50 protein-coding genes, 2 tRNA genes and 1 pseudogene are annotated in these 56,181 nt (G+C 69.3%); 30 read left to right on the top strand and 23 right to left on the bottom strand.

Features of this window, described 5'->3' with window-relative positions:
- Positions 1-177: 177 nt before the first annotated feature.
- Genes secB through BM297_RS15900 form a run of 3 tightly spaced genes read right to left on the bottom strand, consistent with a single transcriptional unit; the run spans position 178 to position 1,352 of the window.
- Positions 178-651 (bottom strand): protein-export chaperone SecB, encoded by a 474-nt coding sequence (gene secB, locus BM297_RS15910; RefSeq protein WP_092433235.1) that lies wholly within the window; start codon positions 649-651, stop codon positions 178-180.
- A 31-nt stretch (positions 652-682) separates the two neighbouring features.
- Positions 683-937 carry a glutaredoxin 3 gene (grxC, locus tag BM297_RS15905; protein ID WP_092433230.1) on the bottom strand — a complete coding sequence of 85 codons (255 nt, stop codon included), beginning with the start codon at positions 935-937 and terminating at the stop codon, positions 683-685.
- A gap of 1 nt (position 938) precedes the next feature.
- A complete protein-coding gene (locus tag BM297_RS15900) occupies positions 939-1,352 on the bottom strand; it encodes a rhodanese-like domain-containing protein (protein WP_092433227.1) in 414 nt (137 codons plus the stop codon).
- A gap of 185 nt (positions 1,353-1,537) precedes the next feature.
- Between BM297_RS15900 and gpmI the strand changes: the two genes are divergently transcribed.
- The 3 genes from gpmI (at position 1,538) to BM297_RS15885 (ending at position 5,778) form a co-directional block, all read left to right on the top strand.
- Positions 1,538-3,070 (top strand): 2,3-bisphosphoglycerate-independent phosphoglycerate mutase, encoded by a 1,533-nt coding sequence (gene gpmI / locus BM297_RS15895; protein ID WP_092433226.1) that lies wholly within the window; start codon positions 1,538-1,540, stop codon positions 3,068-3,070.
- Between the two features lie 87 nt (positions 3,071-3,157).
- Entirely contained in the window at positions 3,158-4,432 is a 1,275-nt protein-coding gene (locus tag BM297_RS15890; protein ID WP_092433225.1) for a murein hydrolase activator EnvC family protein, read from the top strand.
- Between the two features lie 26 nt (positions 4,433-4,458).
- On the top strand, positions 4,459-5,778 hold the full coding sequence (locus tag BM297_RS15885) for a S41 family peptidase (RefSeq protein WP_092433223.1): 1,320 nt from the start codon (positions 4,459-4,461) through the stop codon (positions 5,776-5,778).
- Between the two features lie 197 nt (positions 5,779-5,975).
- Here BM297_RS15885 and hisF read toward each other — a convergent pair whose 3' ends face one another.
- The 5 genes from hisF to hisB all read right to left on the bottom strand — a co-directional run bounded on the left by hisF (position 5,976) and on the right by hisB (position 9,201).
- Positions 5,976-6,746 (bottom strand): imidazole glycerol phosphate synthase subunit HisF, encoded by a 771-nt coding sequence (hisF, locus tag BM297_RS15880; RefSeq protein WP_092433222.1) that lies wholly within the window; start codon positions 6,744-6,746, stop codon positions 5,976-5,978.
- A gap of 189 nt (positions 6,747-6,935) precedes the next feature.
- Positions 6,936-7,673, bottom strand: a complete 738-nt coding sequence (hisA, locus tag BM297_RS15875; RefSeq protein WP_092433221.1) for a 1-(5-phosphoribosyl)-5-[(5-phosphoribosylamino)methylideneamino]imidazole-4-carboxamide isomerase — start codon at positions 7,671-7,673, stop codon at positions 6,936-6,938.
- A gap of 36 nt (positions 7,674-7,709) precedes the next feature.
- A complete protein-coding gene (locus BM297_RS15870) occupies positions 7,710-7,970 on the bottom strand; it encodes a DUF2164 domain-containing protein (RefSeq protein WP_092433220.1) in 261 nt (86 codons plus the stop codon).
- Positions 7,970-8,608: an imidazole glycerol phosphate synthase subunit HisH gene (gene hisH / locus BM297_RS15865; RefSeq protein ID WP_092433218.1), complete on the bottom strand. Its 639-nt coding sequence runs from the start codon at positions 8,606-8,608 to the stop codon at positions 7,970-7,972. Before hisH ends, BM297_RS15870 begins: the two co-directional genes overlap by 1 nt.
- Positions 8,608-9,201 carry an imidazoleglycerol-phosphate dehydratase HisB gene (hisB, locus tag BM297_RS15860; protein WP_092433216.1) on the bottom strand — a complete coding sequence of 198 codons (594 nt, stop codon included), beginning with the start codon at positions 9,199-9,201 and terminating at the stop codon, positions 8,608-8,610. Before hisB ends, hisH begins: the two co-directional genes overlap by 1 nt.
- 148 nt (positions 9,202-9,349) lie before the next feature.
- On the opposite strand from hisB, the gene BM297_RS15855 reads away from it, so the two are divergent.
- The 6 genes from BM297_RS15855 to BM297_RS15830 all read left to right on the top strand — a co-directional run bounded on the left by BM297_RS15855 (position 9,350) and on the right by BM297_RS15830 (position 14,029).
- Positions 9,350-9,754, top strand: coding sequence for an acetyl-CoA sensor PanZ family protein (locus BM297_RS15855; RefSeq protein ID WP_092433214.1), 405 nt, complete (start codon positions 9,350-9,352; stop codon positions 9,752-9,754).
- Between the two features lie 142 nt (positions 9,755-9,896).
- Positions 9,897-12,134, top strand: coding sequence for an AsmA family protein (locus tag BM297_RS15850; protein ID WP_092433213.1), 2,238 nt, complete (start codon positions 9,897-9,899; stop codon positions 12,132-12,134).
- 177 nt (positions 12,135-12,311) lie between these two features.
- Positions 12,312-13,388, top strand: a complete 1,077-nt coding sequence (gene mutY, locus BM297_RS15845; protein ID WP_092433209.1) for an A/G-specific adenine glycosylase — start codon at positions 12,312-12,314, stop codon at positions 13,386-13,388.
- A gap of 79 nt (positions 13,389-13,467) precedes the next feature.
- Positions 13,468-13,740, top strand: a complete 273-nt coding sequence (locus tag BM297_RS15840) for an oxidative damage protection protein (protein ID WP_092433204.1) — start codon at positions 13,468-13,470, stop codon at positions 13,738-13,740.
- A gap of 109 nt (positions 13,741-13,849) precedes the next feature.
- Positions 13,850-13,925 (top strand) — tRNA-Phe (locus tag BM297_RS15835).
- 28 nt (positions 13,926-13,953) lie between these two features.
- Positions 13,954-14,029 (top strand) — tRNA-Phe (locus BM297_RS15830).
- A gap of 68 nt (positions 14,030-14,097) precedes the next feature.
- On the opposite strand, the gene BM297_RS15825 is transcribed toward BM297_RS15830, so the two are convergent.
- The gene (locus BM297_RS15825; protein ID WP_092433202.1) at positions 14,098-14,628 is read right to left on the bottom strand and encodes a DUF3617 domain-containing protein; all 531 of its coding nucleotides are present in this window, start codon (positions 14,626-14,628) and stop codon (positions 14,098-14,100) included.
- Between the two features lie 335 nt (positions 14,629-14,963).
- Between BM297_RS15825 and BM297_RS15820 the strand changes: the two genes are divergently transcribed.
- Together BM297_RS15820 and ypfJ are read left to right on the top strand one after the other, a co-directional pair.
- The gene (locus BM297_RS15820; RefSeq protein WP_092433201.1) at positions 14,964-15,506 is read left to right on the top strand and encodes a hypothetical protein; all 543 of its coding nucleotides are present in this window, start codon (positions 14,964-14,966) and stop codon (positions 15,504-15,506) included.
- Positions 15,507-15,721: 215 nt separating this feature from the next.
- Positions 15,722-16,588: a KPN_02809 family neutral zinc metallopeptidase gene (gene ypfJ, locus BM297_RS15815; protein ID WP_092433199.1), complete on the top strand. Its 867-nt coding sequence runs from the start codon at positions 15,722-15,724 to the stop codon at positions 16,586-16,588.
- A gap of 46 nt (positions 16,589-16,634) precedes the next feature.
- Here the strand turns inward: ypfJ and BM297_RS15810 are convergent, their stop codons facing one another.
- Positions 16,635-17,237 (bottom strand): HAD family hydrolase, encoded by a 603-nt coding sequence (locus BM297_RS15810; RefSeq protein ID WP_092433285.1) that lies wholly within the window; start codon positions 17,235-17,237, stop codon positions 16,635-16,637.
- A 10-nt stretch (positions 17,238-17,247) separates the two neighbouring features.
- Entirely contained in the window at positions 17,248-18,123 is an 876-nt protein-coding gene (tesB, locus tag BM297_RS15805) for an acyl-CoA thioesterase II (RefSeq protein ID WP_092433197.1), read from the bottom strand.
- Between the two features lie 235 nt (positions 18,124-18,358).
- Between tesB and BM297_RS15800 the strand changes: the two genes are divergently transcribed.
- A complete protein-coding gene (locus BM297_RS15800) occupies positions 18,359-19,273 on the top strand; it encodes a histone deacetylase family protein (RefSeq protein WP_092433195.1) in 915 nt (304 codons plus the stop codon).
- A 123-nt stretch (positions 19,274-19,396) separates the two neighbouring features.
- Here BM297_RS15800 and speA read toward each other — a convergent pair whose 3' ends face one another.
- From speA to BM297_RS15775, 5 genes are all read right to left on the bottom strand, one after another.
- Complete coding sequence (speA, locus tag BM297_RS15795; RefSeq protein WP_092433194.1) at positions 19,397-21,301, bottom strand: arginine decarboxylase; 1,905 nt, start codon at positions 21,299-21,301, stop codon at positions 19,397-19,399.
- Between the two features lie 115 nt (positions 21,302-21,416).
- Positions 21,417-21,788: a translation initiation factor Sui1 gene (locus BM297_RS15790; protein ID WP_092433192.1), complete on the bottom strand. Its 372-nt coding sequence runs from the start codon at positions 21,786-21,788 to the stop codon at positions 21,417-21,419.
- 167 nt (positions 21,789-21,955) lie between these two features.
- A complete protein-coding gene (locus BM297_RS15785) occupies positions 21,956-22,612 on the bottom strand; it encodes a DUF2931 family protein (protein ID WP_092433190.1) in 657 nt (218 codons plus the stop codon).
- Positions 22,609-24,543 (bottom strand): PAAR domain-containing protein, encoded by a 1,935-nt coding sequence (locus BM297_RS15780; protein ID WP_092433188.1) that lies wholly within the window; start codon positions 24,541-24,543, stop codon positions 22,609-22,611. The genes BM297_RS15785 and BM297_RS15780 overlap by 4 nt, the downstream gene beginning before the upstream one ends.
- 204 nt (positions 24,544-24,747) lie before the next feature.
- The gene (locus tag BM297_RS15775; RefSeq protein ID WP_092433186.1) at positions 24,748-25,797 is read right to left on the bottom strand and encodes a DUF2333 family protein; all 1,050 of its coding nucleotides are present in this window, start codon (positions 25,795-25,797) and stop codon (positions 24,748-24,750) included.
- 193 nt (positions 25,798-25,990) lie between these two features.
- On the opposite strand from BM297_RS15775, the gene BM297_RS15770 reads away from it, so the two are divergent.
- The 11 genes and pseudogenes from BM297_RS15770 to BM297_RS15720 form a co-directional block, all read left to right on the top strand.
- Positions 25,991-27,787 (top strand): protein-disulfide reductase DsbD, encoded by a 1,797-nt coding sequence (locus BM297_RS15770; RefSeq protein WP_092433183.1) that lies wholly within the window; start codon positions 25,991-25,993, stop codon positions 27,785-27,787.
- A gap of 131 nt (positions 27,788-27,918) precedes the next feature.
- Positions 27,919-28,362 (top strand): type II 3-dehydroquinate dehydratase, encoded by a 444-nt coding sequence (gene aroQ, locus BM297_RS15765; protein WP_092433181.1) that lies wholly within the window; start codon positions 27,919-27,921, stop codon positions 28,360-28,362.
- 19 nt (positions 28,363-28,381) lie between these two features.
- Positions 28,382-28,840, top strand: a complete 459-nt coding sequence (gene accB / locus BM297_RS15760; protein WP_092433179.1) for an acetyl-CoA carboxylase biotin carboxyl carrier protein — start codon at positions 28,382-28,384, stop codon at positions 28,838-28,840.
- An 18-nt stretch (positions 28,841-28,858) separates the two neighbouring features.
- Positions 28,859-30,208 (top strand): acetyl-CoA carboxylase biotin carboxylase subunit, encoded by a 1,350-nt coding sequence (accC, locus tag BM297_RS15755; protein WP_092433178.1) that lies wholly within the window; start codon positions 28,859-28,861, stop codon positions 30,206-30,208.
- 111 nt (positions 30,209-30,319) lie between these two features.
- On the top strand, positions 30,320-31,198 hold the full coding sequence (prmA, locus tag BM297_RS15750) for a 50S ribosomal protein L11 methyltransferase (protein WP_092433176.1): 879 nt from the start codon (positions 30,320-30,322) through the stop codon (positions 31,196-31,198).
- A 75-nt stretch (positions 31,199-31,273) separates the two neighbouring features.
- Positions 31,274-32,710: a DUF3426 domain-containing protein gene (locus BM297_RS15745; RefSeq protein ID WP_092433175.1), complete on the top strand. Its 1,437-nt coding sequence runs from the start codon at positions 31,274-31,276 to the stop codon at positions 32,708-32,710.
- Positions 32,711-32,826: 116 nt separating this feature from the next.
- The gene (gene dusB / locus BM297_RS15740) at positions 32,827-33,825 is read left to right on the top strand and encodes a tRNA dihydrouridine synthase DusB (protein ID WP_092433174.1); all 999 of its coding nucleotides are present in this window, start codon (positions 32,827-32,829) and stop codon (positions 33,823-33,825) included.
- Positions 33,822-34,142 carry a DNA-binding transcriptional regulator Fis gene (gene fis / locus BM297_RS15735; protein ID WP_092433171.1) on the top strand — a complete coding sequence of 107 codons (321 nt, stop codon included), beginning with the start codon at positions 33,822-33,824 and terminating at the stop codon, positions 34,140-34,142. Before dusB ends, fis begins: the two co-directional genes overlap by 4 nt.
- Positions 34,143-34,212: 70 nt before the next feature.
- Entirely contained in the window at positions 34,213-35,820 is a 1,608-nt protein-coding gene (purH, locus tag BM297_RS15730; protein WP_092433169.1) for a bifunctional phosphoribosylaminoimidazolecarboxamide formyltransferase/IMP cyclohydrolase, read from the top strand.
- Positions 35,821-35,957: 137 nt separating this feature from the next.
- Positions 35,958-37,250, top strand: coding sequence for a phosphoribosylamine--glycine ligase (gene purD, locus BM297_RS15725; RefSeq protein ID WP_092433167.1), 1,293 nt, complete (start codon positions 35,958-35,960; stop codon positions 37,248-37,250).
- 387 nt (positions 37,251-37,637) lie between these two features.
- Positions 37,638-39,419: pseudogene (locus BM297_RS15720) on the top strand (response regulator); the annotation flags it as partial.
- A gap of 31 nt (positions 39,420-39,450) precedes the next feature.
- Here BM297_RS15720 and BM297_RS15715 read toward each other — a convergent pair.
- The 4 genes from BM297_RS15715 to BM297_RS15700 form a co-directional block, all read right to left on the bottom strand.
- Positions 39,451-40,353, bottom strand: coding sequence for an AEC family transporter (locus BM297_RS15715; protein ID WP_092433165.1), 903 nt, complete (start codon positions 40,351-40,353; stop codon positions 39,451-39,453).
- Positions 40,354-40,483: 130 nt separating this feature from the next.
- Positions 40,484-40,960, bottom strand: coding sequence for an azurin (azu, locus tag BM297_RS15710; protein ID WP_092433284.1), 477 nt, complete (start codon positions 40,958-40,960; stop codon positions 40,484-40,486).
- Between the two features lie 175 nt (positions 40,961-41,135).
- The gene (locus BM297_RS15705) at positions 41,136-41,810 is read right to left on the bottom strand and encodes a response regulator transcription factor (RefSeq protein WP_394328023.1); all 675 of its coding nucleotides are present in this window, start codon (positions 41,808-41,810) and stop codon (positions 41,136-41,138) included.
- Between the two features lie 12 nt (positions 41,811-41,822).
- On the bottom strand, positions 41,823-44,099 hold the full coding sequence (locus BM297_RS15700; RefSeq protein WP_092433282.1) for a PAS domain-containing sensor histidine kinase: 2,277 nt from the start codon (positions 44,097-44,099) through the stop codon (positions 41,823-41,825).
- Between the two features lie 235 nt (positions 44,100-44,334).
- Here BM297_RS15700 and BM297_RS15695 point away from each other — a divergent pair, with 235 nt between their 5' ends.
- The 4 genes from BM297_RS15695 (at position 44,335) to BM297_RS15680 (ending at position 50,253) form a co-directional block, all read left to right on the top strand.
- Positions 44,335-45,954, top strand: a complete 1,620-nt coding sequence (locus BM297_RS15695; protein WP_092433162.1) for an acyl-CoA synthetase — start codon at positions 44,335-44,337, stop codon at positions 45,952-45,954.
- Positions 45,955-46,025: 71 nt separating this feature from the next.
- Positions 46,026-47,399, top strand: a complete 1,374-nt coding sequence (locus tag BM297_RS15690; RefSeq protein ID WP_092433160.1) for a solute carrier family 23 protein — start codon at positions 46,026-46,028, stop codon at positions 47,397-47,399.
- An 89-nt stretch (positions 47,400-47,488) separates the two neighbouring features.
- On the top strand, positions 47,489-49,270 hold the full coding sequence (locus tag BM297_RS15685) for an acyl-CoA dehydrogenase C-terminal domain-containing protein (RefSeq protein WP_092433159.1): 1,782 nt from the start codon (positions 47,489-47,491) through the stop codon (positions 49,268-49,270).
- Positions 49,271-49,386: 116 nt separating this feature from the next.
- Positions 49,387-50,253 (top strand): MBL fold metallo-hydrolase, encoded by an 867-nt coding sequence (locus BM297_RS15680; RefSeq protein ID WP_092433157.1) that lies wholly within the window; start codon positions 49,387-49,389, stop codon positions 50,251-50,253.
- Between the two features lie 245 nt (positions 50,254-50,498).
- Here BM297_RS15680 and BM297_RS15675 read toward each other — a convergent pair whose 3' ends face one another.
- The 3 genes from BM297_RS15675 to mpl are packed head-to-tail and all read right to left on the bottom strand — an operon-like array spanning position 50,499 to position 52,781.
- The gene (locus tag BM297_RS15675) at positions 50,499-50,786 is read right to left on the bottom strand and encodes a YceK/YidQ family lipoprotein (RefSeq protein ID WP_092433156.1); all 288 of its coding nucleotides are present in this window, start codon (positions 50,784-50,786) and stop codon (positions 50,499-50,501) included.
- Between the two features lies 1 nt (position 50,787).
- Complete coding sequence (gene ubiX, locus BM297_RS15670; protein ID WP_092433154.1) at positions 50,788-51,417, bottom strand: flavin prenyltransferase UbiX; 630 nt, start codon at positions 51,415-51,417, stop codon at positions 50,788-50,790.
- Between the two features lie 11 nt (positions 51,418-51,428).
- Entirely contained in the window at positions 51,429-52,781 is a 1,353-nt protein-coding gene (gene mpl, locus BM297_RS15665) for a UDP-N-acetylmuramate:L-alanyl-gamma-D-glutamyl-meso-diaminopimelate ligase (RefSeq protein WP_092433152.1), read from the bottom strand.
- 169 nt (positions 52,782-52,950) lie between these two features.
- Between mpl and BM297_RS15660 the strand changes: the two genes are divergently transcribed.
- The 3 genes from BM297_RS15660 to BM297_RS15650 are packed head-to-tail and all read left to right on the top strand — an operon-like array spanning position 52,951 to position 56,133.
- Positions 52,951-55,569: an intermembrane phospholipid transport YdbH family protein gene (locus tag BM297_RS15660; RefSeq protein WP_092433150.1), complete on the top strand. Its 2,619-nt coding sequence runs from the start codon at positions 52,951-52,953 to the stop codon at positions 55,567-55,569.
- Between the two features lie 17 nt (positions 55,570-55,586).
- On the top strand, positions 55,587-55,778 hold the full coding sequence (locus tag BM297_RS15655) for a YnbE family lipoprotein (protein WP_092433148.1): 192 nt from the start codon (positions 55,587-55,589) through the stop codon (positions 55,776-55,778).
- A 10-nt stretch (positions 55,779-55,788) separates the two neighbouring features.
- Positions 55,789-56,133 carry a YdbL family probable chaperone protein gene (locus tag BM297_RS15650; protein WP_092433146.1) on the top strand — a complete coding sequence of 115 codons (345 nt, stop codon included), beginning with the start codon at positions 55,789-55,791 and terminating at the stop codon, positions 56,131-56,133.
- Positions 56,134-56,181 lie beyond the last annotated feature (48 nt).

Genomic DNA, 56,181 nt, shown 5'->3' with positions numbered 1-56,181 from the left:
GCCCCGGCGACAATGCGCCAGAATCATGACAGGTCAAGCGCAATGCGTACTGACGCGCATCAACATAGCCAAACCTGTCACATTTTTGAACCATCCCTTAGTACTGCGCGCACAAAAAAACCCCGCGCAGGGCGGGGTTTTTTGTCGCAGTGCGGCCGGCAGCCGCGCAGCAGAGCGTCAGGCCTGGGCTTCGGCGGCCTGCAGACGCCCCAGCTCCTGGGCGTAGAGCGCATCGAAATTCACCGGCGAGAGCATCAGCGCCGGGAAGGAGCCGCGCACCACCAAACTGTCCAGGGTCTCGCGGGCGTAGGGGAACAGCAGGTTCGGGCAGAAGGCGCCGAGGGTGTGGCTCATCGAGGCGGCGTCCAGACCCTTGATCAGGAAGATGCCGGCCTGCTGCACTTCGGCGATGAAAGCGGTGTCCTCGCCATTCTTCACGGTCACCGAGACGGTCAGCACCACCTCGTGGAAATCGTTGCCCAGATCCTTCTGGCGGGTATTGAGGTCGAGGCTGATGGCTGGCTTCCACTCCTGGCGGAAGACTTCCGGGCTCTTCGGCGCTTCGAAGGACAGGTCGCGCACATAGATGCGCTGCAGGGCGAATTGCGGCTGGTCGTTCTGCGCGGCGGCGCCGTTGGCTTGTTCGGTCATGTTCGCTTCCTTGTTAGTAGCAATGGTTGATTCAGCCGCGCAGCAGCGCGTCCAGCTTCCCGGCACGCTCCAGGGCATACAGGTCGTCGCAGCCGCCGACGTGGGTGGCGCCGATCCAGATCTGCGGCACCGAGGTCTTGCCGGCCTTGCGCGCCATCTCGGCACGCAGCTCGCGCTGGCCGTCGACGTTGATCTCGGTGAAGTCCACGCCCTTGCGGCTCAGCAGCTGCTTGGCGCGCATGCAGTAGGGGCAGTAGTCGCTGGAATAGATGACCACCGACTGCATGTCACTTCACCACCGGCAGGTTGTCGCCGCGCCAGCTGGCGATGCCGCCGCCCAGACGGGAGACGTCGTAGCCGGCCTTCTTCAGCTTGCCGCAGACGCTGCCGGCATGCTGACCCATGGCGTCGACCACGATCAGGACCTTGGACTTGTGCTTGTCCAGCTCGCCGATGCGGCTGTCCAGCTTGTCGAAGGGGATGTTCAGCGCGCCGGTGATGTGGCCGCTGGCGAACTCCTTGTGCGGGCGCACGTCGAGCACCAGCGCCTCGCCGGCGTTGAGCTTGGCGGTCAGCTCGCGGCAGGTCAGGCTGCGCCCGCCGCGACGCGCCTCGCTGGCCAGCAGCAGGGCCAGCAGCACCACGAACAGGGTGCTGAGTACATAGTGGTTAGAGACAAACTCAATCAGCTGGGCAACCATCGCAAGCATCCGGCACGGTAAAATGGCCAGCAGTATACACAGCCAGTTCGAGCGGCTGAACCCGAGCAAACGGGCGCCGCCGCGGATACCTCGAAACCGCCCGCCGCCAGTCACGCCGCCGTGACGCTCGCGGACTCAGCCATTAGACTGGCGCTCTTTTGCCATCACCTGCACGAGTCGGACGCATGCCTGCCACGCCCAAACCTCTGGTTCTGATCATCCTGGACGGCTTCGGTCACAGCGACAGCCCGGATTACAACGCCATCTTCCACGCCAACACCCCGGTGTGGGACCGCCTGTCCGCCACCCGCCCGCACGGCCTGATCTCCGGCAGCGGCATGGACGTCGGCCTGCCCGACGGGCAGATGGGCAACTCCGAGGTCGGCCACATGAACCTCGGCGCCGGCCGCGTGGTGTACCAGGACTTCACCCGGGTGACCAAGGCGATCCGCGACGGCGAGTTCTTCGCCAACCCGGTGATCGGCGCGGCGGTGGACCAGGCGGTGGCGGCCGGCAAGGCGGTGCACATCCTCGGCCTGCTCTCCGAGGGCGGCGTGCACAGCCATCAGGAGCACATCGCCGCGATGGCCGAGCTGGCCGCCCGCCGCGGTGCCGAGAAAATCTACCTGCACGCCTTCCTTGACGGCCGCGACACCCCGCCGAAGAGCGCGCAGCCGTCCATCGAGCTGCTCGACGCCACCTTCGCCAAGCTCGGCAAAGGCCGCATCGCCAGCCTGACCGGGCGCTACTTCGCCATGGACCGCGACAACCGCTGGGACCGCGTCGAGCAGGCCTACAACCTGATCGTCGACGGCCAGGGCGAGTTCGCCGCCGCCAGCGCGGTGGAGGGCCTGCAGGCCGCCTATGCGCGCGGCGAGAGCGACGAGTTCGTCAAGGCCACCACCATCGGCGCGCCGGTGCGCGTCGAGGATGGCGACGCCGTGGTGTTCATGAACTTCCGCGCCGACCGCGCCCGCGAGCTGACCCGCGCCTTCGTCGAGGCCGACTTCACCGGCTTCGCGCGCCAGCGCGTGCCGCAGCTGGCCGGCTTCGTGATGCTCACCCAGTACGCGGCGAGCATCCCGGCGCCCTGCGCCTTCCCGCCGGCCTCGCTGGACAACGTGCTCGGCGAGTACCTGGCCAAAAACGGCAAGACCCAGCTGCGCATCGCCGAAACCGAGAAGTACGCCCACGTCACCTTCTTCTTCTCCGGCGGCCGCGAGGAGCCGTTCGCGGGCGAGGAGCGCATCCTCATCCCCTCGCCGAACGTCGCCACCTACGACCTGCAGCCGGAGATGAGCGCCCCGGAAGTCACCGACCGCATTGTCGACGCCATCGAGAACCAGCGTTTCGATGTGATCGTGGTCAACTACGCCAACGGCGACATGGTCGGCCACACTGGGGTGTTCGCCGCCGCGGTCAAGGCGGTGGAGTGCCTGGACCAGTGCATCGGCCGCATCACCGCAGCCCTGGACAAGGTCGGCGGCGAGGCGCTGATCACCGCCGACCACGGCAACGTCGAGCAGATGGAGGACGAGTGCACCGGCCAGGCGCACACCGCGCACACCTGCGAGCCGGTGCCCTTCCTCTATTACGGCCCGCGCCAGCTGCGCATCCGCGAGGGCGGCGTGCTCGCCGACGTGGCGCCGACCATGCTCCGCCTGCTCGACCTGCCGATCCCGGCGGAAATGACCGGCACGCCGCTGGTGGAGCTGTAGTAACCATCACGCCCCGCTCCGCCGGGGCGTTCTTTTTGTCTGCGCCCGGATGCATACTAGGCCGCTCAACGAACGGATCCCCTGCCCATGCTGCGTGCCGCCCTGTTTGCCCTGCTCGCCTGCTGCCTCGCCCCGGCCATCGCCGACGAGCGCGCCGATACCCAGCGCCAGCTGGAAGCGGCGCAGCGCGACATCGCCGAGCTGCAGAAGCTGCTCGGCGGCCTGCAGCAGGAGAAATCCGGCATCCAGAAGCAGCTGCAGGGCACCGAGCGCGAGATGGGCACCCTGCAGCAGCAGATCGACAGCCTCGAGCAGCAGCTCAAGGACGGCGAGAGCGAGATCGAGCGCCTCGACGAGGAGAAAAAAAAACTCCAGAGCCAGCGCGCTGAACAGCAGAAGCTGATCGCCATCCAGCTGCGCGCCGCCCACCAGAGCGGCGGCCAGGAATACCTCAAGCTGCTGCTCAACCAGCAGCAGCCCGAACAGTTCGCGCGCAACCTGACCTACCACGACTACCTCAGCCGCGCGCGCAGCGAGCAACTGGCCAGCTACAACGACACCCTGCGCCAGCTGCAGGCCATCGAGGCCGACCTGGCCACCCAGCACGCACTGCTGGCCGGCCAGCAACTGGAACTGCAGGACCGCCGCAGCGCGCTGGACAAGGTCCGCGACGAGCGCCGCGCCACCCTGGCCAAGCTCAACAGCGAACTGGGTGACGGCGACCGCCAGCTCAAGTCGCGCCAGCGCGAGCAGGCCCAGTTGGCCAAGGTGCTCAAGACCATCGAGGAAACCCTGGCCCGCCAGGCTCGCGAAGCCGAGCAGGCGCGCCAGCTGGCCGAACGGCGCGCCCGCGAGGAAACCGAACGGCAACGCCTGGCCGCCAGCAGCGGCACCAGCGAACGCAAGGCGACCGCGAACAGCGGCCCGCTGGTTTCCAGCAACACGCCGGCCTTCGGCGGCCCATTCGCCAAGGCCCGTGGCCAACTGCCCTGGCCGGTGGACGGCCGCCTGCTGGCGCGCTTCGGCACGCCGCGCGGCGATGCCCGGCTGAAGTGGGACGGCGTGCTGATCGGCGCCGCCGCCGGCACCCGGGTGCGCGCCATCCATGCCGGTCGCGTGGTGTTCGCCGACTGGCTGCGCGGCGCCGGCATGCTGCTGATCGTCGACCATGGCGGCGGCTACCTCAGCCTGTACGGCCATAATCAGACCTTGTTGAAAGCCGCCGGCGACCAGGTCAAGGCCGGTGAAGCCATCGCCACCGTTGGCAGCACCGGAGGTCAGGATACCCCGGCGCTGTACTTCGCCATCCGCCAGCAGGGCCAGCCCAGCGACCCGCTGCGCTGGTGCCGCGCTCAAGGCTGATGGCACGCCCACTCAGGAGTTTCCCCATGTCGTCGCGTTTCCGTCTCTCCGCCCTGGCCCTGTCCCTTGCGCTGCTCGGCGCCGCGCCCCTGGTGCAGGCCGCGGAGCCGGCCGCAGGCGCCGACAGCGCCGCGGTGGCCGGCAAGGCCGTCCTGCCGCTGGACGAACTGCGCACCTTTGCCGAAGTGCTCGACCGCATCAAGAGCGCCTATGTCGAGCCGATCGACGACAAGACCCTGCTGGAAAACGCCATCAAGGGCATGCTCAGCAACCTCGACCCGCACTCCGCCTACCTCGAGCCGGAGGACTTCCAGGAGCTGCAGGAAAGCACCAGCGGCGAATTCGGCGGCCTCGGCATCGAGGTCGGCCAGGAGGACGGCCTGCTCAAGGTGATCTCGCCGATCGACGATACCCCGGCGGCGCGCGCCGGCATCGAGGCCGGCGACCTGATCCTGCGCATCGACGGCCAGCCGACCAAGGGCTGGAGCCTGATGGAGGCGGTGGACAAGCTGCGCGGCAAGCCCGGCAGCCAGATCGAGCTGACCCTGGTGCGCGAAGGCGGCAAGCCGTTCACCCTCAAGCTAGAGCGCGCGGTGATCAAGGTGCTCAGCGTGAAGAGCGAGCTGCTGGAAAAGGGTTACGGCTACCTGCGCATCAGCCAGTTCCAGGTCAACAGCGGCGAGGAAGTCGCCAAGGCGCTGGCCAAGCTGCAGAAGGACAACGGCGGCAAGCTCGGCGGCCTGGTCCTCGACCTGCGCAACAACCCCGGCGGCGTGCTGCAGGCGGCGGTGGAAGTCTCCGACCATTTCCTCAACAAGGGCCTGATCGTCTACACCAAGGGGCGCATCGCCAACTCCGAGCTGCGCTTCTCCGCCGACTCGGCCGACGCCAGCCAGGGCGTGCCGCTGGTGGTGCTGATCAACGGCGGCAGCGCCTCGGCGGCGGAGATCGTCGCCGGCGCCCTGCAGGACCACAAGCGCGCCGTGCTGATGGGCACCGACAGCTTCGGCAAGGGTTCGGTGCAGACCGTGCTGCCGCTGACCAACGACCGCGCGCTGAAGCTGACCACCGCGCTGTACTACACCCCCAACGGCCGCTCGATCCAGGCCCAGGGCATAGTCCCGGACATCGTCGTCGAGCGCGGCACGGTGACCCGCGACAGCAGCCAGGCGCAGGGCATCAAGGAAGCCGACCTGCCCGGCCACCTCGGCAACGGCAACGGCGGCGCGGACCGGCCGAGCAACGGCAAGACCGCGCCAGCCACCGTGAGTGCGCAGGACAAGGACTACCAGCTGAGCCAGGCGCTCAACCTGCTCAAGGGCCTGAACATCACCCGCAAGCAGTAAGGGCTCCAGCCAACGCCCCCGGCTCTTGTGGGAGGCCCGACCTCGGGGCGAAGCTTTTGCCCTGCTGGCGGGCCTGCACCGCGCATCGCCGCGAGGGCGCGCCTCCTCCAGGCTGCATGGCCTGAGAGCCCAGGCCTGAAACGCAGAAGCCCGGGACTGTGCCCGGGCTTCTGCATTCTGGAGCAGGCGAAGCGCGCTCAGCGCACCACAATGCCGCGGCTGGCCAGGTAGGCCTTGGCCTCCGGCACGGTGTACTCGCCGAAGTGGAAGATGCTCGCCGCCAGCACCGCGTCGGCCTTGCCCTCGAGGATGCCAGCGGCCAGGTGCTCGAGGTTGCCGACGCCGCCGGAGGCGATCACCGGGATGCCCACCGCCTCGCTGATCGCGCGGGTCACGCCTAGGTCGTAGCCGCTCTTCACGCCGTCCTGGTCCATGCTGGTCAGCAGGATCTCGCCGGCGCCGAAGTCTTCCATCTTCTTCGCCCAGAGCACCGCGTCCAGACCGGTGGGCTTGCGCCCGCCGTGGGTGAAGATTTCCCAGCGCGGGGTTTCGCCGGGCAGGGAGACCTTCTTGGCGTCGATGGCCACCACGATGCACTGCGAGCCAAAACGCTGCGCCGCCTCGCGGACGAATTCCGGGGTGAACACCGCGGCGGTGTTGATCGACACCTTGTCGGCACCGGCATTCAGCAGGTTGCGGATGTCCTGCACGGTGCGCACGCCGCCACCGACGGTCAGCGGGATGAACACCTGGCTGGCCATGCGCTCGACGGTGTGCAGGGTGGTGTCGCGACCATCGACGCTGGCGGTGATGTCGAGGAAGGTGATCTCGTCGGCGCCCTGCTCGTCGTAGCGGCGGGCGATCTCCACCGGATCGCCGGCGTCGCGGATGTTCTCGAACTGGACACCCTTGACCACGCGGCCATTGTCCACGTCGAGGCAGGGAATGATGCGTTTGGCGAGGGCCATGGTCTGTCTCTCTCGTCGGTTGCATGCCGGCTTCGCTGATGGTTCCCACGCTCTGCGTGGCAACCCCGCTCGGGACGCTCGGCGTCCCCGGCTGCGTCCCCACACCGGCGCATGGGGCCATCAATCGTTATCGGGACGCGAAGCGTCCCCGGTTGCGTTCCCACGCAGAGCGTGGGAACGGTCACTACCTCAGCCCTTGAAACCGTCGCACAGCGCCTGCGCCTCGGCCACGTCCAGCGTGCCTTCGTAGATCGCCCGGCCGGTGATGGCGCCGACGATGCCCCGGTTGCGGGTGTCGAGCAGCTTCTGGATGTCGCCGAGGTTGTGGATGCCGCCGGAGGCGATCACCGGGATGCGGCTGGCATTGGCCAGGGCCACGGTGGCCTCGACGTTGCAGCCCTGCATCATGCCGTCCTTGGCGATGTCGGTGTAGACGATCGCCGCCACGCCATCGGCCTCGAAGCGCTTGGCCAGGTCGGTGGCCTGCACGCTGGAGACTTCCGCCCAGCCGTCGGTGGCGACGAAGCCGTCCTTGGCGTCCAGGCCGACGATCACCTTGCCGGGGAAGGCGCGGCAGGCCTCGGCGACGAATTCCGGCTGCTTGACCGCCTTGGTGCCGATGATCACGTAGCTGACGCCGGCGCGCACGTAGTGCTCGATGGTTTCCAGCGAGCGGATGCCGCCGCCGATCTGGATCGGCAGCTGCGGATAGCGCTTGGCGATGGCGGTGACCACCTCGCCGTTGACAGGCTGGCCCTCGAAGGCGCCGTTGAGGTCGACCAGGTGCAGGCGGCGGCAGCCGCCCTCGACCCACTTGGCGGCCATCGCCACCGGATCGTCGGAGAACACCGTGGCGTCGTCCATCAGGCCCTGGCGCAGACGCACGCAGGCGCCGTCTTTGAGGTCGATCGCGGGGATAATCAGCATCGGTTGAACCTGCTCAAGTCTTGAATTCGGTAAGGGTCAGCTCTTCTCGAGCGCCCACAAGTCGCTTTCGATGCTCTCGAACCTGTCTTTCAGGTGCGCCTGCACATCGAGGATCGCCTTGTTGTAGAAGTGCGGGGCAATGTCGCGGGCGAACAGATCCAGCAGTTCCTGCGCCTCGAAGGAGCCCAGCTCCAGCTCGAAGCGCTCGGAGAGGAAGCGCTTGAGGATCTGCTGCGCGGCCTGCTCCTGCGCGCTGTCCAGCGCGAGGAGCGGCGCCTTGCCCTTGGCCCGGCTCATCAGCGGCGGCCGTCCCAGCTCACGAAGTTCTGCAGCAGCTGCAGGCCGTGGGTGTGGCTCTTCTCCGGGTGGAACTGCACGGCGAAGCGCGAGCCCTCGGCCAGCGCCGCGGCGAAGTCCTTGCCGTAGTGACCGCGGCCGGCTACCTGCGCCGGGTTGCCGGCCTCGACGTAGTAGCTGTGCACGAAGTAGAAGCGCCCGCCGTCGGGGATCTCGTGCCACAGCGGGTGGTCGATGCTCTGCTGCACCTCGTTCCAGCCCATGTGCGGCACCTTGAGCTGCTCGCCGTCCTCGACCATGCCCTTGCCGAAGAAACGCACCTGGCCGGGGAACAGACCGATGCAGTCGACGCCGTCGTTCTCCTCGCTGCGATCGAGCAGCGCCTGCATGCCGACGCAGATGCCGAGGAACGGCCGGTCCTGGCTGACCTCGCGCACCAACTCGTCGAAGCCCAGGCGGCGGATCTCGGCCATGCAGTCGCGGATCGCGCCGACGCCGGGGAACACCACGCGGTCAGCCTCGCGGATCGCGTTGGCGTCGCTGGTCACCAGCACCCGACCGGCGCCGACGTGCTCCAGCGCCTTGGCCACCGAGTGCAGGTTGCCCATGCCGTAGTCGATGACGGCGACGGTCTGCATTACAGGCACCCCTTGGTCGACGGCATCTGCCCGGCCATGCGCGGGTCCAGCTCGACGGCCATGCGCAAGGCGCGGCCGAAGGCCTTGAACACCGTCTCGATCTGGTGGTGGGTGTTGCTGCCGCGCAGGTTGTCGATGTGCAGGCTGACCAGGGCGTGGTTGACGAAGCCCTGGAAGAACTCCTGGAACAGGTCGACGTCGAAGCCGCCGACCGTGGCGCGGGTGTAGGGCACGTTCATGGTCAGGCCAGGACGGCCGGAGAAGTCGATCACCACGCGCGACAGCGCCTCGTCCAGCGGCACGTAGGAGTGCCCGTAGCGGACGATGCCCTTCTTGTCACCGATGGCCCGGGCGAAGGCCTGGCCGACGGTGATGCCGACGTCCTCCACGGTGTGGTGGTCGTCGATGTGCAGGTCGCCCTTGCACTCGATATCCAGGTCGATCAGCCCGTGGCGGGCGATCTGGTCGAGCATGTGCTCGAGGAAGGGTACTCCGATGTCGAATCGGGCCTTGCCGGTGCCATCCAGATTGATGGAAACCTTGACCTGGGTTTCCAGGGTATTGCGCTCGACGGACGCCTTGCGTTCGGCCATTGCCAGCTCCACAGAATCACGGGCGGATATGAACGCGCATTATAGGCCGGGGCCACCCCGGCGGGCTACCGGCGCCGGCTGTGCCGCAGTTCGGAGCACGTCCCCGGCAAAAGGCATAAGATTCGCCCATCGTTCCGAGGAGTGCACCATGCCCGTCATTGTCGAAACCGTCGTCCAGCCCAGCGCGCAGGACCGTAGCGACCTGGAAAAGATCTACGCCGACGCCCCCGCCTGGCTGCTGGCCCCCTACCCCGACGCGGCCAGCCTGATCGACGCCGGCCTGGCCGGCGGCTGGCTGATCGCCGGGCGCTTCAACGCCCGCCTGCTCGGCGCCGCCTGGCTGCGCCAGGACGCCGACGGCTGGAACCTGTCGCACCTGTGCGTGCGCAAGATCACCCGCGGCCGCGGGGTCGGCCAGCGCCTGATCGCCGAGGCCCGCCAGCGTGCCGGCGAGACCTGCCAGCCCCTGCGTCTGCAGGCGCCGACCCGCCAGCTGGAAGTGCAGGCACTGGCACGCCGCCTGGACCTGGCCTTGGTCGACCTCACCGACTGAGGCGGCCGCGCGGGGAACCACCCCGCGCAATTGCCCTCCAACTCCTGCTGCAAGACCCGGCGCAAGCGTGCCGGGACTCTCCTTCGGCGCCGGAGCGATATACTTCGCCCCAGCCTCCGCATTGCACAAGGACTCGTCCGCCATGAAAACCTTCGGCAAGTTTCTCGGCCTGCTGCTGCTCGGCCTGCTGCTGGTCATAGTCGCGCTGGGCTTCGCCCTCACCCAGCTGTTCGACCCCAACGACTACAAGGATGAGATCCGCCAGCTGGCCCGCGACAAGGCCAATCTGGAGCTCGAGCTCAAGGGCGAGATCGGCTGGAGCCTGTTCCCCTGGCTGGGCCTGGAGCTGCACGACACCACCCTGGCCAGCGCCGCCAGCCCGCAGCAGCCGTTCGCCGACGTCGGCATGCTCGGCCTGTCGGTGCGCGTGCTGCCGCTGCTCAGCCGCGAAGTGCAGATGAGCGACATCCGCGTCGACGGCCTGACCCTGCGCCTCGAACGCGACGCCAAGGGCCGCGGCAACTGGCAGGACATCGGCCAGCCGGCCGCCAGCGGCGCGAAAACGCCCGCCGCCCAGACCCCGACCGGCGGCAGCGAGGCGCCCGCCGCGGCGACGACCGCGAGCAAGGCCGCCCCGGCGCTCAAGCTGGACATCGACAGCCTGGCGATGAGCAACGCGCGCATCGAATACCGCGACGCGCGCAGCGGCCAGCAGTACACCCTCGAAGGCCTCGATCTGCGCACCGGCGCGATCCGCGAGGGCGCCAGCATCCCGCTGACCCTCAAGGGCTACTTCGGCACCAACCAGCCGGTGCTGCGCGCCCGCGGCGAACTCACCGCCAGCCTGCGCTTCGACACCGCCCTCAAGCGCTACCAGCTGGAGAATGCCCAGCTCAAGGGCGAGGTTTCCGGCGAACCGCTGAACAATCAGACCCTCGCCTTCGACCTGCAGGGCCAGCTGCTCGCCGACCTCGCCGCCCAGGTCGCCGAATGGAACAGCCTCAAGCTGACCGCCAACCAGCTCAGCCTGCTCGGCGAGCTGAAGGTGCGCGAACTGGACAAGCAGCCCAAGCTCGAAGGCGGCCTGTCGATCGCCGAGTTCGACCTGCGCGCCTTCCTCACGGGCATCGGCCAGAGCCTGCCGCCGATGGCCGACGGCAACAGTCTCCAGCGCTTCGCCCTGGCCAGCCGCCTCAGTGGCAGCCCGAGCAGTCTGACCCTGCAGGACCTCAAGCTGCAGCTCGACGACAGCAGCTTCACCGGCCAGCTCGCGGTGACCGACTTCAGCCGGCAGAGCCTGCGCGCCCAGCTCAAGGGCAACCGCCTCGACCTCGACCGCTACCTGGCGCCGCCGAGCCAGCAAGCCGATGCCGCCAGCGCCAGCCGCAAGGCCGAAGTCAAGCAGGAGGTCGCCCAGGGTGCCGGCAACGGCAGCACGCCGCTGCCGAACCAGCCGACCAACCAGGCGTGGAGCGAGGAAAAACTGCTGCCTCTGGAGGCCCTGCGCAAGCTGGACGCCGAAGTCGCCCTCAGCCTCGGCCAGCTGACCCTGCGCAAGCTGCCGATCGACAGCGCCAGCCTCAAGTTCAAGGCCCAGGGCGGCCAGCTCACCCTCAACGAGCTGCGCGGCAACCTGTTCGACGGCCGCTTCGCCCTCAGCGGCAACCTCGATGCGCGCAGCGACGCACCGCAGCTGCAGCTCGCCCCCCAGCTCAACGACATCCCCCTGGAGCGCCTGCTCAAGACCCTCAAGCCGGAGGAAAAACCGCCGCTGCGCGGCAACCTGCAGCTGGACGCCAATCTCCAGGCCCGCGGCAACAGCGAGAAGGCGCTGATCGACAGCCTCGGCGGCAACGCCAGCTTTGTCATCGACGACGGCGCGCTGGCCGACGCCAACCTCGAGCAGCAGCTGTGCCGTGGCATCGCCACCCTCAACCGCAAGGTGCCGAGCCGCGAATTCACCGACAAGGACACCCCGTTCCGCGAACTGCGCGGCAGCCTGCTGCTGCGCAATGGCGTGGCCAGCAACCAGGACCTGCGCGCGCGCATCCCCGGCCTGACCGTCAACGGCAAGGGCAACATCGACCTGCGCGTGCTCGGCCTCGACTACCGCGTCGGCGTGGTGCTCGAAGGCGACCAGCGCGAGATGCCCGACCCGGCCTGCCAGGTCAACGAACGCTACGTCGGCATCGAATGGCCGCTGCGCTGCCGCGGCCCGCTGGAGCTGGGCGCCAAGGCCTGCCGCCTGGACCAGGACGGCCTCGGTAAGATCGCCGCCAAACTGGCCGGCGAGAAGCTGACCGAGAAGCTCGACGAGAAGCTCGGCGACAAGGTCAGCCCGGAACTCAAGGACGCCCTCAAGGGCCTGTTCCAGCGCTGACCCCCTCAGCCCAGGGCAATCGCACGAGCGCCGCGCTCCCCTTGTCCAGCCAGCGGGAGGCGATAGCGGTAGCTGCCAGCTCATGCGATTGCCCCACAGCCTGTGGGGACGATTCGACCGCCATGACCCTGTACCATGGCGGTCGAACTCCTCCTGCGATCCCCTGCCGCCCAGCCTATGACCGCTCCCGCCCCCACCGCCGACTTCGCCGCCCGCGTGCTCGCCTGGTTCGACCAGCATGGCCGCCACGACCTGCCCTGGCAGCAGGACATCAATCCCTACCGGGTGTGGGTGTCGGAAATCATGCTGCAGCAGACCCAGGTGGCCACCGTGCTCGGCTACTACCAGCGATTCATGTCCGCTTTACCGACGGTAGAAGCGCTGGCCGCCGCCAGCGCCGACGAGGTGCTGCACCTGTGGACCGGCCTCGGCTACTACAGCCGCGCGCGCAACCTGCACCAGACCGCGCGGATCGTGGTCGCCGAGCACGGCGGCGAGTTCCCGCGCGCGGTGGCGGCGCTCGCCGAGCTGCCCGGCATCGGCCGCTCCACCGCCGGCGCCATCGCCAGCATCAGCATGGGCCTGCGCGCGCCGATCCTCGACGGCAACGTCAAGCGCGTGCTGGCACGCTTTCTCGCCCAGGACGGCTATCCCGGCGAGATGCGGGTGGCCGCGCAGCTGTGGGACGCCGCCGAACGCCTGACCCCGCACGCGCGGGTCAACCACTACACCCAGGCGATGATGGATCTGGGCGCCACCCTGTGCACCCGCAGCAAGCCGAGCTGCCTGCTCTGCCCGCTAGCCGCCGACTGCCAGGCGCACCGCCTCGGCCGCGAAACCGACTACCCGCAGCCCAAGCCACGCAAGGCGCTGCCGCAGAAACACACCCTGATGCCGCTGCTGCACGACGGCGAGGGTGCCATCCTGCTCTACCGCCGGCCGGCCAGCGGCCTGTGGGGTGGCCTGTGGAGCCTGCCGGAACTGGCGCAGCGCGGCGAACTGGCCGAACTGGCCGCCCGCCACGGCCTGCGCCTGGGCAGCGAGCAGACCCTCGCCCCGCTGCGCCACACCTTCAGCCACTTCCAGCTGCACATCGAGCCGCTGCTGGTCGCTGCCGCCCGCCAAGGCCACGGCGTGGCCGAAGGCGACTGGCTCTGGTATAACCTCGCCAACCCGCCGCGCCTGGGCCTCGCCGCTCCGGTGAAGAAGCTGCTCAAGCGCGCGCAAGCCGAACTGCAGGGCCAGCCCGCCTAGGGTCCCCGCGCCCGCAGCATCCGGCCTCGCAGAGGCGCCTGCATGCGCCGCTCGCCACCCCGTTTCGAGGAGACAACGTATGACCCGCATGGTGATGTGCCGCAAGTACAACCAGGAACTCCCCGGCCTCGACCGCCAGCCCTTCCCGGGCGCCAAGGGCGAGGACATCTTCAACCACATTTCGCAGCAAGCCTGGAACGAATGGCAGAAGCACCAGACCATGCTGATCAACGAGCGCCGGCTGAACATGATGGACGCCGCCGACCGCAAGTTCCTCCAGGCCGAGATGGACAAGTTCTTCGCCGGCGAGGACTACGCCCAGGCCGAAGGCTACGTGCCGCCGAGCGAGTGAAGTCCGGCCAACAACCCTCCACCGCGGCCAAGTGCTTAAAAAAACTGATTTTTTCGCTGGCAGCAGTTGACGCTCCAGCGGGAAAGACGGTTTAATGCCGGCCGTTGTTGCCCAGGTAGCTCAGTCGGTAGAGCAGGGGATTGAAAATCCCCGTGTCGGCGGTTCGATTCCGTCCCTGGGCACCACTTATTTCAGGTGCCCAATCCCTGATATGCCCAGGTAGCTCAGTCGGTAGAGCAGGGGATTGAAAATCCCCGTGTCGGCGGTTCGATTCCGTCCCTGGGCACCACTGATTCAGTACGGAAAGCCCCGGCCATGTGCCGGGGCTTTCTGCATTCTGGCCGGCGAAAATCACCCTCAGGGCCTCGGCTTGAGTTCCCCGCAGTCCTCGCCCAGCCAGCGCGCGCGGGTTTCCATACGCGAGCTGCCGGCCTGACCGGCCGTGTTGAAGCGACTGTCGATACGGGTGACGAATTCGCGCTCGCTGACGAAGCGGGTCTCGCCCTGCCCTTCGGCATCCGGGCAACGGAAGCGGAATTTCCACAGCCGCTCGCTGCGCTCGGTGATCTCCTGGCTACAGCCGCTCTGCGCATCCTGCAGCGGCAGCTCCTGCGCCTTGACCTGGGCCTCGCTCAGGCACACGCGCAGGCCCTGGCCGCCGGCCTGGATGCCCTTCCCGGCCATAGCCTCCTCCAGCATCTGCCGCTGCTCGGCCGGCAGACTCTCCACCTGACCGAGCAGCTCCTGCATGGGCGGCAGCGGCTGACCATTGACCTGCATGTTGTCGCTGCTCAGCTCCCACAGCCCGGGGAGCACCTCCTGGGCCTGAGCCGGAGCTGCGGCGACCAGCAGACTGGCCGCCGCGGCCAGGCGGAACAGAGGTTTCATGGCGCACTCCTTTCAAGGTCGACTGCAGCAAGCCTAGCCAAAGCTCGGGCGTCTGCCGCGAGCATCAATACTCGACCACCGCAGCGCCACTGGCCGGCTGCGTCTGGCAGGCCAGCGTCCACAGCCTTCCGGCACCGACAGCGAATGGCAGCGCTGCACTGGCGGCTCCGCGCAGGGCGCGCGAATGCTCAGGAACCGCGCCTGCAGGTGCGGCGGCACGGCGAGCGCGGAGGTGGCGCCCCGACGGGCAGGCAGCCTGACAATACCCATACATTTTTTAAGGTTGGATTCAGCGCGGCGGCGGAGGATGGCGCCACACCGCTTCGGAGCCCCCCATGAAACGCCACGGCATCGCCCTGCTCCTCGTCCTGGCCAGCTCGCTGGCGCTGGCCGAATCCGCCTCCCTGCGCGCCAGCGGCGGCGCACCGCTCGTCCAGCCCGACGTCGTCACCGCCGGCGCATACACGCGAGCGCCGCAGCTCGAACTGCCCGCCGGTGCCGCGCAAAAGTGGCTGACCGAATGCGGCCGCTGCCACATGGCCTACCCGCCAGGCCTGCTGCCGGCCAAGGCCTGGGAGCGGCACATGAACAGCCTGAGCCATCACTACGGCAGCGACGCCTCCCTCGGCCCGGCCGAGGAGCAGGCGATCCGCGACTTCCTGCTGCTGGTCTCCAGCAACAACCGCCAGCCGCTGGAAGGCACCGTCAGCGCCGACGAGCAGCCGCGGATCACCGCGACCCGCTGGTTCAAGCGCAGGCACCATGCGGTCAGCGCCAAGCAGTTCGCCGGCAAATCGGTCGGCGGCGCCGGCAACTGCGCGGCCTGCCACCGCAAGGTCGCGCGCGGCTCGTTCGCCAAGGTGAAGATCCCGCGCTAGCGCGGCAGCAGGCGCAGCACCCCAACGCCTGCCAGTAGACGCCGAGCAGCGCCAGAGTGATCAGGCCGCCAGCGACGAGGATCGCCCACCAGGCGCGCGGCGAGAAGAACCGCGCAGCACCAGCGGCACGGACGATCGGACTGGCCGACCGGCCGCGCAGCGGCGACACTGCAGGGAGTGCGGCGGCTGGTCGCCGACCTGACAGGAGAATGCTCATGCGCTGGAAACGGGCGCGACGCAGCGACAACGTGGTGGACGCCCGCGGCCGTGGCGGCATGCACATCGGCAGCGGCAAACTCAGCCTGGGCGGCATCGCCGCCATCGTCATCATCGGCCTGCTGATGGGCAAGGATCCGCTGCAGATCCTCGGCCAGATCGGCGGCGAGCTGGTGCAGCAGCAGGTTCCCGGCGACAGCCAGCCAAGCACGGGCGCCGGCGACGAACACAGCGAGTTCGTCCGCGCCGTGCTTGGCGATACCGAGGACACCTGGCGCGCCCTGTTCCAGGACGCCGGCCAGCAATACCAGGAGCCCAAGCTGGTGCTGTTCAGCGCCAGCGTGCGCTCGGCCTGCGGCCTGGCCAGCGCGGCGGTCGGCCCCTTCTACTGTCCGGCCGACCGCCAGGTGTATCTCGACCTGCAGTTCTTCGCCGAGCTGGAGCAGCGCTTTGCCGCCGCCGGCGACTTCGCCCAGGCCTACGTGATCGCCCACGAGGTCGGCCACCACGTGCAGACCCTGCTCGGTGTCTCGGCCAAGGTCAACGCTGCCCGCCAGCGTGGCGCCACGATGGAGGGCGCCAACGGCCTGCTGGTGCGTCAGGAGCTGCAGGCCGACTGCCTGGCCGGGGTCTGGGCGCACCATGCCCAGCGCCGCCTCGACTGGCTGGAGCCGGGCGACCTGGAAGAGGCGCTGAACGCCGCCAACGCCATCGGCGACGACCGCCTGCAGCGGCATACCCAGGGCCAGGTGGTGCCGGACTCCTTCACCCACGGCACCTCGGCGCAGCGCGTGCGCTGGTTCAGGAACGGCTTCGACGCCGGCGACCCGGGCAGCTGCGACACCTTCAAGGCCGCGCGGCTGTAGGCTGGCCGCACTGCGCCTGCCCCTGCGCGCCGCCAGCCGAGCGTGCTCAGCCGAGCAGGCGCTGCAGCTCGGCGCAGTCGCGGGCGTACAGGTCGGTGAGTTCCGGCCAGGGGTTTTCCGGGTGGTTGACCAGCACGCTGCGCGCGCCGGCGGCCCGCGCACAGTTGAGGTCGTGGACGAAGTCGCCGACCATCGCCAGCTCGCCCGGTGCCACCGCCCAGCGCGCCGCCAGCTGCAGCAGGCCGTGCGGCTGCGGCTTGGGCGGCGCCTCGTCGCGACCGAGGATGTCGTCGACCACGAAGCAGTCGAGCAGGCCGATCGCCTCGAGGGTGAGCAGCGCCAGCGGTCGGGCGTTGCGGGTGAGGATGCCCAGCCGGCAGTCGCGGGCGTGCAGCGCGCGCACCAGCGCGCAGGCACCGGGTGCCGGGCGCGCGGCCTCGGCCAGCTCGCGCTCGTGGGCCAGCAGCCAGGCGTGCCGGGGCGCCGCCTCCTGCTCCGGCAAGGCCGCCAGGAAGGCGAGGATGTCGTCCTGCGGCGGAATCTCCAGCGCCCGGCGGATCGCCGCGAAGTCGTGCACGGCGATGGTCAGGGTGCCGTCCATGTCGAACACCCAGTGGCGCAGCTGCGCCAGGGCCGTCCCGCTGGGCATGGCCACGGCGTCAGGCCCAGTCGGCACGGTGGCGGATCAGGCCTTCCTGGGCCACCGAGGCGAGCAACTGCCCCGCCCGGTTGAAGATGTTGCCGCGGGTGAAGCCGCGGCCGTTGCCGGCCCAGGGGCTGTCCAGGGCATACAGCATCCACTCGTCGGCGCGCACGTCACGGCTGTGGAACCACAGCGAATGATCGAGACTGGCGATCTGCATCGAGCGCTGCCAGAAGGACACGCCATGGGGCAGCAGCGCGGTGGTCAGCAGGCCGAAGTCGCTGGCGTAGGCCATCAGGTACTTGTGCAGCGCCGGGTTGTCCGGCAGCGTGCCGGCGGCGCGCACCCACAGGTACTTGAACGGCGCACGCGCCTGCGGATGACCGGCATCGGCCGGGTCGACCGGGCGGATCTCGATCGGCATGTCGAAGAACAGCGGCTCGCGCATCCCCTCCGGACGCTCGTAACCGAGCGCGTTGCTCAGCTCCTGCTCGGAAGCCAGCTCCTCCGGCCCTGGCACGTCGGGCATGCTCGGCGTCTGGTGGCTGAAGCCCTCCTCCTCCTGCTGGAACGAAACGCTGCAGCTGTAGATCGGCCGGCCCTTCTGGATCGCCAGCACGCGGCGCGTGGCGAAGCTGCCGCCGTCGCGCACCCGGTCGACCTCGTAGACCACCGGCAGGGTGGCGTCGCCTGGGCGCAGGAAGTAGGCATGCATGGAGTGCATGTGGCGCTCGACCGCCACCGTCTGGCTGGCTGCCGACAGCGACTGGCCGATCACCTGGCCGCCGAACAGCTGGCGAAAGCCCAGATCCTGGCTGACGCCGCGGAACAGGTTTTCCTCGATGGTTTCCAGGCTGAGCAGGGCCACCAGCTCGTCGAGCACTTGGGTCATGCTGTCTCTCCTTCAGGCACGGCTGGGCGATCGCGCGCAGGCGCCGGCCGACGCTATTGAACAAGGGGCCGGCGGACGGCGGAGACGGACTGCGCCGCGCAGGCGGTTGACGAAATGGTAAAGGCTTTATGCCGGCACTGCCGAGCACTTTATGCGGGGCCGGCGGCCACCGGCACTCTGCCATTCGGCGCCGTGCGGCGCATAATGACGGATCCCTCCTCGCCTGCCGCCGATCATGCCGCTGCCCCTGGTCTATCACGACGACTACAGCCCGCCGTTTCCGGCCGAGCACCGCTTCCCCATGGAGAAGTTCCGACTGCTCCACGAGCACCTGCGCGGCACGGCCCTGGCAGCGGACTACCACGCGCCCGAGCTGTGCCCGCGGGACATCCTCGCCCTCGCCCACGCTCCAGCCTACATCGAGCGCTACCTGAGCGGCGAGCTGCCGCGCGAGGAACAGCGCCGCCTCGGCCTGCCGTGGAGCGCGGCGCTGGCGCGGCGCACGGTGCGCGCGGTAGGCGGCTCGCTGCTGACCGCCGAGCTGGCCCTCGCCCATGGCCTGGCCTGCAACCTCGCCGGCGGCACCCACCATGCCCATTACGACCATCCGTCCGGTTTCTGCATCTTCAACGACCTGGCGGTGATCGCCCGCTACCTGCTGGCCAGCGGGCGGGTGCACCGGGTGCTGATCTTCGACTGCGACGTACATCAGGGCGACGGCACCGCGCGCCTGCTGGAAGACTGCCGCGACGCGGTGACCGTGTCGTTGCACTGCGAGCGAAACTTCCCGGCCAGCAAGGCGCACAGCGACTGGGACATCGCCCTGGCCGCCGGCATGGGCGACGCCGAGTACCTGCAGACGGTCGACGAACTGCTCAACTACCTGCTGACCATCTACCAGCCCGACCTGGTGCTCTACGACGCCGGAGTCGACGTGCACAAGAACGACGCCCTCGGCCTGCTGGAGCTCAGCGATGCCGGCATCGCCGCGCGCGACCTGACGGTACTGCGCCATTGCCTGGGCCGCGACATCCCGGTGGCCGGGCTGATCGGCGGCGGCTACGACCGTGACCGCCAGGTGCTGGCACGCCGCCACGCCATCCTCCAGCACAGCGCCGCGCAGGTGTGGGAGGAATTCGGGCTGCGCTGAGGGCTCGGTCGTAGGGTAGAAGACTCGCGCAGCGATCTTCTACCACGCCCCGGACACCGGCCCCGACCAGGGCGGACAACGCTGCGCGGTTGTCCACCCTACACCTACCCTACAGGCAGCGATTCAGGTCGACAGGTACGACGAGCGGGTCAGCCCCAGGCGCAGGGCGTCGAGAAAGCGCGTGCGCTCGATGACGCTGAGGCTGGCGCTGGCGACCTTCTCGCGGTACAGCGACATCAGCTCGGCCGGCTCCAGGTGCACGTAGCGCAGCATGTCCTCGATGGTGTCGTGGGTCTCGATGCCGGCGTGGAACACGCTGCCATCGCCGCGCTGGTAGATGTTCACCGAATCGGTATCGCCGAACAGGTTGTGCATGTCGCCGAGGATCTCCTGGTAGGCGCCGACCAGGAACACGCCGAGCAGGTAGTCCTCGCCCTCGCGCAGCGCATGCACCGGCAGGCTGGTCTCGATGCTCTGCTCGTCGACGTAGTGCTTGATCTTGCCGTCGGAGTCGCAGGTCAGGTCCTGCAGCACCGCGCGGCGCTGCGGCTGCTCGTCGAGGCGGTGGATCGGCAGGATCGGCAGGATCTGGTCGATCGCCCAGGTGTCCGGCAGGCTCTGGAACACCGAGAAGTTGCAGATGTACTTGTCGGCCAGCTTGTCGTTGAGTTCGTCGAGCACCGCGCGGTGCGAGCGCTGGCGCGCCTGCAGCTGGTCGTACAGGCGCCGGCAGATGGCGAAGTAGCACTGCTCGGCCAGCGCCTTCTGCGCCAGCGACAGCTTGCCGGCGGAATACTGCGCGGCCGTCTCGCCGACGAAGTGGGTGGCGCGCCAGTAGGTCTCGGCGACCATCTCCGGATCGCTCGGGCCGAGCAGGTCGATCAGCGCCTGCAGCGTTTCCGGCTGCTCCCACGCCGGGTCGAGCGCCGGCACGCTGTCGTTGTGGCACTCGACGTCGGTGACCTGCATCACCAGCACCGCGTGGTGGGCGGTCATCGCCCGGCCGCTCTCGGAAAAGATGTGCGGGTGCGGCAGCTCCTGGCGGTCGCAGAACTCCTTGAGCATGTCGACCACCGTGGCGGCGTAGTCGTCCATGTCGTAGTTGATCGAGCTGGCGTTGCGCGAGTGGGTGCCGTCGTAGTCGACGCCGAGGCCGCCGCCGACGTCGACGTGGTCGACCGGCAGGCCGAGGGCGCGCAGCTCGCCGTAGTAACGGATCGCCTCGCGAAAGCCCTTGCGGTAGTCGGCGATGTTGGCGATCTGCGAGCCCATGTGGAAGTGCAGCAGGCGGATGCCCTGGTCGAGGCCGGCGGCGCGGAAGCGCTCGACCACCGCCAGCAGCTGGGCGGCGGACAGGCCGAACTTGGACTTCTCGCCACCGGTGTCGGCCCACTTCGAGGACGCCAGCGAGGACAGCCGCACGCGCAGGCCGATCTGCGGGGCGACGCCGAGGGCGGCGGCCTCCTCGATCACCAGCGCCACCTCGGACTCCTTCTCGATGACGATGAACAGGTTGTGGCCGAGGCGCTGGCCGATCAGCGCCAGGCGGATGAACTCGCGGTCCTTGTAGCCGTTGCAGACGATGGTGCCGCCCTTGGGCGCCAGCGCCAGCACCGCCATCAGCTCGGGCTTGGAGCCGGCCTCCAGGCCAATGGCGACGTTATCGGTGGCGATGATGTTCTCCACCACCGCCTCCTGCTGGTTGACCTTGATCGGGTACAGCGCGGTGTAGCGGTTGCCGTAGCCGAGACGGGCGATGTTGGCGTCGAAGGCGCCGGTGAGCTGGCGCACGCGATCCTGGAGGATGCCGGGGAAGCGCACCAAGAGCGGCAGCGACAGCCCGGAGGCGCGCAGCTGACCGACCAGATCGTGCAGGTCGATCGGCGCACCGTCGGGGCCGTGCGGACGCACCTCGACGTTGCCGGCCTCGTTGATCGCGTAGTAGCCGGCGCCCCAGTGGCGGATGCCGTAGACGCGGCGGCTGTCGACCACGCTCCACTCGCTGCTTGCCGTCTTGCCTTTTGCCATGTCCCTGCTCTCCTTGATCGTGCGAGTTCGATGCCGCCACCTGGGGGTAGCAGCCACGCTGCCTCAGGGCCAGGAAGACCTCTCCCCGCGCCCATTCACGGGCGCGGGGCGGCACTCAACCGCCTGACTTCTTCGCCTTGAAGCCGCGCCGGGTCAGTTCGGCGAGCAGCAGCTCGACGTGCTCGCCCTGGATCTCGATCACCCCGTCCTTGAGCGCGCCACCGGTGCCGCAGCGCTTCTTCAGCGCCGTGGCCAGTTCCTTGAGTTCCTCGCCGACCAGCGGCACGCCGCTGACGGTGGTCACCGTCTTGCCGCCGCGCCCCTTGCTCTCGCGGCGCACCCGGGCGATGCCGTCGCCCTCCGCAAGCACCGGCTGGCCGCAGATGCACTCGCCCACCGGCTTGCCGCAGTCCGGGCAGTGCCGGCCGGCGTCGGTGGAATAGACCAAGCCGCCGAGGGCGGCGAAGGAGGAAGACTTCTTGCTCACAGTATGACTCTTGGAATAGCTGCAGCTGACGGCACGCACGGCGTACGGACATCAATGAGAAGGGGCGTGCGCACCAGCACGCCCGGGTATGAGTCGGAGTGTAACGGCAAAGCTGGCAAATGCTAATGCCAGCTAAACCTCAATTATCTGGCCGCCCATGCTCGCGCCTACCAGCTGCCATAGGGCACCCCGTGGGTCTCGATGTAAGTTCTCGAAGTATCGGAGAGCGGGTAATGCTCCCCCTCCGTGAGGCCGTCATAGGGCCCCAGCTTGCTGACCGCCCCCTCGAAACGGCCGACTTCCAGCGGCTCGAGACAGGGTCCCTGCAGCCAGACCTTGGCGATACCACCCGGTGCCAGGCCGATGGTGAGCATGTAGCGATAGCCGGTCAGCACCTCCTTGCCCCAGTCGCTCGCCCAGGGACATTTGGGGGATACCTTGGTTTCCATCGCCTCCCGCACCCACGCCGGGATATTGATGCGCACGTTGTAGGTCTGCGGCTCCACCAGCGACTGCCAGTGCACGAAGACGATCTCCGGCAGGTCGATGCCCGGCAGGCTCTTGCCAGAGCCTGCACCGACCCGCTGTGGCCAGCCGTGCGGTTCGCCGCTGTTGTCCGGCGGAGTGAGAATCGACACTACGCCGGCATGTACCCGCTCGAACACCAGGCCACGGCGGTCGACCACGTCGACGCTTTCCACCCATACCTCCATGTAGTCGGGTGCCAGCAGGCCGACGTACCAGGCCCGGTAAGGCAGGCGCGGCTGGCTGCCCGTAGCGCAGGCGCTCAGGCTCAGCAGCAGGGCGAGCAGCAGGCGCTTCATTGCAGGTAGCCCTTCTGCGGCCGGTTGTTGAACACCAGCCGCGCATTGGGGGCCGGCTTGTGTACCAGCAGCCCAGCGCTGGGCGTCCAGTGTGCGGACAGATGGATATAGCGGGCCTGCAGGAAGGCGTTGTCCTCGGCGGTCAGCGTATCGGCAGCGCCGCGGGCGTAGGCCATGATCTTCGCGGCGATCGGCTGAAGATCGACCGGAATACGCAACTGAGGGGCACGCTCATTGATGGGCTTGAAGGGCACGCTGTGCTGCTCGGCCAGATCACGCATCACCCGCAGGTAGATCAGCGACAGCTCCCCGCGTACCCGGCGGCGGATGGCCAGCGCGGCATGTACCCGCTGTTCGTCGACAGGTGCGGCGCGCTGATCGTGGAATAACGGAGTCGTCCAGCAGTCCACGCGCAGCTCGCCGTCGCCGGGCAGGCCACGTTGCAGCCAGGCCTGCCCCTCGCGCTCGGTGTCCCGCCAGGCCGCGGTGCGCTCGGGCGCATGACCCTGCGGGACGATGGAAGTCCGGGTACGGCTGAGCAGCAGGCGTTCTTCCATCTGCGGCGGGTAGCCGCCGCCGAGATCCGAGTGGACGCCGGGCAGGCTGATCTCCTCATGGCCGGCGTCATCTTCCGGGCCAGCGCGCACGCTGTTCAGGGAAAAGTTCCAGCGCCGCTCGTCGCGGGCGGTCAGCTGCAGCACCTTGCGCGCGCAGCCCGGCGGCAGGTAGAGGTTGACCCCGGGGTTGTGGTCGTCGGCCGGACTGGCATCCATTCGGGTCAGGTCAGCGATCGCCGCCACGGTGTCGAACAGGCCGATGAAGTTGATGCGCACCGCCGACCAGCCAAATCTGGTGGAAAAACCGGGTGTCTGCGGCCCCAGCAGCCCGCCCAGCACACCGGCGGTGCCCTTAAGCACCTCGTTGGCGAAGTGCCGCGCCGAGGCGGCGCCGCGGCTGAAGCCGAAGATATCGAACTCGATGGCGTCTATCTGCAGCGCGGGGTTATTGGACAACAGCAGAAGCAACTGTGCTTGGATCGCCGCGGGGCTCTCCGCCACCCGCGCCAGCACCCCGGTCGCCCCCAGCCCGGTGCCCTGGCTGAAGCGCGAATCGCTGCCGCCGCTGCGGGTGCCAACGCCCTCCAGATAGACAGCCAGGTGAGCAGTCTGGGCATCGCCTGGCAGCACCTGATCGCTTTCGTCGTGATACAGCTGATACAGCAACGCCACATTGCTCGGCGCATTGCCATAGCTGTTGTCGGGCAGACGGTCGAAGCGACCGTCGCTGTTGCTGTCCCGATAGCCGTGGGCGGTGCAATGAGCGGTGGTTTCCGCCAGGGAGCGTTCGTCCATCAGCTCGCGGTCGTCGCGGCGGCAGCGCTCGGTGAGCGCGGCGTTGGCCAGGTTGTTGCCGGTGCCGTCGAAGAACACCCCGATGCGCAGGACGATGCCCTGCCGGGTAGTGTCCTCCAGCTCCTCCTCTTCGTCCTCTTCCTCCAGCTCCGCCGGCACCGGATCGCCGGGCTCCTCCCGCCAGTCATGCGCCAGCTCGGGCTCAGCCCTGCCTGTCGGTCGTGGTGCAGCCGGCGGCGCGGGCGTCGACGGCCAGCCTGAGAGCGGAACGGGAGCCTCGAAAGATGCCGGCGTGAAACCGCTGCCGACGATCACCGTACCCGAGCCGCCGATCACGACATTGCCATGGCTGCCGAGACTGCCCTGGGTCGCCAGCGGCCGACCGTTGATCAGCACGTTGGGCACCAGGTTGCCGGTCAGGATGCTGCCGCACGCGGTGGGATCGCCGGCGCGGGCGGCCGGTTGGCCCTCGAACAGCACATCGGGCGACCCGTCGACGATCGGGTTGTTGCCGTGCCCCGGCAACGGGCAGGCGGTGGGGTCGCCCTGGCGGGCGGCAGGTTTTCCATTGGCGGACATGACCGATCTCCCTATCGGTGGTATCGCCACAACCATGCCGCAACAGGCGCCGGCGGACAAACCGCAGGAGCGGTTTCATGCACCGGATCACGCCAGCAGGCCTGACTGCGCAAGGACTTGCACAGTCAGGCAGTCCTCAGACAGCCTGCATGAACTCTCTGCCCAGTGCCCGCCCTTCGGCTCGAACAAAGGGCAGCACGCAGATCAACCCTGCTCGAGCAGCTGGCGCAGGTCGATGATCGCGGCGTTGGCGCGCGAGATGTAGTTGGCCATCACCAGCGAGTGGTTGGCGAGGATGCCGAAACCGTCGCCGTTGAGGATCATCGGGCTCCACAGCGGTTCCTGGGCCGCCTCCAGCTCGCGGATGATCTGCCGCACGCCGACCGTGGCGTTCTTCTTCGCCAGCACGTCGGCGAAATCGACCTCGATGGCGCGCAGGAAGTGCGACAGCGCCCAGGCCTGGCCGCGCGCCTCGTAGAACACGTTGTCGATCTGCAGCCAGGGCGTCTTGACGATCTCCTCGCTGCCGCTGGGAATGGCGCCGTTGACGTCGGTGTTCAGGCGCATCTGGCCGACGCTGGCGGACAGGCGCTGCGACAGCGAGCCGAGGCGGGTCTCGACGTCGGTCAGCCAGTTGCGCAGGTTGTCGGCGCGGGCATAGAACTGCGCCTGGGTCTGGGTGGGATCGCCGAGGCGCTTCTGGAAGCGGGTCAGCGAACGGATGGCGTCGCGGTATTCCTGCTCGCTGGCCGGCAGCGCCCAGCTGTTGCTGTCGAAATGGAACTTCGGCTCGGCCTTGGCCAGGTCGGCGTCCTCGGTGGACTGCGACTGCGAGCGGGCGAAGTCCTTGCGCAGGGCGCGGGCCAGGTCGCGCACCTGCACCAGCACGCCGTATTCCCAGTTGGGCATGTTGTCCAGCCACAGCCCCGGTGGAGCGAGGTCGTTGGACAGGTAGCCGCCCGGCTTGTCGAGCAGGGTGCCGGCCACGCTCTTCAGGGTTTCCACCGTGGTGTAGCCGGTCACCATCTTGACCTGGGCCTGTTCCGCAGTGGCCTGGGCCTGCTGCTGCACCGGGAACAGTTCGGGCTCGATGCTCCAGTACCAGCCGACCACCAGCGCGCCGAGCAGGTAGACGCCGACCACGCCACCGACCGCCCGGCTGGCCCAGATGCCGCCGAAGTAGCTGCTCGCGCCTTCCACCGAGTCATCGACACTGTCGCGCATGGCGCCGACCTTCTTCTTCCAGTCCAGCATGGATTTGTCCTTACTCACCGAGAAACAATTTCAGGCTGGCAGCCGCGCGCGGCGGGCTGCACATTGCCTTGCACTATAAAGCATGAAAAGCACGGCCGCGCCGACCGTCGGCAGAAAAGCACGCCAGTCTGCCGCAGTCCGGTCACGCGCCCCTTTCCGCTATCATGCCCGCCTCCCCGAACGAGAGACTGCAATGCATCGCCTGTTCCTCCTGCTCGTGCTGCTGTTCACCCTGCCCGCCAGCGCCGGCCTGTTCGACAGCCGCCCGGCCCCGCTCCTCGGTGGCGCCGCGCTGAACAACAGCAGCGACTTCCTGCCGGTCGCCGAGGCCTTCAAGCTCAGTCTGGTCGAGGCCGATGACCAGCGGGTGAAGCTGCGCTTCGTCAATGCCGAGGGCTACTACCTGTACCGCCACCGCTTCCAGGTGGCGAGCGAGCCGGCCGGCCTGGTCGGCGGCGAACTGATCCTGCCGGCCGGCCAGGCCAAGCACGACGAGTACTTCGGCGACGTCGAGGTGTACTACGGGGTGACCGACCTGGAGGTGCCGATCGCCAACCCGTCCGGCCAGGCCTTCACGTTGCGGGTGAGCTACCAGGGCTGCGCCGACCTGGGCCTGTGCTATCCGCCGGAAACCGCCGTGCTGCGCATCGACGGCAACGCCGCTTCCGGCTCGGCCAGCCCCGCGGTTGCCGCATCCGCCGGCAGCGGCCCAACAGCCTGGCAGTGGAGCGAGGTGGCGCTGTTCTTCCTCGCCGGCCTCGGCCTGACCTTCACCCCCTGCGTGCTGCCGATGCTGCCGATCCTCACCGGCGTGGTGCTGCGCGGCCAGGTCGGCGGCGCCCGCGGCCTGGCGCTGTCGCTGGCCTACGTGCTGCCGATGGCCGCCTGCTTCGCGGTGCTCGGCGCGCTGATGGGCCTGTTCGGTGCCGAGCTCAACCTGCAGGCCCGCCTGCAGTCGCCCTGGGTGCTGGTGCCCTTCGCGCTGTTCTTCAGCGCCTTCGCCCTGGCCATGTTCGGCGTCTACGAACTGCGCCTGCCGGCCTTCGTCCGCGAGCCGCTGGACCGCATGGCCGGCCACGCCCGCGGCGGCTCGCTGCTCGGCGCGGCACTGCTCGGCGTGCTCTCCAGCCTGCTGGTATCGCCCTGCGTCACCGCGCCGCTGGCCGGCGCACTGCTGTACATCAGCGCCAGCGGCGACGCCCTCGGCGGCGGCCTCAAGCTGTTCGCCCTCGGCCTCGGCATGGGCGCGCCGCTGGTGCTGTTCGCCACCGGCGGCAACGCCCTGCTGCCGCGCGCCGGGGTGTGGATGGTGACGGTGCGCAACACCTTCGGCGTGCTGCTGCTGGCGGTGGCGATCTGGCTGCTCGAGCGCATCCTGCCCGGCCAGCTCAGCCTGGCGCTGTGGGGCCTCTTGGCCGGCGGCGTGGCGCTCAACCTCGGCGCGCTGGAAATGGTGCCCAAGACCCACCGCCAGCGCGTGGCCCAGCTGTTCGGCCTGCTCCTGCTGGTCTACGCGCTGGCCGCCTGGGTCGGCGCGCTGCGCGGCGAGTCCGACCCGCTGCGCCCGTTCGGCCACCCGGCCATTGCCACAGTGACAGCGCCGGGCAACCCGGTAGCCCACGCCGGCTGGCAGACCATCAGCACCCCGGCCGAGCTGGACGCTGCCTTCGCTGCCGCGAGGAGCGCTGGCCAGCCGCTGCTGCTCGACTGGTACGCCGACTGGTGCATCAGCTGCAAGGTGATCGAGCGCGAGGTGCTGCAGGCGCCGGCCGTGGCCCCGCAGCTGGCCGCCTGGCGTCTGGTGCGCTTCGACATGACCGAAAGCCGCGCCGATCAGCGCGCCCTGCTCGACCGCTACCGGCTGTTCGGCCCACCGGCGCTGCTGCTGTTCGCCGCCGACGGCAGCGAATGGAGCGACCTGCGGATGATCGGCGAAACCGACGCGGCCAGCTTCGCGGCGGTGCTGGAAAAGGCGGCGCAGCGCCTCTGAACGGACGTCTCCGGTCATCGTCAGCCATCATGCGGCCATCTACGGCAAAAAAACGGCTGCTGGACAGGCGGTCGGTTTTTCCGGCATATTCCGGCAGCTTTTTCCGAACCTCCCTCTGACAGGACGCACGCATGGCCACCTTCCTGGTTCTGCACGGCCCCAACCTGAACCTGCTGGGCACCCGCGAGCCGGGCGTCTACGGCGCCACCACGCTCGCCGACATCAACAGCGACCTGGAGGCCCGTGCCCGTGCCGCCGGCCATCACCTGCAGCACCTGCAGAGCAATGCCGAGTACGAACTGATCGAGCGCATCCACGCCGCCCGCGGCGAAGGTGTCGACTTCATCATCATCAATCCGGCCGCTTTTACCCATACCAGCGTCGCATTGCGTGACGCGTTGCTGGCGGTGAGCATCCCATTCATCGAAGTTCACCTGTCGAACGTGCACAAGCGCGAACCCTTTCGCCATCACTCCTACTTCTCCGACGTAGCGGTAGGCGTGATCTGCGGGCTCGGCGCCAGCGGTTACCGCCTGGCACTGGAAGCCGCAATCGAACAACTGCAACGCCCCTGACCTCTTTTGGAGCGCCCTGATGGACATTCGTAAAGTCAAGAAACTGATCGAACTGCTGGAAGAGTCCGGTATCGACGAGCTGGAAATCTGTGAAGGCGAAGAGTCGGTACGTATCAGCCGCCACAGCAAGCAGCCGCAGTACGCCGCCCAGCCGATGTACGCCCCGGCTCCGGCACCGGCTCCGGTCGCTGCCCCGGCTGCCGCTCCGGCCGCTGCCGCCGCCCCGACTGCTCCGGCGCTGAGCGGCCACGTGGTGCGCTCGCCGATGGTCGGCACCTTCTACCGCGCCTCCTCGCCGACCTCCGCTTCGTTCGTCGAAGTCGGCCAGACCGTGAAGAAGGGCGACATCCTGTGCATCGTCGAAGCGATGAAGATGATGAACCACATCGAGGCCGAAGCCAGCGGCACCATCGGCTCGATCCTGGTGGAAAACGGTCATCCGGTCGAATTCGACCAGCCGCTGTTCACCATCGTCTAACACGCGGAGATTCCTGCGATGTTGCAAAAAGTCCTGATTGCCAACCGCGGCGAGATCGCCCTGCGCGTGCTGCGCGCGTGCAAGGAACTGGGCATCAAGACCGTGGCTGTGCACTCGACTGCCGACCGCGACCTGATGCACGTCTCCCTCGCCGATGAATCCGTGTGCATCGGCCCGGCGTCCGCGACCCAGTCGTACCTGAGCATCCCGGCGATCATCGCCGCTGCCGAGGTGACCGGCGCCGACGGCATCCACCCCGGCTACGGCTTCCTCGCCGAGAACGCCGACTTCGCCGAGCAGGTGGAGAAGTCCGGTTTCGCCTTCATCGGCCCGACCGCCGACGTGATCCGCCTGATGGGCGACAAGGTGTCGGCCAAGGACGCCATGAAGGCGGCCGGCGTGCCGACCGTGCCCGGCTCCGACGGCCCGCTGCCGGAAGACGAGGCCGAAGCCCTGGAGATCGCCCGCCAGGTCGGCTACCCGGTGATCATCAAGGCCGCCGGTGGCGGCGGTGGTCGCGGCATGCGCGTGGTGCACAAGGAAGAGGATCTGATCTCCTCGGCCAAGCTGACCCGTACCGAAGCCGGTGCCGCCTTCGGCAACCCGATGGTCTACCTCGAGAAGTTCCTGACCAATCCGCGTCACGTGGAAATCCAGGTACTCGCCGACGGCCAGGGCAACGCCATCCACCTGGGCGATCGCGACTGCTCGCTGCAGCGCCGTCACCAGAAGGTGATCGAGGAAGCCCCAGCCCCGCTGATCGACGAGACCGCGCGCCGCAAGGTCCAGGCCCACTGCGTGCAGGCGTGCATCGACATCGGCTACCGTGGCGCCGGCACCTTCGAGTTCCTCTATGAAGACGGCCACTTCTACTTCATCGAGATGAACACCCGCGTGCAGGTGGAACACCCGGTCACCGAGATGGTCACCGGCGTCGACATCGTCAAGGAGATGCTGCGCATTTCCGGCGGCGAGAAGCTGTCGATCAAGCAGGAAGACGTGGTGATCCGCGGTCACGCCGTGGAATGCCGGATCAACGCCGAAGACCCGCGCACCTTCATGCCCAGCCCCGGCAAGGTCAAGCACTTCCATGCCCCGGGCGGCAACGGCGTGCGCGTCGACTCGCACCTGTACGACGGCTATGTGGTACCGCCGTACTACGACTCGCTGATCGGCAAGCTGATCACCTTCGGCGCCAGCCGCGACGAGGCGCTGGGCCGCATGCGCAATGCCCTCGACGAGCTGATCGTCGACGGCATCAAGACCAACGCCCCGCTGCACCGCGACCTGGTCCGCGACGCAGGCTTCTGCAAGGGCGGCGTCAACATCCACTACCTGGAAAAGAAACTGGGTATGGACAAGCACTGAGTCTGACTCGCTGCTTGCACAGAGGCCGCCTTCGGGCGGCCTCTGTCGTTTCCGCCGCCCCTCCAGTAAGCTTGCCCGCCTTCGCCCGCCCATCTTCAAGAGGCCTCCGCCATGCCCTGGCTGCAAGTCCGACTCGCCATCACTCCCCACCAGGCCGCCGTGCTGGAAGACCAGCTGCTGGAGCTGGGCGCGGTCTCGGTGACCTTCATGGACGCCGAGGACCAGCCGATCTTCGAGCCGGACCTGGGCACCACCCCGCTGTGGACCCACACCCACCTGCTCGCCCTGTTCGAGGACGGCACCGACACCGACGCGGTGCTCGCCCACCTCAAGCTGCAGCGCGGCGGCGAGCTGCCCGAGTACCAGGTCGAGCGCATCGAGGACCAGGACTGGGAGCGCAGCTGGATGGACAACTTCCAGCCGATGCGCTTCGGCCGCCGCCTGTGGATCGTGCCGAGCTGGCACGAGGCGCCGGAGCCCGACGCGGTCAACCTGCTGCTCGATCCGGGCCTGGCCTTCGGCACCGGCACCCACCCGACCACCGCGCTGTGTCTGGAGTGGCTGGACGGCCAGCAGCTGGGCGGCTGCCGGGTGCTCGACTTCGGCTGCGGCTCGGGCATCCTCGGCATCGCCGCCCTGCTGCTCGGCGCCGAGTCGGCGCTCGGCACCGACATCGACCCGCAGGCGCTGGAGGCCTCGCGCGACAACGCCGGGCGCAACGGCCTGCCGGCCGAGGCCTTCCCGGTCTACCTGCCCGAGCAGCTGCCGCAGCAGCCGGTCGACGTGGTGGTCGCCAACATCCTCGCCGGCCCGCTGGTGCAGCTGGCGCCGACCATCACCGCGCTGGTCAAGCCGGGTGGCCGCCTGGCGCTGTCCGGCATCCTCGCCGAGCAGGCCGAGGAAGTGCGCGACGCCTACGCCGCCGCCTTCGACCTCGACCCGACCGCGGTCAAGGACGGCTGGGTACGCATCAGCGGCGTGCGCCGCTGACCCCCGCGCGAGGCGCAGCCGGGGCGCTCCGGCTGCGCTAGAATGAGCATCTGACCTGTTCCGGATTGCCGCAGCATGACCGAGTCGTTCGTCACCCAATGTCCGCACTGCCAGACCCGCTTCCGCGTCACCCGCGCGCAGCTGGGCATGGCTCGTGGCGCCGTGCGCTGCGGCGCCTGCCTGCAGGTGTTCAACGCCGCCGAGCAGCTGGCCGGCGAACGGGCGGCCAGCCCGGCAGCAGTGCCGGACAGCACAGCGCGCGCGCCGCACAGCATGGTGCAGAACGCGGTCGCGGCGAGCGACGTGCGCGCGGCCGTGGGCGGCGCCCTGGCTGGCGGCGCGGCGGGCGCCCTGGCCAGCAGCGCCCTCGACCAGGATGCCGGCACCTACGCCGAGCCGGCTGGCTACCAGCCCGCACCGCCCCTGCCGGCGGACGACGTCAGCCCAGCCGCAGCGCCTGCGGCACCGGCACCGGCACCGGCACCAGTCGACGACACCCTGTGGATCCACGACGATCTCGACCTCGACGATCTCGATCTCGACGAGGAGTTCGACAAGCTCGACGAGGACAGCTTCGAGCTGAGCAGCGAGTTCCGCGACTACCAGCCGCCGGAGAATCCACTGCTCGGCTCCTTCGGCGCGGCAGCGGACAACCGGCGCGATCCCCACGACGAAAGCTGGGTCGAAGCCCTGCTCAACGACCAGCCGGCAGCCAAGGTCCCGCCGAGCGCGCCGAGCAGCCTGCGTGCGGAGCCGAGCCTCAGCGACGAGCTGCCGCTGGAGCTGGACAACGGCGACCAGGACCTGGCCGAATTCGCCGATGACGCCGAGGAAGCCGCGCGACACCTCGACGGCGGCCTCAGCGCCGAGCGCGACGAGCCGATCACCGTCAGCGCCGCGGCCGCCAGCCTGGCGGCGGCAGCCGCCGCCGGCAGCACGCGGCGCAGCGAACCGCGCCTGCGCGACGAAGGCCTGCTCAGCCTCAGCGACGAACCGCTGCAGCTCGACTGGCAGCCGCAGCAGGGACCGGGCTGGGCCCGCCGCCTGCTCTGGCTGCTGCTGATCCTGCTGGCCCTCGGCGGCCTGGCCGGCCAGTACGTCTACTACCACTTCGACGAGCTGGCCCGCGACGACCGTCTGCGCCCCTGGTTCGACAAGGTCTGCCCGCTGCTCGGCTGCGAGTTGCCGCCGCGGGTCGACGTCAGCCTGGTGAAGAGCAGCAACCTGACCGTGCGCAACCACCCGACCCATCCCGGCGCACTGACCGTGGACGCGATCATCTACAACCGCGCCACCTTCAGCCAGCCGTTCCCGCTGCTCGAACTGCGCTTCGAGGACATCAACGGCCAGCCGCTGGCCAGGCGCAGCTTCAAGCCCGGCGAGTACCTCGCCGGCGAGCTGGCCGGGCGCACCGACATGCCGCCGCAGACGCCGATCCACATCTCCCTGGAGATCGTCGACCCCGGCACCCGCGCGGTGAACTACAGCCTGGGCTTCCACTCGCCGGACTGAGATGCAGCGGGCGCTGTTCAAAAAATACTCAGAACAGTCTTTAACCGCACCTGCGGAGCGGGTATCATCGCCACCCTTTTCCAGCAGCTGATTTGCCCCTGCGGCAGGGATACCCCATGTCGGTGGTTCGCATCGGCCCTTACACGCTCCCCAATCGGGTGATCCTGGCTCCCATGGCCGGCGTCACCGATCGTCCGTTCCGCCAACTGTGTCGCCGTCTCGGCGCCGGCCTGGTGGTGGCCGAAATGCTCACCAGCGACGTGAGCCTGTGGCACAGCCGCAAATCGCGCCTGCGCATGCTCCACGCCGGCGATCCCGAGCCGCGCTCGGTGCAGATCGCCGGTGGCGATGCACAGATGCTCGCCGAGGCGGCACGCCGCAACGTCGACCTGGGCGCGCAGATCATCGATATCAACATGGGTTGTCCGGCCAAGAAGGTGTGCAACAAGGCCGCCGGCTCGGCGCTGATGAAGGACGAAAAACTGGTGGGCGAAATCCTCGATGCCGTGGTCGCTGCCGTCGACGTGCCGGTGACCCTGAAGATCCGCACCGGCTGGGACCGCGACAACCGCAACGGCGTGACCGTCGCGCGGATCGCCGAGCAGGCCGGCATCGCCGCCCTGTCGGTGCACGGCCGCACCCGCGCCGACCTGTACACCGGCGAGGCCGAGTACGCCACCATCGCCGCGATCCGCGAGGCGGTCAGCCTGCCGTTGTTCGCCAACGGCGACATCGACTCGCCGCACAAGGCCCGCGCCGTGCTCGACGCCACCGGCGCCGATGCGGTGATGATCGGCCGCGCCGCCCAGGGCCGGCCGTGGATCTTCCGCGAGATCGACCATTTCCTGCAGACCGGCGAACTGCTGGCCGGGCCGCCACTCGAGGAGGTCGAGCGCATCCTCCTCGAGCATCTGGCCGAGCTGCATGCCTTCTACGGCGAGGTGATGGGCGTGCGCATCGCCCGCAAGCACGTCGGCTGGTATCTGGCCACTCTGCCCGGTGCCAGGGATTTTCGTAACGACTTCAATCGCCTGGACTGTCCGCACGCCCAGCACGAGCAGGTGCGCGGCTTCTTCGCCAGGCAAAGGGACATCTGCAGAGGGACGGCCGCATGACGACCCTGACCGAGAATTTAGTGAGTGGAACGACTGCCGTGAGCGACAACGCCAACCTGAAACAGCACCTCATCGCCCCCAGCGAGGAGCGTCAGACCCTGCGCGACAGCGTGGAGCAGGCCCTGCACAACTACTTTGCCCACCTCGACGGCCAGCCGGTGACCGACGTCTACAATCTGGTGCTGTCGGAGGTCGAGGCGCCGCTGCTGGAGACCGTGATGCGCTACGTCAAGGGCAACCAGACCAAGGCCTCCGAACTGCTCGGCCTGAACCGCGGCACCCTGCGCAAGAAGCTCAAGCAGTACGACCTGCTCTGACCCTATCCGCTCGAAAGGAGGCGGCCGACCGCCTCCTCTTCTGTCCAATCCTGTCCTGATGGAATCCGAGATGACCGACCAGACCACCCGCCTCCCCGTCCGCCGCGCGCTGATCAGCGTGTCCGACAAGACCGGCGTCGTCGACTTCGCCCGCGAACTCGCCGCCCTCGGCGTCGAGATCCTCTCCACCGGCGGCACCTTCAAGCTGCTGCGTGACAACGGCGTCAATGCCGTCGAAGTGGCCGACTACACCGGCTTCCCGGAAATGATGGACGGCCGGGTGAAGACCCTGCATCCGAAGATCCACGGCGGCATCCTCGGCCGTCGCGACCTCGACGGCGCGGTGATGGCCGAGCACGGCATCCAGCCGATCGACCTGGTCGCGGTCAACCTCTACCCGTTCGCCGCCACCGTGGCCAAGCCCGGCTGCACCCTGCCGGACGCCATCGAGAACATCGACATCGGCGGCCCGACCATGGTTCGCTCGGCGGCCAAGAACCACAAGGACGTCGCCATCGTGGTCAACGCCGGCGACTACGCCGGCATCGTCGAATCCCTGAAGAGCGGCGGCCTGACCTACGCCCAGCGCTTCGACCTGGCGCTCAAGGCCTTCGAGCACACCGCCGCCTACGACGGCATGATCGCCAACTACCTGGGCACCGTCGACCAGAGCGCCGCGACCCTGTCCACCGAAGGCCGCAGCGAGTTTCCGCGCACCTTCAACAGCCAGTTCATCAAGGCGCAGGACATGCGCTACGGCGAGAACCCGCACCAGAACGCGGCCTTCTACGTCGAGGCCAACCCGGCCGAGGCCAGCATCGCCACCGCCAAGCAGCTGCAGGGCAAGGAACTGTCCTACAACAACGTGGCCGACACCGACGCCGCGCTGGAGTGCGTGAAGAGCTTCACCAAGCCGGCCTGCGTGATCGTCAAGCACGCCAACCCGTGCGGCGTCGCCGTGGTCCCGGAGAACGAGGGCGGCATCCGCAAGGCCTACGACCTCGCCTACGCCACCGACAGCGAGTCCGCCTTCGGCGGCATCATCGCCTTCAACCGCGAGCTGGACGGCGAGACCGCCAAGGCCATCGTCGAGCGCCAGTTCGTCGAGGTGATCATCGCCCCGAGCGTGTCCGCCGAGGCCCGCGAAGTGGTCGCCGCCAAGGCCAACGTGCGCCTGCTGGAATGCGGCCAGTGGCCGGCCGAGCGCATCGCCGGCCTGGACTACAAGCGCGTCAACGGCGGCCTGCTGGTGCAGAGCCGCGACATCGGCATGATCACCGAGGCCGACCTCAAGGTGGTCACCCAGCGCGCGCCGAGCGAGCAGGAAATCCACGACCTGATCTTCGCCTGGAAGGTGGCCAAGTTCGTCAAGTCCAACGCCATCGTCTACGCCAAGAACCGCCAGACCGTCGGCGTCGGCGCCGGCCAGATGAGCCGGGTCAACTCCGCGCGCATCGCCGCGATCAAGGCCGAACACGCCGGCCTGCCGGTACCGGGCGCGGTGATGGCCAGCGACGCCTTCTTCCCGTTCCGCGACGGCATCGACAACGCCGCCAAGGCCGGCATCACCGCGGTGATCCAGCCGGGCGGTTCGATGCGCGACGCCGAGGTGATCGCCGCCGCCGACGAGGCGGGCATTGCCATGGTGTTCACCGGCATGCGCCACTTCCGTCACTAAGATCCGATTGCCGATCGTCCCCACGCTCCGCGTGGGGATGCAGCCCGGGACGCTCGGCGTCCCATGCCGCGGACGCCAAGCGTCCACAGCGCCGTTCCCACGCAGAGCGTGGGAACGATCAACATGAGGCTTGAAACATGAACGTACTGATCATCGGCAGCGGCGGCCGCGAGCACGCCCTGGCCTGGAAAGTGGCGCAGGACAAGCGCGTCGAGAAGGTCTTCGTCGCCCCGGGCAACGCCGGCACCGCCACCGAGGCCAAGTGCGAGAACGTCGCCATCGACGTGCTGGCCATCGAGCAGCTGGCCGACTTCGCCGCCGCCAACGTGCAGCTGACCATCGTCGGCCCGGAAGCACCGCTGGTAAAGGGCGTGGTCGACCTGTTCCGTTCGCGCGGCCTGGACATCTTCGGTCCGACCGCCGCCGCCGCCCAGCTGGAAGGCTCCAAGGCCTTCACCAAGGACTTCCTGGCCCGGCAGAACATCCCCACCGCCGACTACCAGAACTTCACCGAGGTCGAGCCGGCGCTGGCCTACCTGCGCGAGAAGGGCGCGCCGATCGTGGTCAAGGCCGACGGCCTGGCCGCCGGCAAGGGCGTGATCGTCGCCATGACCCTGGCCGAGGCCGAGGAAGCGGTACGCGACATGCTGTCCGGCAACGCCTTCGGCGACGCCGGCGCGCGCGTGGTCATCGAGGAATTCCTCGACGGCGAGGAAGCCAGCTTCATCGTCATGGTCGACGGCGAGCACGTGCTGCCGATGGCCACCAGCCAGGACCACAAGCGCGTCGGCGACGGCGACAGCGGCCCGAACACCGGCGGCATGGGCGCCTACTCGCCGGCCCCGGTGGTCACCGCCGAGGTGCACCAGCGGGTGATGGACGAGATCATCTACCCGACCGTGCGCGGCATGGCCGCCGAAGGCAACGTCTACACCGGCTTCCTGTACGCCGGGCTGATGATCGACAAGGCCGGCAAGGCCAAGGTCATCGAGTTCAACTGCCGCTTCGGCGACCCGGAAACCCAGCCGATCATGGTGCGCCTGGAGTCCTCGCTGGTGCTGCTGGTCGAGGCCGCGCTGGCCAAGGCGCTGGACAAGGTCGAGGCGACCTGGGACCCGCGGCCGACCGTCGGCGTGGTGCTGGCTGCCGGCGGCTACCCGGGCGACTACGCCAAGGGTGACGTCATCGAGGGCCTCGACGCGGCCGCGCAGCTGGACGGCAAGGTGTTCCACGCCGGCACCGCGCTGAACGCCCAGGGCCAGGTGGTCACCGCCGGCGGCCGCGTGCTGTGCGCCACCGCCATCGGCGCCAGCGTCTCCGACGCCCAGCAGCAGGCCTATCGCCTGGCCGAGAAGATCCGCTGGAACGGCATGTTCTACCGCCACGACATCGGCTACCGCGCCATCGCCCGCGAGCGCGGCGAAGGCTGATGCCCTCGCCGCCTGACGCGCCACAACGGCGCGTCAGGCGGCCCGGCCGCGCCGGCAGCGGCGCCCGCCGGCCAAGCGCTACGGATTGTCTGTTTTCTGTCCAGAATTCCCCCCTCCCCCCGCGCTGTTCTCTATAATTCGCCGACTTTCAGCCAGAATGGATGCTCGATGGTGCGCCGGCTCCGGATTGCCATGACCCTGCTCGCCAGCGCGCTGTTGGCGCTGCCCCTCGCCCTGCTGAGCCAGCTGGATCACGCCTCCGGCCTGGCGGCGCTCGACAGCCGGTTGCTGCTCGGCATGCAGTTCGGCGTGCTGCTGATGCTGCTGGTCTACCACCTGATGCGCCTGAGCTACGGCGGCGACCGCCAGAACCTGGTGCAGGCCGGGCTGTGCGCCCTGCCGCCGCTGCTCGGCCTCAGCGGGGTCTGGCCGGAGCTGCCGGCGCAGGTCAATGCCGCGCTGCTGACCACCGCCCTGATCGGCCTGTTCCTCTACAGCCTGGTGCTCAGGAGCGCCCAGCGCGAGCGCGCCCATGCCCACCTCAGCGCCAGCCGCGCCGAGGCTACCAGCCGCGCCGAACAGGCCGGCAAGGCCAAGTTCCTCGCGCGCATCAGTCACGAGATCCGCACCCCGATGAACGGCGTGCTAGGCATGAGCGAGCTGCTGCTCGGCACCCCGCTGTCGGCCAAGCAGCGCGACTACGTGCAGACCATCCACAGCTCGGGCAACGAACTGCTGCTGCTGATCAACGAAATCCTCGACCTCTCCGCCCTGGAGTCCGGGGAGATCGAACTGGACGACGTGCAGTTCGACCTGCACGCGCTGATCGAGGAGAGTCTCGACATCTTCCGCGCCCGCGCCGAACAGCTGGGCGTCGAGCTGATCGGCTTCATCCAGCCGCAGGTGCCGCGCACCATCAGCGGCGACCCGGGCCGCCTGCGCCAGACCCTGCTCAACCTGCTGGACCACGCCTTCAGGCAGACCGACGAGGGCGAGGTGCTGCTGGTCGCCGCCCTGGAGCGCGACAACACGCCGCCGCGCCTGCGCATCGCCGTGCAGGACAGCGGCCGGCCGTTGAGCGCCGTGGAGCGCGACATGCTGCTCAGCCGCCAGCTGCACAGCCGCGACTATCTCGACGAGAACCACTCCGAGGGCTACCTCGGCCTGACCATCAGCCGCCAGCTGGTCGACCTGATGCACGGCGAGTTCGGCATCGAGAGCGGCAACCAGCAGGGCTCGACGCTGTGGCTCAGCCTGCCGCTGGACCCGGCCAGCCTCAACCAGGTGGCCCTCGACCCCGACCTGCAGCTGCGCGAGGCGCGGGTGCTGGTGGTCGACGACAACGAGACCTGCCGCAAGGTGCTGCTCCAGCAGTGCAGCAGCTGGGGCCTGCAGGCCAGCAGCGCCGCTTCCGGCACCGAGGCGCTGGCGCTGCTGCGCACCAAGGCCAACCTGCGCGAATACTTCGATGCGGTGCTGCTCGACTACGACATGCCGGGCATGAACGGCCTGCAGCTGGCGGCGCGGATCAAGGCCGACCCCTACATCAACCACGACCTGCTGCTGGTGATGCTCGGCGGCCAGAGCCAGGCGCCGAGCAAGCTGGTGGCACGCAATGCCGGCATCAGCCGCATCCTCGCCAAGCCGGTGGCCGGCTACACCCTCAAGGCCACCCTCGCCGAGGAGCTCGGCCGCCAGCGGCGCGGTCTCGCCGCTCCGGGCAGTCACCGCCAGGCGCCGGCGCTGCAGGTGCCGGCCGACTTCCGCGTGCTGGTCGCCGAGGACAACAGCATCTCGACCAAGGTGATCCAGGGCATGCTCGGCAAGCTCGATCTGGTCCCCGACCTGGTCAGCAACGGCCGCGATGCGCTGCGCGCCATGCAGAACCGCCACTACGACCTGGTGCTGATGGACTGCGAGATGCCGGTGCTCGACGGCTTCGCCGCCACCGAGCAACTGCGCGCCTGGGAGGCCGCCGGCCAGCGCCCGCGCACCCCGGTGGTGGCGCTGACCGCGCACATCCTCGGCGAGCACCGCCAGCGCGCCCTCGAGGCCGGCATGGACGGCCACGTGGCCAAGCCGGTGGAGCTGTCGCAACTGCGCGAGCTGGTCGAGCACTGGATCGCCCACAAGGAGCAGCAGGGCGCGCGCCGCGTCCCCTCGGCCTGAACGGCTCAGCGCCCGCAGCAGGTCCCGCCGCTCAGCGGCCGGCCAGCAGCATCCACAACGGCAGGCTGACCACCGCCAGCACGGTGGACAGGAACACCGCGGAGCCGAGGGTGCGGTTGTCCTCGGGGGTGGTGGCGAAGGCCAGCACGTTGACCCCGGTCGGACAGGCGGCCATCAGCAGCAGCACACCGCGCGCCGCCTCGTTCAGGCCGAGCAGGCCGCTGCACCACCAGACCAGCGCCGGAAAGGCCAGCAGCTTGATCGCGGTGAGGGCGAACACCGCCGTCGACGGGTGCAAGCGGTAGCGGCTCAGCCCCATGCCCAGCACCATCAGCGCGCAGGGCAGCGCGGCGGCGGCCAGCCAGTCGGCCACCTTCCACACCGCCGCCGGCAGCGGCAGGTCGAGGCCGTTGACCAGCGCGCCGAGCAGCAGGCCGTTGATCACCGGGTTGAACAGGCTCTTCAGCAGGCCGCGCAGGTCGACCCGGCTGCCGTCGCCCTGGCCCAGCGCGACGTACAGCGACTGCAGGGAAAACAGCGTCAGGCTGTGGAACACCAGCACGGCGAACAGGTAGACCAGCTGGTCCGCACCGAGCAGAGTGGTCACCAGCGGGATGCCGATCAGCACGTTGTTCGAGTAGCTGGCGGTCAGGCCCAGCGGACTGGCGCTGCCGCGCTGGCGATGGACCCACAGGTTGACCAGCACGAACACCGCCAGCACCGGCACGAAGTAGGCCAGCAGCAGGCCCGGCGCCAGGCCCTCGCCGAGATCGGCGCGGGCGATGCCGGTGAACAGCAGGGTCGGCATGAACAGCTTGAAGGTCATGGTCGACAGCCCGCCCACCGCCTCGGCGGCGAGCCAGCCACGCCAGGACAGCAGGTAGCCGAGGGCGACCAGCAGGAAGATCGGCACTATCGCCTGAAGGGCAATCATCGGCGGCAGACTCCTTGAGCGGCCAATAGCAGAGAGCCGCCGACGGGCTCGCGGGCAGCGGGCGCACAGCATACGCCGCCCGCGACGTCGCCGCGAAGCCCGCGATAGAGCCAGCCGTGGGGGGAGCGGGTCAGTCGACCAGGCGCAGGGTGCCGCGCATCAGCGGGGCATGGCCGGGGAACGAGCAGAAGAACTGGTACTGCTCGCCGTCCTCGAGCAGGCTGACCGGGAAGGTCACCGAGTCCGCCTCGCCGCCGCCGAGCAGGCGGGTGCTGGCGATCACCCGCGCATCGCCGGGGCGCACGAAGTTGTGGCCGAGACCGCCGAACAGGCCGGCGTTGGCCACCGCCTGCTGCTCGCGGGCGCGCGCCAGCACCCAGTTGTGGCCCATGCGGGTGTGCTCGAGACGGCCGGTGTGGTGCAGGTGGACGGTGAACTCCCGACAGCTGCGGCTGACCTCGATGAGGTCGGTGTTGAAGGCGATCCGGTCGCTGGCCTCGATAGCGACACTGCAGTCCGCCGCCCACAGCGATGGACTGAGCAGGGCCAGCAGGCCGGCGACTAGGGTTTGGCGGGTCACGACAGGGGAACTCCTCGATGAAGGCATCGACACTCCCCTGCAGACCGTCATGCCGCCGGGCAAGTTCCTTGCCAGCGGTCGGCTATCGTAGTGATTGAGGGATTCAAGCGGCCGCCGCCCGCCCGACGGCGGACACTGGCCGCATCCACGCGGAGGAAACGCCCATGACCATTCACGAGCTCATCGACAGCCTGCTGGTCGCCTATGCCTGCTGCGTCTGCGGAGCCTGCGCCGACTGAGCGGATGCGCTGCCGCGCAGGTCGAGCGGATCGACCAGCCCGGCGGCGCAGGCCATGCCGACCAGATCGGCCAGGCGCTCGGCCTGCATGCGCTTCATCACCCGCGCGCGGTACAGGTCGACGGTCTTCACGCTGATCTCCAGCTGCTCGGCGATCTCGCGGCTGGTGTAGCCCTGCACCAGCGGCAGCAGCACGTCGCGCTCGCGCGGGGTCAGGCTGTCCAGCCGCGCGCGCAGGGCGGCCGGGCCGCCCTGGCGGCCGCGACGCTCGGCCTGGCGGCGCAGCGCCTGCTGCACGCTGTCGAGCAGCAGCTGCTCGTTGCACGGCTTCTCGATGAAGTCGCAGGCCCCCGACTTGAACGCGCGCACCACGATCGGCACGTCGGCATGCCCGCTGACGAAGATCACTGGCAGGTCGATGCCGCGCGCGCGCAGCTCCTCCTGCACGTTGAGGCCGCCCATGCCGGGCATGCGCACGTCGAGCAGCACGCAGGCCGTCAGGCCGGGGTCGCAGGCGTCGAGAAAGGCCCGCCCGCTGGTGAACGGCAGGGCCTTGAGGCCGACCGACTCGAGCAGCCAGACCGTCGAATCGAGCAGGCCCTGATCGTCATCGACCACATACACCACTTGTTCCTTCACCGGCGTCATTCCTCATTGCTGTTGTTGGTGGGGTTCGCCAGGCTCGGCCACCTCGCCGCGCGCCGCCACCGGCAGGCGACAGACCAGGCACAGCCCGCCGGGCTGGCGGCGGGCCAGCAGCTCGCCGCCGAAGCCCTCGACGATCGAACGGCTCATCGACAGGCCGAGGCCCAGGCCGTCGGCCTTGCTGGTGTAGAAGGGGGTGAAGATGTGCGCCAGCGCGTCCTCGCTCACCCCCGGCCCCTGGTCCTCGACGCTGATGCTCAGTTGCTGGCCGTCCGCTTCCAGGGCGGCCTGCAGGCGGATCGTCGAGGCCGCGTGCGGATGCGCCTCGCGGTTGGCGTCGATGGCGTTGCGCAGCAGATTGAGCAGCACCTGCTCGAGCAGCACGCGGTCGACGTACACCGGCGGCAGATTGTCCGGCAGAAGCTCGACGATCGCCACCCGGCTGTTGCCGGCCTCCCAGGCGCACAGGCGCACCGCCTCGCGGGCCAGCGCCGCGGCATCCAGCGCCTGCAGGCGGCGCGGCTCCTTGCGCAGGAAGGCGCGCAGGCGGCGGATCACCTCGGCGGCGTGGTTGGCGTGCGCGGTGATCCGCTCCAGGCCCTGGGCCACCCGGCTCGCCGCCTGCGGATCGTCCGCCACCTGCTGCAGGTAGCGCTGGCTGGCGCTGGCGTAGTTGACCACCGCGGCCAGCGGCTGGTTGATCTCGTGGGCGATCCCCGAGGCCAGCTCGCCGAGGGTGATCAGCCGCGCGGTGTGCGCCAGCTCGTCCTGGTGGTGGCGCATCTGCGTCTCGCGCAGCTCGCGCTCGGTCATGTCGCGCGCCACCAGCGAGAAGTAGCCGGCGTCGCTGGCGCTGGCATGCGCCAGCAGCACCAGCGACACCGGCAGCGAATCCGCACCGCGCGGCGGGTGCAGGCGCATGTCGCTCTCCCACACCCCGCTGCGCTCGGCGCAGGGCAGGCCGCTGTCGAGCAGGCGGTGCAGGTCGCCGGCATCCAGCAGCGCCGCCAGCGGCGGGGCGTCCTGTCCCTCGTCCAGGCCGAGGGTGCGCCGCGCCGACTGGTTGAGGTAGGTGATAGCGCCGCTGCGGTCGATGAACAGCACCAGGTCGGTGGTCGCCTCGATCACCTCGGCCAGGCGCCGGCGCACCTCCTCACCCTGCACCCGCGCGGTGATGTCGCGCGACACGCTGACGATCTCCACCACCGCGCCGGTGTAGGTCTCGCGGATCGCCCGGCTGGCGGTCTCGAACCAGCGGTAGCTGCCGTCGCGGTGACGCAGGCGGTAGCTCAGGGTGTGGTAGCCGTGCTGCTCGAGCACCTCGCGCGCCTCGCGCATCAGCGCCAGGTCGTCGGGGTGCAGCAGCGCCTTGAGGGCGCTGCCACGCAGCTGTTCCGGCCAGTAGCCGAGCAGGGTCCAGGAGGCCGGCGAGGCATCGAGGAAGCGTCCGCCCGGGGTATGCCGGGAGATCAGGTCGGTGGTGTTCTCGGTGATCAGCCGGTACAGGCGACTGGCGCGCGCCGCCGCGCGCTCGCTGCGGATCTGCTCGCTGGCATCGCGGCCGCGCGCCAGCACGCGGCCGCTGGCCGGTTCCGGGACGAACTGCCAGAGCAGGATGCGCCCGGCCACCTCCACGCTCACCGGACCGATCGCCCGGCGCTGCTGCAGGCAGGCGTGCAGCAGCGCGGCGTGGTTGACCGGCAGCAGCGTGCCGGCCTCGGCCACGCCGCAGTCCTGCTGCAGCTGGTGGGCAGCCCGGTTGCGATCGAGCAGGCGCCCGGCGCCATCCAGCAGCAGGCTCGGCTCGCCATCGGCGTCGAGCAGCGGCGACGGGCGCAGCTGCTGGCGCGCCAGCAGCAGGACGGCGCCGAGCAGCTGGGCCAGCCAGCCGGCCAGCCCGCTGCCCGCCTCCTCCAGCTCCAGCAGCAACAATCCCGGCGCGCCGGGCGTCAGCTCCAGGGCCAGCGCCACGCCCTGGCAGATGCCGGCCCGGCGCAGGCGTCCGGCCAGCCAGCAGGGCAGCCGGCGCAGCTCGGCGAGGTCCAGCTCGCCGCCGGCCGCCAGCCGCGCGTGCAGCTCGGCGTCGCTGGCCGCGAGCGGATCGCCCTGCCCCGGCGGCAGGCGCTCGGCGCTGCCCAGCTCGGCGTAGGTGCCGGTCGCCGGCTGCCAGGCCAGGTAGTAGGCCCGGGTCACCTGCGGCTGGCGCAGAGCCAGGCGCAGCAGGGCATCGGCCAGCGGGTGACCCGCCACGCCCTCGCTGGCCAGACGCAACAATTCCTGCAGTTCCTGCCCAGGAGCTGCACACCCCGCGCCGCTCTGTTTCGCGCTCTCGGCCACAGAAACCACCCCTTATATGGTATTTCCACCATATAACTATAGTTAAAAACCCATACACATTTCCATTTTCCCCGGCTATGCTCGGGACAAGTCGCCACAGGAACGTGGTGGCATGGTCAGCGCCGCCCCCGTTGCCGCGACCAAAAAATAACGAGCTAACAATCAGCCAGCGGATATTCTCATGTCGATCTATGAGCAGGGCCTTGCGCCCGCCCCCGTGAACCATGTCGCCCTCTCCCCGCTCAGCTTCATCGAGCGCACCGCCAGCATCTATCCCGAACGCCTCGCCGTGATCCACGGCGCCATCCGCCGCGACTGGCGCGAGACCTACCGGCGCTGCCGGCGCCTGGCCTCGGCGCTGGCCGGTCGCGGCATCGGCCGTGGCGACACGGTGGCGGTGATGCTGCCGAACATCCCGGCCATGCTCGAGGCGCACTTCGGCGTGCCGATGATCGGCGCGGTGCTCAACCCCCTCAACGTGCGCCTGGACGCCGAGGCAATCGCCTTCATGCTCCAGCACGGCGAAGCCAAGGTGCTGATCACCGACCGCGAGTTCCATGCGGTGATCCACGCCGCCATCGGCATGCTCGATCACCCGCCGCTGGTGATCGACGTCGACGACCCCGAATACGGCGAGGGCGAGGCGGTCAGCGAGCTCGACTACGAGGCCTTCCTCGCCGAGGGCGACCCCGAGTTCGCCTGGCAGTGGCCGCAGGACGAGTGGGACGCCATCAGCCTCAACTACACCTCCGGCACCACCGGCAACCCCAAGGGCGTGGTCTACCACCACCGCGGCGCCTTCCTCAACGCCATGGGCAACCAGATGACCTGGGCGATGGGCCACCATCCGGTCTATCTGTGGACCCTGCCGATGTTCCACTGCAACGGCTGGTGCTACCCGTGGACCATCACCGCGCTGGCCGGCGTGCACGTGTTCCTGCGCCGCGTCGACCCGCAGAAGATCCTCACCCTGATCCGCGAGCACCGCGTCAGCCACCTGTGCGGCGCGCCCATCGTGCTCAACGCGCTGGTCAACATGCCCGACTCCGCCAAGGCGGCCATCGACCACCCGGTCAACGCAATGGTCGCCGGCGCCGCGCCGCCGGCCAAGGTGATCGGCGCGGTCGAGGAGATGGGCATCAAGGTCACCCACGTCTACGGCCTCACCGAGGTCTACGGCCCGGTCACCGTGTGCGCCTGGCACGAGGAGTGGGACGCCCTGCCACTGGACGAGCGGGCGCGGATCAAGGCCCGCCAGGGCGTGCGCTACCCGACCCTGGAGGGGGTGATGGTCGGCGATCCGAAGACCCTCGAGCCGGTGCCGCGCGACGGCGAAACCCTCGGCGAGATCTTCATGCGCGGCAACACGGTGATGAAGGGCTACCTGAAGAACCCCACCGCCACCGCCGAGGCCTTCGAGGGCGGCTGGTTCCACACCGGCGACCTCGCCGTGTGCCACCCGGACGGCTACGTGGAGATCAAGGACCGCCTCAAGGACATCATCATCTCGGGCGGCGAGAACATCTCCACCATCGAGGTGGAAGGCGTGCTGTATCGCCACCCGGCGGTGCTGGAAGCCGCGGTGGTGGCCCGCCCGGACGACAAGTGGGGCGAGACGCCGTGCGCCTTCGTCACCCTCAAGCAGGGCCACGCGGCCAGCCAGGCCGAGGTCATCGCCTTCTGCCGCGAGCACCTGGCGCACTTCAAGGTGCCGCGCACCGTGGTGTTCGACGCCCTGCCGAAGACCTCCACCGGCAAGATCCAGAAGTACGTGCTGCGCGACTGGGTCAAGGCGCTGTAGCCCTCCGCCCACCTTTCCGTTTCCAACGACAACAAACCGGCCGCGCCCCGCGCGCGGCCCGGGAGGCCCCCATGCAACTGTACAACCGCAAGGATGGCGACGAACAACCGTACTGGCCGCTCGGCCCGTTCAAGGTGCGTCTGCCCTTCGTCCACTACCGCTGGGAAACCGCGGAGATGCTCCAGGCGCTGATCATGTTCGTGGTCAGCCTGGCGATGATCCCGCTGCTGGAGAAATACCTCGGCCTGCCCTACGACGTGGCGCTGGCCTACGTGGTGGTCTGCGGCGTCGGCTTCATGCTGCCGGCGCTGCTCGGCGTGCCGCTGGTACCCGGCTGGATCACCCCCGGCATCCCCGTGGTGCTGCTGTTCCTCGGCCAGTTCAAGCCCGGCCCGGAAGCCATCCAGGCGCTGTTCGCCCTGCAGTTTCTGGTGTTCCTCATCTTCCTGGTGCTCGGCCTCACTCGCCTGGGCAGCGTGATGGTGCGCCTGGTACCCAACTCGATGAAGGGCGGCATCATCATCGGCGCCGGCATCGCCGCGCTGATGGGCGAGATCTCCAGCGGCGGCCGCCTGGCCAACACGCCGATCTCGCTGGTGCTGGGCAGCCTGATCTGCCTGTACCTGATGTTCTCGGTGTCGTTCAAGGGCCTCACCGAGCGGGTGCCGTTCGCCCGCAAGATCGTCAACTACGGCATGGTGCCGGGAATGATCGTGGCCATCGTCGCCGGCATCGCCGTCGGCGAGTACAAGATGCCCGACGTGCGCTTCGGCATCACCGCGCCTGACTTCGTCGGCATGTGGAACTACCTGCCGTTCAGCGTCGGCTTCCCCGACGCCAAGGTGTTCATGCTCGCCGTGCCCACCGCGGTGATCGCCTACATCATCGCCTTCGGCGACATCATCGTCGGCCAGTCGCTGATGCAGCGCGCCGACGAGCTGCGCACCGACGAGCAGATCGAGAACAACGTCGACCGCATCCACCTGGTCACCGCCCTGCGCAACGGCCTGCACGCCTTCTTCGCGCCCTATCCGGGCCTGGCCGGGCCGCTGTGGACCGCGGTCGCCGCAACCATGGCCGAGCGCTACAAGTACGGACGCAAGGCGATGGACTCGATCTACAGCGGCGCCGGCACCTTCTGGATCACCGGCTTCATCGCCCTGTTCATCCTGCCGCTGGTGAGCTTCTTCCAGCCGGTGCTGCCGATCGCCCTGTCGCTGACCCTGGTGCTCACCGGCTACATCTGCCTGATGGTCGGCTTCGAGCAGCTCGACAACAACACCGAGCGCGGCGTCGCCGGCACCATGGGCGTGGTCCTCGCCGTGTACGGCGCCGGCTGGGGCCTGGCCACCGGCGCGGTGCTGTACATCCTGGTCGAACGCACCCACCTGCTGCGCTTCGCCTCGGTGAAGGGCAAGCCGGCCGTGCCGGCCGAAAGCGACTGAACCCCGGTGCTGCGCCGCTTCGCCGCGCAGCGCCTTTCCCTACGATTGCGGCGCAGCCCTGCTGCGCCTTCACCGTCATGAGGTAATCCATGGCCGCCTTCAATGCCCCCCTGCGCGACATGCGCTTCGTCCTCCACGAGGTCTTCCAGGCCCCCGAGCTGTGGGCGCGCCTGCCGGCGCTGGCCGACACGGTCGACGCCGACACCGCCGACGCCATCCTCGAGGAAGCCGCCAAGATCACCGGCCAGCTGCTCGCCCCGCTCAACCGCAGCGGCGACGAGGAAGGCGCGCGCTTCGACAACGGCCAGGTCGCCACTCCGGCCGGCTTCGGCGCCGCCTACGCCACCTATATCGAAGGCGGCTGGGTCGGCCTGGCCGGCAACCCGGCCTACGGCGGCCTGGGCATGCCCAAGATGCTCGCCGTGCAGTTCGAGGAAATGCTCTACGCCGCCAACTCCAGCTTCAGCCTGTACTCCGCGTTGACCGCCGGGGCCTGCCTGGCCATCGATGCCCACGCCAGCGAGGAACTCAAGCAGACCTACCTGCCGCGCCTGTACTGCGGCGAGTGGGCCGGCACCATGTGCCTGACCGAGGCCCAGGCCGGCAGCGACCTCGGTCTGCTGCGCACCCGCGCCGAACCGCAGGGCGACGGCAGCTACGCGATCAGCGGCAGCAAGATCTTCATCACCGGCGGCGAGCAGGACCTCACCGCCAACATCGTCCACCTGGTGCTGGCCCGCCTGCCCGACGCACCAGCCGGCTCGCGCGGCATCTCGCTGTTCCTGGTGCCCAAGTTCCTGGTCGAGGCCGACGGCTCGCTCGGCGCGCGCAACCCGGTGAACTGCGGCTCCATCGAACACAAGATGGGCATCAAGGCCTCGGCCACCTGCGTGATGAACTTCGACGGCGCCACCGGCTACCTGGTCGGCGAAGCCAACAAGGGTCTGGCGGCAATGTTCACCATGATGAACTACGAGCGCCTGTCGATCGGCATCCAGGGCATCGGCTGCGCCGAGGCCTCCTACCAGAGCGCCGTCGAATACGCCCGCGAGCGCCTGCAGGGGCGTGCTCCGGGTGGCGCGCAGCAGCCGGACAAGAGCGCCGACCCGATCATCGCCCACCCCGACGTGCGGCGCATGCTGCTGACCATGAAGGCGCTGACCGAGGGCGGCCGCGCCTTCGCCACCTGGGTCGGCCAGCAGCTCGACCTCGCCAAGTTCAGCGACAACGCCGACGAGCGCAGCAACGCCGACGCGCTGATCGCCCTGCTCACCCCGGTGGCCAAGGCGTTCTTCACCGACACCGGGCTGGAAAGCTGTATCCACGGCCAGCAGGTGTTCGGCGGCCACGGCTACATCCGCGAGTGGGGCCAGGAGCAGTTGGTGCGCGACGTGCGCATCGCGCAGATCTACGAAGGCACCAACGGCATCCAGGCCCTCGACCTGCTCGGCCGCAAGGTGCTGGGCAACGACCGCGCCAGCCTGCGCCTGTTCGCCGCCGAGGTGCGCGCCTTCGTCGACAGCCCGGCCGGCGTCGCCCAGCCGTTCGCCAGCGAGCTGCTGGGCGCGCTGGAGCGCCTGGAAAGCGTCAGCGCCTGGCTGGCGGGCGAGGCCGCCCGCGACCCGGCGCAGATCGGCGCCGCCGCGGTGGACTACCTGCACCTGTTCGGCTATGTCGCCTACGCCTTCATGTGGGCGCGCATGGCTGCGGTGGCCCAGGCCAACCGCGCCGCCGACGAGACCTTCTACGCCGCCAAGCTGGCCACCGCGCAGTTCTACTTCCGCAAGCTGCTGCCGCGCATCCACTCGCTGGAAGCCGGCATCCGCGCCGGCAGCGAGCCGCTGTACGGCCTGACGGCCGAGCAGTTCTGAACCCGCTTTGAGCGTCTTGCGCGGCGTGCTCCCCCGCCGCCGCGCCTTTTTATTCCGTGTGGCAGACTGCGCGCCTGCCCACATCCGATTCCGACAACAACAAGAGAGGCCTGCCCATGCGCATCCTGACCACCCTGTCTGGCAACAGCCAGAAACTCGACGGCGGCGCGATGTTCGGCAACGCGCCGCGCGCCCTGTGGGAGCGCTGGATGCCGGCCGACGCCCTGCACCGCATCGACCTGGGCTGCCGCGCCCTGCTGGTGCGCGAGGATGAGCGCAACATCCTGGTCGAGGCCGGTATCGGCGCCTTCTTCAGCCCGGAGCTGAAGGAGCGCTTCGGCGTGCAGGAAAGCCGTCATGTGCTGCTCGACAACCTCGCCGCCCAGGGCCTGTGCGACGCCGACATCGACGTGGTGGTGCTCACCCACCTGCACTTCGACCACGCCGGCGGCCTGCTCGCACCCTGGGCCGCGGGCCAGCCGCCGCGCCTGCTGTTCCCCCACGCGCGCTTCGTCACCGGCCGCCGCCAGTGGCAGCGCGCCATGGCGCCGCACGCCCGCGACCGCGCCTCGTACATTCCCGAGCTGCTCGAACTGCTGGAGGCCAGCGGCCGCCTGGAACTGCTCGACGACGGCCAGACCTCGCCGACCCTCGGCGCCGACTGGCGCTTTCACGTCAGCGACGGCCACACCCCCGGCCAGCTGCTCCCCGAGGTGCAGATGCCCGGCGGCCCGGTGGTGTTCGCCGGAGACCTGATCCCCGGCGCGCCCTGGGTCCACCTGCCGATCACCATGGGCTACGACCGCTTTCCGGAAGGGCTGATCGAGGAGAAGACCGCGCTGCTCGAAGACCTGCTGGCGCGCAATGGCCGCCTGGTGTTCACCCACGATCCCAAGGTGGCGATGGGCCGGGTGACGCGCGATGCCAAGGGCAAGTTCGGGTTGAGCGAGAGTTGCGCGGAGGTGGTGGGGTTGGTGGAGTAAGCAGCCCAGGCGGGCGGGCGCCAGCGCTGCAGACGCATTCTGCAGGCGACAAAAAACCCGCCGAAGCGGGTTTTTTAGACCATGCCAACATCCTGCCGGCTGACATCCTGTCGGCTGCACTCCGTGCAATGGTCGGTCATCCGTGAACTTGGCTTCATCCTAGGCGGCAATTGTTGCGCGCATGTTAAGGCGCACCGAACGCCACGCCGATCACCCCAAGCCCCCGCGCCCTTGGCCGCCGCCACTCAGTTGCCGCCAATCACCTGCAGTCCCAGCCCCAGCTCGGCGGCAATCGACAACGGCAGCAGCAGGGTGTCCAGCAGTGCACTGGCCGGCAGGTCGAGGCCGGGATGCCTGGGCGCTTCGGCGCCGAAGCGGTCCAGCGGGCAGCAGCCGCCGTTGAGCGCGTACCAGTCCAGGCGGGTGCCGGCATAGATCAGCGGCGCACCGGGCTTGGCGGCGTCGAGGGTACGCACGCTGGCGCAGCCGCCGAGCAGCAGCGGCGCCAGCAGCAGGGCGGCGAGACGGCGCATCTCAGTCCTCGCTGACCCGGTGGTGCTCGCCCCAGCGCGGCAGCATGTCCTGGGGGATGTTCAGCAGGTTGAGGATGCGCGCCACCACGAAGTCGACCAGGTCGTCGATGGTCTGTGGCTGGTGGTAGAAGCCCGGCGAGGCGGGCAGGATCACCACGCCGAGGTTGGACAGCTTGAGCATGTTCTCCAGGTGGATGCTGGAGAACGGCGCCTCGCGCGGCACCAGGATCAGCTGGCGGCGCTCCTTGAGGGCGACGTCGGCGGCGCGCTCGATCAGGTTGTTGCAGGCCCCGCTGGCGATCGCCGACAAGCTGCCGGTCGAGCACGGCACCACCACCATGGCCGCCGGGGCGCTGGAGCCGGAGGCCGGCGGGGCCATCCAGTCGTCTTGGCCGAACACCCGCACCTGGCCCGGCGCGGCGCCGGTGTACTCGGTGAGGAAGGCCTGCATCGCCCGCGGCTTGGCCGGCAGGGCGACGTCGGTCTCGGTGGCCATCACCAGCTGCGCCGCCTTGGAAATCAGGAAGTGCACCTCGCGCTCCTCCTGCACCAGGCAGTCGAGCAGGCGCAGGCCGTACTGCGAGCCGGACGCGCCGCTCATCGCCAGGGTGATACGTTCCGGTCCCGACATATCCATGCTCCTTATTGGGCCAATGCGTCAGCCAGCTTGCCGTGCAGGCCGCCGAAGCCGCCGTTGCTCATGATCACCACCTGGGTGCCGGGAGTCGCGCAGGCCTTGACCGTGCTGATGATCGCTTCCAGCGAGTCGCACACCGCGCTCGGTACCGTCGCCCCGGCCACGCTGGCGGCCAGGTCCCAGCCGAGGTTGGCCGGCGCGTACCAGATCGCCTGGTCGGCCAGGTTCACCGAGGCGGCCAGGCCGTCGCGGTGCGCGCCGAGCTTCATCGAGTTGGAGCGCGGCTCGATCACCGCGATGATCGGCGCGCTGCCGACGCGCTTGCGCAGACCGTCGAGGGTGGTGGCGATGGCGGTCGGGTGGTGGGCGAAGTCGTCGTAGATGGTCACCCCGTTGACCTCGGCGACCTTCTCCATGCGCCGCTTGACGCTCTTGAAGCCGCTCAGCGCCGCGCAGCCCTGCGCCGGCAGCACGCCGACATGCCGCGCGGCGGCCAGGGTGGCCAGGGCGTTGGCGACGTTGTGCTGGCCGGTCAGCTCCCAGTCGACGGTGCCCTGCTCGGCGCCCTCGAACAGCACCGCGAAGCGCGAGCCGTCCTCGCTGAGCAGGCGGGCCTGCCACTGGCCGCCGGCGCCGGTGGTCTGCACCGGGGTCCAGCAGCCCATCTCCAGCACCCGCGCCAGCGCCGCTTCGCCAGCCGGGCGGATGATCAGGCCCTGGCCGGGAATGGTCCGCACCAGGTGGTGGAACTGCCGCTCGATGGCCGCCAGATCCGGGAAGATGTCCGCGTGGTCGAATTCCAGGTTGTTGAGGATCGCGGTGCGCGGGCGGTAGTGGACGAACTTGCTGCGCTTGTCGAAGAAGGCGCTGTCGTACTCGTCGGCCTCGACCACGAAGAACGGCGTGCCGCCCAGGCGCGCGGACACCGCGAAGTTCTGCGGCACGCCGCCGATCAAAAAGCCCGGGCTCATCCCGGCGTCTTCCAGCACCCAAGCCAGCATGCTGCTGGTGGTGGTCTTGCCGTGGGTGCCGGCCACCGCCAGCACCCAGCGGCCCTGCAGCACGTGGTCGGCCAGCCACTGCGGGCCGCTGACGTAGGGCAGGCCGGTATTGAGCACATGCTCGACCGCCGGGTTGCCGCGCGACAGGGCGTTGCCGATCACCACCAGGTCCGGCGCCGGGTCGAGCTGCGCCGGGTCGTAGCCCTGGGTCAGCTGGATGCCCTGGGCCTCCAGCTGGGTGCTCATCGGCGGGTAGACGTTGGCGTCGGAGCCGGTGACGCGGTGGCCGAGTTCCTTGGCCAGCACCGCCAGCGAGCCCATGAAGGTGCCGCAGATGCCGAGAATGTGGATATGCATGGATGACCTCGAATACGGGCGGCGCAGCCCGGAAAACTGTCGCGCAGGTTAGCACAGCCCCCCATGGACAACAGGCAGAGGGCAACAATTCCGGGCGCCGGCCGCTTGCCCCCGGCGGACAGGCGGGCCACCCTTGGCGGAAACCCGCAACGGACACGAGGACACCCCGATGGCGGCACGCCCGCAGCGCTGGCGCCGCATGCTGCGATGGACGGCGTTTGGCCTGCTGCTCGCCCTGCTGGCCGCCTTCGCCTACGGCTGGCAACAGTGGCAGCACCTGCAGCAGCAACAGGGCATCGTCCGCCTCGACTGGCAGGGCCTCGCGTTGGCGGGCGACGGCCTGCGCCTGCAGCGTCTGGACGTCGAGCAGCACACCGCCGAGGGCCGCCAGTTGCGCCTGCAGGCCGAAGGCGTCGACCTCGCCTGGCGGCTGCATTGGTCCGCGCGCCCCGAGCTGACCGCCCTGCAGGTGCAGCGCCTGCAAGTGGACTGGCAGGGCGCCACCGCCCCGGCAGCCGAGCCGAGCAGCGCCCCCGCCGACCTCGAGCAGCTGCAGCCGCTGCTGGCCTGGCTGCCACGGCGCACCCACATCGAACAGTTCGTCGCCAGCCTGCCCTGCGCCCGCGGCCAGTGCCCGCTGCAGGGTGCGCTCGAACTGGACCATGGCGGCGCGGCGCTGCTGCCGGTGGCGTTCGACCTGCAGCTGCAGCGCCCGCCGCAGCACATCCGCCTGCACGGCGAGCTGCAGGGCCGCCTCGACGAGCTGGCCCTGCAGCTGGCCGCCGAGCTGGACGGCCAGCCCCAGCTGCAGCTGCGCAGCCAGCTGACCCGCAACGCCGCCGGCCACCTCTGGCAGGGCCGCCTCGAGCTGCCCACGCTGCCCGAGACCAGCGGGCTGCGCGAGTGGCTCGGCGAATGGCTGAGCCTGCCCGCGCAGCCGCTGCCGGAGCTGCCGCGCGACCTGCAGGGCCAAGCCGACTGGCAGCTGCAGCTGGCCGGCGGCGCCCTCGATGCCGCCACCCTGCGCGGCGCCAGCGGCCCGCTGCGCGCCGCCCTGCAGCTGCCCAAGCCCTGGCTGCTGGCCGGCGTCGGTCAGCTGCAGGGCGAACTGCACCTCGACCTGCTCGGCCGTGCCGGCCACTGGCAGGCCCGCCAGCTGCACGCCGACCTGCAGCTGCAGCAGGCGCAGGGCGACTGGCTGCAGGCGCTGCCCGCCGAGCTGCGCCCGCAGAGCGTGCGCCTGCAGCTGCAACCGCTGGCCGCGCCGGCGCAGCCATCCAGCAGCGCCGCGCCGGCCGATACGCCGCTGGCCCTGCAGCTGGCCCTCAGCGCCAGCGGCCCGCTGAACCTCGAACTCGGCGGCGAACTGCACGCCTGGCTGCGCCCGGACTGGGCCGTGCAGCTGCAGCGCGGCCGCCTGCAGGCCAGCGCCGCCCGCCTGCGCCCGACGCCGCTCGACGCCCGCGACCTGCAGGCCGACCTGCGCCTGGACGCCCGCCTGGAGGCCCGCCAGCTGGACGCCCGGCTGCTGGCCGGCTCGCAGCTGCGCCTCGCCCGTCTCGACCTGCGTGAGGCCGGACTGCAGTTCGAACAGCTGCGCAGCGCTCCGGCAGGCCTGCAACTGCAGATGACCCTGGACGGCGCGCAGCGCGGCAGTTTCCACCTGCACGGGCCCCTGGCCGTGCAGGTCGGCCGCCTGCAGCAGGCGCAGCTGCAGCCCCAGGGCTGGCGCTGGCAGGGCCGCCTCGACGCCCGCGCGCCGAGCAGCCGCCTCGACGGCCAGCTGGGCAACGACGCCGGCCTGGCGCTCGACCTGCGCTTGCAGCGCCCGGCCAACGGCGCCGTGAATATTCAGGGCAAGCTGGGCGAGATCGACCTGGCCGGCGGCAACCCGCTGGCGAAGACCCTGCGCGACTGGCCGGCGCTGCTGGAGCTGACCGGCGGGCGACTCCAGGGCAACGGCACACTGCAGCTGGCCGCCGGCAGCCTGGCGCCCAGCGCCGATTTGAACCTGCAGCTGCAGCAGGTCGGCGGCATCGTTGATCGCAGCGAGCTGAGCGGCCTGGACGCCCGCCTTGCCGCCGAGCTGCGCGGCGCGAAGCTGTTCATCGAACTGCCCGACCTGCGCCTGGCCAGCCTCAATCCCGGCGTGCCGCTCGGCCCGCTGCAGCTGCGCGCCGACTACCAGGCCGCGCTGGCCGAGCCGCTGGCCGGCCGCCTGCAGCTGTGGCAGGCCGACAGCGGCCTGCTCGGCGGCCAGCTGCGCATTGCGCCGACCCGTCTCGAGCTGGCGCGCCGGCCGCTGCAACTGAACCTGCAGGTGCGCGGCCTGGAACTGGCCAAACTGCTCGAGGTCTATCCCGCAGAAGGCTTGTCTGGCAGCGGCACCCTCGACGGCCAGCTGCCGCTGCAGATCGACAGCGATGGCCCGAGCATCGACCAGGGCCAGTTGCAGGCGCGCGCGCCGGGCGGGGTGCTGCGGTTCCATTCCGAACGCATCCGCGCCTTCGGACAGAGCAACCCGGCCCTGCAACTGGCCACCCTGGCCCTCGAGGATTTCCATTACGATCAGCTGCACAGCCAGGTCAGCTATGATCCACAGGGCAAGCTGCTGCTGGCCCTGCGTCTGCACGGCCGCAACCCGGCGCTGGAAGGCGGCCGGCCGGTGAACTTCACCATCAACCTGGAAGAGGACGTGCCCAGCCTGCTGACCAGCCTGCAGCTGTCCGGACGGGTCAACGAAGCCATCCAGCGCCGCGTGCAGCAACGCCTGCAGCCGCGCAACTGACACGGGAGACCGCAAGCATGCGCCTGCGTTACATCGGTTCCGCCCTGCTGCTCGGCCTGCTGCTCGGCGCCTGCACTCCCACGGTGCAGCTGGCCGCACCCAAGGAGCCGATCAACATCAACCTGAACGTGAAGATCGAGCACGAGATCTACATCAAGGTCGACAAGGCGCTGGACAACATTCTCGACGAATCCAGCGGCCTGTTCTGAGGAGCCCGACATGACCTTCCCGCCCCGCATCACCGCCCTGCTGCTGAGCCTGTGCCTGAGCCTGCCGGTACTGGCCCTCGACCTGTCCGGCGCGATGACCGCCCTGCCGGCCGCCAAGGCTTCCGGCCAGCTGGGCGAGCAGACCGATGGCTATCTCGGCGTGGTCCAGCCCGGCGGCCAGGCCGCCGAGATCGCCCGCCTGATCAACCAGGCCCGCCGTGCCGAATACCAGCGGCTGGCCACCCAGAACGGCATCCAGCTGCGCGACGTCGAGGCGATGGCCGGCAAGAAGGCGGTGGAGAAGACCGCGCCCGGCCAGTTCATCCGCCTCGACGGCCAGTGGCGGCGCAAGTAGCCGCCGGCCGTCCTGCCTCCCCCTCGCCCGCCAAGGGCCGAGCAACGC

It is taken from the genome of Geopseudomonas sagittaria (genome assembly GCF_900115715.1).
In the GTDB taxonomy this organism is placed as follows: domain Bacteria; phylum Pseudomonadota; class Gammaproteobacteria; order Pseudomonadales; family Pseudomonadaceae; genus Geopseudomonas; species Geopseudomonas sagittaria.
This window is presented reverse-complemented; position numbering and strand designations above follow the sequence as displayed.

Bases quoted from the DNA above. Each gene is read 5' to 3' on its own strand.
- gpmI (WP_092433226.1), top strand. From the start codon at position 1,538: ATGCCTGCCACGCCCAAACCTCTGGTTCTGATCATCCTGGACGGCTTC.
- BM297_RS15810 (WP_092433285.1), bottom strand. From the start codon at position 17,237: ATGCCCAGCGGGACGGCCCTGGCGCAGCTGCGCCACTGGGTGTTCGAC.
- BM297_RS15715 (WP_092433165.1), bottom strand. From the start codon at position 40,353: ATGATTGCCCTTCAGGCGATAGTGCCGATCTTCCTGCTGGTCGCCCTC.
- BM297_RS15770 (WP_092433183.1), top strand. From the start codon at position 25,991: ATGCATCGCCTGTTCCTCCTGCTCGTGCTGCTGTTCACCCTGCCCGCC.
- aroQ (WP_092433181.1), top strand. From the start codon at position 27,919: ATGGCCACCTTCCTGGTTCTGCACGGCCCCAACCTGAACCTGCTGGGC.
- BM297_RS15825 (WP_092433202.1), bottom strand. From the start codon at position 14,628: ATGAAACCTCTGTTCCGCCTGGCCGCGGCGGCCAGTCTGCTGGTCGCC.
- BM297_RS15655 (WP_092433148.1), top strand. From the start codon at position 55,587: ATGCGCCTGCGTTACATCGGTTCCGCCCTGCTGCTCGGCCTGCTGCTC.
- ubiX (WP_092433154.1), bottom strand. From the start codon at position 51,417: ATGTCGGGACCGGAACGTATCACCCTGGCGATGAGCGGCGCGTCCGGC.
- tesB (WP_092433197.1), bottom strand. From the start codon at position 18,123: ATGACCCAAGTGCTCGACGAGCTGGTGGCCCTGCTCAGCCTGGAAACC.
- speA (WP_092433194.1), bottom strand. From the start codon at position 21,301: ATGGCAAAAGGCAAGACGGCAAGCAGCGAGTGGAGCGTGGTCGACAGC.
- dusB (WP_092433174.1), top strand. From the start codon at position 32,827: ATGTCGGTGGTTCGCATCGGCCCTTACACGCTCCCCAATCGGGTGATC.
- BM297_RS15840 (WP_092433204.1), top strand. From the start codon at position 13,468: ATGACCCGCATGGTGATGTGCCGCAAGTACAACCAGGAACTCCCCGGC.
- BM297_RS15660 (WP_092433150.1), top strand. From the start codon at position 52,951: ATGGCGGCACGCCCGCAGCGCTGGCGCCGCATGCTGCGATGGACGGCG.
- mpl (WP_092433152.1), bottom strand. From the start codon at position 52,781: ATGCATATCCACATTCTCGGCATCTGCGGCACCTTCATGGGCTCGCTG.
- BM297_RS15855 (WP_092433214.1), top strand. From the start codon at position 9,350: ATGCCCGTCATTGTCGAAACCGTCGTCCAGCCCAGCGCGCAGGACCGT.
- prmA (WP_092433176.1), top strand. From the start codon at position 30,320: ATGCCCTGGCTGCAAGTCCGACTCGCCATCACTCCCCACCAGGCCGCC.
- purH (WP_092433169.1), top strand. From the start codon at position 34,213: ATGACCGACCAGACCACCCGCCTCCCCGTCCGCCGCGCGCTGATCAGC.
- fis (WP_092433171.1), top strand. From the start codon at position 33,822: ATGACGACCCTGACCGAGAATTTAGTGAGTGGAACGACTGCCGTGAGC.
- BM297_RS15785 (WP_092433190.1), bottom strand. From the start codon at position 22,612: ATGAAGCGCCTGCTGCTCGCCCTGCTGCTGAGCCTGAGCGCCTGCGCT.
- secB (WP_092433235.1), bottom strand. From the start codon at position 651: ATGACCGAACAAGCCAACGGCGCCGCCGCGCAGAACGACCAGCCGCAA.
- purD (WP_092433167.1), top strand. From the start codon at position 35,958: ATGAACGTACTGATCATCGGCAGCGGCGGCCGCGAGCACGCCCTGGCC.
- azu (WP_092433284.1), bottom strand. From the start codon at position 40,960: ATGCCTTCATCGAGGAGTTCCCCTGTCGTGACCCGCCAAACCCTAGTC.
- BM297_RS15890 (WP_092433225.1), top strand. From the start codon at position 3,158: ATGCTGCGTGCCGCCCTGTTTGCCCTGCTCGCCTGCTGCCTCGCCCCG.
- ypfJ (WP_092433199.1), top strand. From the start codon at position 15,722: ATGCGCTGGAAACGGGCGCGACGCAGCGACAACGTGGTGGACGCCCGC.
- hisB (WP_092433216.1), bottom strand. From the start codon at position 9,201: ATGGCCGAACGCAAGGCGTCCGTCGAGCGCAATACCCTGGAAACCCAG.
- BM297_RS15745 (WP_092433175.1), top strand. From the start codon at position 31,274: ATGACCGAGTCGTTCGTCACCCAATGTCCGCACTGCCAGACCCGCTTC.
- hisA (WP_092433221.1), bottom strand. From the start codon at position 7,673: ATGCTGATTATCCCCGCGATCGACCTCAAAGACGGCGCCTGCGTGCGT.
- BM297_RS15695 (WP_092433162.1), top strand. From the start codon at position 44,335: ATGTCGATCTATGAGCAGGGCCTTGCGCCCGCCCCCGTGAACCATGTC.
- BM297_RS15820 (WP_092433201.1), top strand. From the start codon at position 14,964: ATGAAACGCCACGGCATCGCCCTGCTCCTCGTCCTGGCCAGCTCGCTG.
- BM297_RS15850 (WP_092433213.1), top strand. From the start codon at position 9,897: ATGAAAACCTTCGGCAAGTTTCTCGGCCTGCTGCTGCTCGGCCTGCTG.
- BM297_RS15870 (WP_092433220.1), bottom strand. From the start codon at position 7,970: ATGAGCCGGGCCAAGGGCAAGGCGCCGCTCCTCGCGCTGGACAGCGCG.
- BM297_RS15800 (WP_092433195.1), top strand. From the start codon at position 18,359: ATGCCGCTGCCCCTGGTCTATCACGACGACTACAGCCCGCCGTTTCCG.
- BM297_RS15650 (WP_092433146.1), top strand. From the start codon at position 55,789: ATGACCTTCCCGCCCCGCATCACCGCCCTGCTGCTGAGCCTGTGCCTG.
- BM297_RS15780 (WP_092433188.1), bottom strand. From the start codon at position 24,543: ATGTCCGCCAATGGAAAACCTGCCGCCCGCCAGGGCGACCCCACCGCC.
- hisH (WP_092433218.1), bottom strand. From the start codon at position 8,608: ATGCAGACCGTCGCCGTCATCGACTACGGCATGGGCAACCTGCACTCG.
- BM297_RS15885 (WP_092433223.1), top strand. From the start codon at position 4,459: ATGTCGTCGCGTTTCCGTCTCTCCGCCCTGGCCCTGTCCCTTGCGCTG.
- accB (WP_092433179.1), top strand. From the start codon at position 28,382: ATGGACATTCGTAAAGTCAAGAAACTGATCGAACTGCTGGAAGAGTCC.
- accC (WP_092433178.1), top strand. From the start codon at position 28,859: ATGTTGCAAAAAGTCCTGATTGCCAACCGCGGCGAGATCGCCCTGCGC.
- BM297_RS15680 (WP_092433157.1), top strand. From the start codon at position 49,387: ATGCGCATCCTGACCACCCTGTCTGGCAACAGCCAGAAACTCGACGGC.
- mutY (WP_092433209.1), top strand. From the start codon at position 12,312: ATGACCGCTCCCGCCCCCACCGCCGACTTCGCCGCCCGCGTGCTCGCC.
- grxC (WP_092433230.1), bottom strand. From the start codon at position 937: ATGCAGTCGGTGGTCATCTATTCCAGCGACTACTGCCCCTACTGCATG.
- BM297_RS15675 (WP_092433156.1), bottom strand. From the start codon at position 50,786: ATGCGCCGTCTCGCCGCCCTGCTGCTGGCGCCGCTGCTGCTCGGCGGC.
- hisF (WP_092433222.1), bottom strand. From the start codon at position 6,746: ATGGCCCTCGCCAAACGCATCATTCCCTGCCTCGACGTGGACAATGGC.
- BM297_RS15900 (WP_092433227.1), bottom strand. From the start codon at position 1,352: ATGGTTGCCCAGCTGATTGAGTTTGTCTCTAACCACTATGTACTCAGC.
- BM297_RS15685 (WP_092433159.1), top strand. From the start codon at position 47,489: ATGGCCGCCTTCAATGCCCCCCTGCGCGACATGCGCTTCGTCCTCCAC.
- BM297_RS15690 (WP_092433160.1), top strand. From the start codon at position 46,026: ATGCAACTGTACAACCGCAAGGATGGCGACGAACAACCGTACTGGCCG.
- BM297_RS15775 (WP_092433186.1), bottom strand. From the start codon at position 25,797: ATGCTGGACTGGAAGAAGAAGGTCGGCGCCATGCGCGACAGTGTCGAT.